Below are 56,016 nucleotides of genomic sequence, written 5' to 3'. Positions count from 1 at the left end.
CGCTCCGGTGGACGCGGCCGCCGTGCGCGAGTGGGCCGAACTCGTCAAAGGCTGACGCTCCGCTTCACTGCGGAAGGGAACCTCGCCGGGAATTCCAATTCCGGCAAGGTTCCCTTTTTTGCTTGACGAGCACAGCGCGCGTGTGTGCGCAAGGGGTCCGGATTGTCCGGGGCTTCCGCATTCCGACGTCCGATGGTTTCCGGATGCGGCGGGACATCGCGGCGGGAATCAGTCATAAATCGTGCAAGTGGAAAACAAACCAACCGCGTTAAGGTCAGCCAAAAGTAGGTTTCTTTGTTTCGAGCGGTTTTTTAGGGTCGGGGATACGGGTCGGTACCGCGATTTAGCCGGCCCGGTCCCCGCCTCTCGAGAGGAATTCTCATGCGCTTGCGCAAGCTCGTCGCCGCCGCGGTTCCGCTGCCGGCGTTGCTGTGCCTGTCCGTGGCCGGCGTCGCGAACGCCGATCCGCTGGTCGCCCTTTCCGGCAACGCCGCACCGCTCGCCGCCAGCGCGCGGTCCGGTGACGTCGCCGCTGAGCAGCAGATTCCCGCCGCCCTGTCCCTGAAACTGCACAACCAGCAGGCGCTCGCCCGCTTCCTCGCCGACGTGCAGGACCCGGCCTCGCCGCAGTACCACCGATTCCTCTCTCCGGAGCAATTCACTGCTGCGTTCGGCCCAACGCAAGCCGAAGCCGATCAGGCGGTGAATTTCCTCAAACGCAGCGGTGCGCAGGGTATTGAGGTTTCCGGAAACCGCCAGGCGATCACCTTCTCGGCAACTGCCGGACAGCTGGAATCCGCCTTCCATACGCGCATCGGCAATTACACCGACACCGTCACCGGCCGGAAGTTCTACGCCAACGACTCCGCGCCGGAATTGCCCGCTTCGGTGTCCTCGGTGGTCGATTCGGTCGTCGGCCTCGACAATCACGCGGTGAAGCACCACGCGAAGCCGACGCAGGCGCCGCGCACGGTCAAGCCGGTGACGCCGAGCATCCTCAAAACCGCGTACGGCACCAGCGGCATGTCCGCCACCGGCGCGGGCGTGAATGTCGGTTTCGTGGAGTTCGACGGATACAAGAAGTCCGACATCACCGCGTACGACACCAAGTACAGCCTCAAGGGCGGTTCGGTCAGCACGGTTTCGGTCAACGGAGCCAACTACGACTCGAGCCCCGGCGACGGCCAGACCGAGGTCGACCTGGACATCGAGGTCGTGCACGCGCTCGCCGCCCCGGCGAACGACTACGTGTACGAGGCCCCGAACTCCAACGCGGGCGAGCTGGCGATGTACCAGAAGATCGCGTCGGACAAGAAGGTCAGCGTCGTCTCGATCTCGTGGGGCTCCTGCGAGGCGGCGGAAGGCTCGGCCGCGGCCAACAGCGTCGACAAGGCGCTCGCGACCGGCACCGCCGAGGGCATCAGCTACTTCGCCGCCGCGGGCGACGACGGCACCACCGACTGCGCCCGCCAGACCCGCAGCAAGGCCCAGGCGGTGGACTTCCCGGCGTCGAGCCCGAACGTCTCCGGCGTCGGCGGCACGCAGCTGACGGTGAACTCGTCGAACGGCTACAGCAGCGAGACGACGTGGAACGACGGTGCTTCCGGCGGAGCGGGCGGCGGCGGCATCTCGACGATCTTCGCCGCGCCGTCGTGGCAGTCCAAGCAGAGCACGACCAAGCGCAAGGTCCCGGACGTCGCCGGGGACGCCGCGCAGGGTTCGGCGTACACGATCATCTCCGGCGGACAGACCGGGAACGTGTGGGGCACCTCGGGCGCGGCTCCGCTGTGGGCGGGCTTCGCGGCGCTGCAGAACGAGGTCCACAAGGGCGGCCTCGGCAACCTGAACGCGAAGTTCTACAGCATCGGCAACGGTTCCTCGTACGGTTCCGGCTTCCACGACGTGACGACCGGCAACAACACCTTCAACGGCACCACCGGCTTCTCCGCAGGCACGGGCTATGACCAGACGACCGGCTGGGGCTCGTTCAACGGCTCCGGACTGTCCAAACTGATCGGCTGAGCGCACCGCACGGGAGCGCCTGTCCTGGGGTCCACCCGGGACAGGCGCTCCCGTGCGTTCGGCCGATTGACCAAGATCCGGGACGCTGTTTTGATGGCCGGGTGCAGCCTCTCCTGACGCCGAAGCAGCAGGCCCTCGTCGACCGTGCCGCCAAGCTCGCGGACATTTTCGCCGAGCGCGCGGCCGAGCACGACCGGGAAAACACGTTCCCGCACGAGAATTACGACGACCTGCGGGAAGCTGGCTTCCTCCGGCTGTCCGTCCCGGAGGAACTCGGCGGTTCGGGGGCCGGGCTGCCGGAAATCCTGCCGGTGCTGGAACGGCTCGCGATGGGCGACGGCGCGACCGCGCTGGCGTTCACGATGCACCTGTCCCCGCTGGGACAGTGGGCGAGCGTCTGGCGGCGCACGAAGGCGCCCCGGCTGGCGGAACTGCTGCGCAAAGCGGTGGACGGCGAACTGGTCTGGGCGTCGATCACCAGCGAAACGGGCCTGCGCAACGACATGACGGACGCGAAGACCAGCGCGGTCCGCGTCGAAGGCGGTTTCGAACTGTCCGGCCGCAAGAGTTTCGCGACCAACTCGGCGGTCGCCACGCACTGCTCCACCACCGCCCGCTACGAGGACGCCGACGGCGGCCCGCGGCTGCTGCTGTGCCAGATCGCGCTGGACGCGCCGGGCGTCACGATCCACCAGACGTGGAACACCATGGGCATGCGCGGCACCCAAAGCAACGACGTCGAACTGGACAAGGTGTTCGTCGAGGACGCCGCGGTCGTGCACTCGCTGCCGGTGAAACACCTCGACTCGCGGGTGCTGGAAACCGTCTGGGCGTGGGCGATGCCCGCGTTCTCGGCGGTCTACACCGGAATCGCGGCCGGTGCGCTCGACTGGACCGTGCGGACGCTGGTCCAGCGCGGCAAGGCCGAGGACCCGGTGCTGCAGGACGTGATCGGCGAATGCCAGATCCTGCTGGAAAGCTCCCGCGCGCTGATCTACCGCCAGGCCGACGAGGTGACGAGCCGCCGCCTGTTCACCGGCGACATCCAGGACGGCGTGGCCCGCAGCGCGATCGTGAAGTACACGGCGGCGAACAACGCGGTCCAGGTGATGCAGCGGCTGGTCGACGCGCTGGGCGGCATGTCATACACGAAGGCGCTGCCGTTCGAGCGCATGTGGCGCGACGTGCAGGCGAGCACGTTCATGCCGATGGGCAACCTGGCGACCCGCAAACTGGTCGGGGCGAACGTGCTGGGCGTGCGGACGCTGCCGGAGATCGGCCCGGACGAGACCGGACCGGATTCCCGAGCCAAGGCGTAAGGGGCGCTCGTGAGTGTCTATGCCGGTTAGAACCGGCATAGACACTCACGAGGCTCTCAGCTTTCCGCCGCAGCCTTCTCCTCAGACGTGCCCGTCGCCTCGGAGGCAGCGGCCTCCGCCGCCTCCTGCTCCGCCAGGTCGGCCGCCGCCTGCACGGCCGGACCGTGCAGCAGCCGGGCCACTTCACCGCGCAGCGAAACGAATTCCGCCGATTCCCGCGTCGTGATCTGGTCCCGCTGAGCGGGCAGGTCCACCTTCAGGTCCGCCACGATCCGCGCCGGCGACTTCGACAGCACCAGCACCCGATCGCCGAGGTACACGCTTTCGTCGATGTCGTGCGTCACCAGCAACACCGTCGTGCCCTGTTCGACCTGGACCCGGCGCAGCAGGTCTTCCAGTTCGAACCGCGTCTGCGCGTCCACCGACGCGAACGGCTCGTCCATCAGCAGCAGCGCCGGACGGCTCGCCAGCGCGCGGGCGATCGACACCCGCTGCTGCATGCCGCCCGAAAGCTGCCACGGGTACTTGTTCACCGCGGCCGAAAGTCCGACCGCCTCGAGCGCTTCGGCGGCCCGGGCACGCCGGGTCGCCTTGTCGAGTTTGCTCCAGCGCAGCGGGAATTCCACGTTCTTCGCGACCGACAGCCACGGGAACAGGGAGCGGCTGTAGTCCTGGAACACCACGGCGAGATCGTCCGGCACCGAGGTGACGCGGTCGCCGTGCAGGCTCACCGTGCCCGCGGTCGGCGGGATCAGGCCGGCGATCGCGCGCAGCAGGGTGGACTTGCCGCAGCCGGACGGGCCGACGATGCACGCCAGCTGCCCGGTCTCCACCGTGAACGACAGTTCGTTGACCGCGACGTGCGCGGACTCGCCGCTGCCGTAGCGGTGGCTGAGGCCGGAGACCTCGAGCATGGTCGACATAACGGGAAAACCTTCCTAGTTCCGGCCGGGCTGCCAGCCGAGCACCCGGCGTTCGATGCCGAGCAGCGCGGCGTTGAACCCGTACCCGAGGATGCCCAGCAGCACGATCCACGCCCACATCTGGTCGAAGTCGTACGAACGCTGGGCGGCGAGCAGCGCGTAGCCGATGCCGTTGAGCGCCCCCACCAGTTCGGAGATCGCCATCAGGATCAGCGCGATCGAAAGCGACACCCGGAGCCCGGCGAAGATCTTCGGCAGCGCCGAGGGCAGCACGACCAGCCCGATCCAGTACCGCTTCGGCGTCCGGAACGCGCGGGCCGTTTCGACCTTGACCTTGTCGACCGAGCGGACCCCGTCCACTGTGTTCATCAGCACCGGCCACAGCGAGCTGAAGATGATCGTCGCGGTCTGCATGCCCGGCCCGATGCCGAACAGGATGATGAACACCGGCACGAGCGCGGGCGGCGGAATGGCGCGGAAGAACGCGAAAAGCGGTCCCACGTAATCCATTCCGGTGCGCGAGCGGCCCAGCGCGGTGCCGAGCGCGACGCCGATCACCACCGCCAGCAGCCAGCCGCCGAGCAGCCGTCCGAGGCTCGGCAGGATGTGGTCGAACACCGGCTCGCCGAGGAACAGGTGCGAGGCCGGGCCGGAGAACCACAGTTTCGCGGCCGCGGCGGCGATCTTCGACGGCGGCGGGAAGAACACGTTTTCGCTCAGCTGCGCCGCGATCTCCCACAGCACCACCAGAATCGCGAACAGCAGCCACTTGCGGGCGAACCCGCTGAGCCCGCGGCTCATCCGGCGCGTGACGGTGGAGGGTTTTTCGACCACACTCACGCGGCGGCTCCTTCGACAGCGTTACTCCAGCGGAACAGCCGGTTGCCCAGTCGTTCCAGGCCCTCGTTCACGAGGAAGCCGAGCAGCCCGGCGACCACCGTCCCGGCGAGCACCAGGTCCATCCGGCCCGGTCCGGAACTGGCTTCGAGCACGAACTGCCCGATGCCGAGTTTCGCCCCGGCAAGGAATTCCGTGCTGATCACCAGGATCAGCGAAATCGCCGCGGACAACCGGATCCCGGTGAACACGAACGGCGCGGCGTGCGGCAGCGCGACCGAGGTCAGCACCCGCGAACGCGGAGTTCCGTACGTGCGCGCGGTTTCCAGCAGCAGCGGGTCGATCTCGGCCAGCGCGTAAATGGTGTTGAAGAGAATCGGCCACACCGCCGCGTACACGGCGAGGGTGATCTTCGCTTCCGGGCCGCCGCCGACGACGATCAGCACCAGCGGAATCAGTGCCACGGAAGGAATCGGCCGCAGGAATTCGACGATCGCCTTGGTCGCGTCGCGCAGCCAGCGGACGCTGCCGAGCAGCAGGCCTGCCGGGACCGCGATGGCGATCGAGATGAGCAGCGCGATCAGCCACGCGAGCACGGAGGCGACCACGTCGCGGACGAATTCGACGTCGCCGAACAGTTCGCCGATCCGGGCGAACACCACGGTCGGCGGGGGAAGGTCGTTCTGGTCGATCAGACCGGCCCGCACGACGGCCTCCCAGATCAGGAGGAAGCCGAGCAGGCCGGTCAGGTTCCGGACGAGGCGCACGTCAGGACGCGTTCGCCTGCGGGACGATCATCGACTGCACGTCGATCTTCGACTGGATGGAACCGAACTGCTGCAGCAGGTCCGGCACCCGCTGGATGCGCCGGGCGTCCAAAGTGGACTGGAAGGTCAGCAGGTTCGTGATCTTCGCGGTCGCCTCGTCCACCTTCGAGAACTGGATCATCAGCGGCTCGATCTTGGAACGGTCGGCCGATTCCTTGGTGGCGCGCAGCATCGCGCGCTGGAACGCGGCGACCGTCTTCGGGTTCGCGTCGGTGAACTTGCCGAGCGAGCCGTAGCCCGCGGTCGGGAAGTCCTTGGTGCCGCCGGAAGCGGTGTCGATGACCTCGACCGTCCCGTTGACCTTCGCCGACTGCGTGATGAACGGCTCGGTCAGGAAGCCCGCGTCGATGTCGCCGCGCTTGACCGCGGGGCCGATGTCCGGGAACCGCAGCGAAACCCACTTCACGTCGGTGAAGCTCACGCCGTTGTCGCGCATGACCGACTTGGTCAGCGTGTCGCAAATCGTGTTGGTGGCGGTGATCCCGATCCGCTTGCCCGCCAGGTCGTGCACGTTCTTGATGTTGCTGTTCGGCATCGCCACGATTTCGGTGCTCTTCGGGCCCGCCGAGGAGGCGTCGGCGACGAGCTTGATGTCCGCGGCGCCCTTGCTCTTGGCGATGAAGAACGGCGTGTAGCTCGCGTAGGCGATGTCGACCTCGCCCGCCTGCAGCTTCTGCAGCGACGCGTCACCGCTGGCGGCGTCGACGGCTTCGACCTCGAGTCCCTCGTTCTTGAAGTAGCCGTTCTGGACCGCGAGGTGGAAAGGCACCACGTCGATCGTCGGCATGATCGAGACCTTGATCTTCGCCTTCTCGACCCCGGAGCCGCCCTTCGCGCTGCCCGAATCGTCCGATCCGCCCAGCAGGCCGCATCCGCTGGCAGTCAAGGCCACGCCGCCCGCCATAGCGAGCGACAGGAACCCGCGCCTGCCGTAGTCGCGCCGGCTGCTCACCGCTTCATCAAACAAGGTCGCTCCTAGCACATGGGCCCGCGTCTGGCATGGACGCGGGGGGAAGGTGGCTCATTGTCCGGAGTCACGCGGCTACTGTAGAGAACCAGGACGATCACTCACAATGGGTGTTCATATACGATTCAGAAGTGGTGCTGGTCACTCGATCAGGTGATCGAATCCGCTGGTATGTCGGGGTATGTGAACGACCCGTGGGTGCCCGATGGGCCTTGATCCGCTGCCTGGGTGCTCTCCGGGCAACTTCTGGAGGGTTACAAATGGGCCAAGCGTTCGCTACCCTCTGCTCCGGCAATGTGAGGTGTGGACCACCGATGTAGTGAGAGCCCGGACTTGGGAAAAGGGCTCTCCGCGTACTCCGGCGACGAGCCGGTGGGGGGTGGCCTCGGCCGAACGGACTAAGAGATCGACCACGTGCGGGGACCGAACGTCATGTCAGACCTGAACCGATTCCGCGCCCGAGGCGACGGGCAGCCGCACCGCGAAGTCGATCTTTTCACTCGAAAGGGTGTAACAGTCCGGGACGCGGTCCAGACCACTCAGGTGGCGGATTACCTGCCGGGAGCGTGCGCGTAGTGGCCACGAGCACGGCAGGTTCGGAATCAACGGGCCCCTCGGGCCCGGACGGTGGTGCGGCGGTGCCGAACGAAGACACCGCGGGGGCAGGGGAGGCCTCCGCTCAGGAGAACGCGGGGACCGCGCAGCAGCGGTCCTGGCTCGCGCTCGGCAACTGGCGATTGCGGTCGAAGCTCGCGCTCATTCTCCTCATCCCCACGATCACCGCGCTGGTGCTCGGCGTGCTGCGCGTGGTCGACGACGTGCGGTCGGCGGTCGACCTCAACCACACCGCCAACCAGGTCGCCTTCGCCGAGAAGGTCACCGCGGTCGTGCACGACCTGCAGCGCGAGCGCGCGCTGGCGGTGGTCCGGATCTCGTCGGCGGACCCGCTGCGCCAGACCGGCCTCGACGCACAGATGGCGAAGGTCGACCGCGACGTCGACGACCTGCGCAACGCCGCGGTCAACCTCGACAACGACGACCAGGCGGCCAGCGACCGCTACGCGCACGGCCTCCAGCGCCTCGACGCGCTGCGCCCGCTGCGCGCGGCGATGACCACCTCGGCCTACTCCGACCGCGCGGTCCTCGACACCTACTCCTCGGTCCTCGACTCGCTGATCCAGCTCGGCCGCGAGGTCTCCACCGCGACCACCAACCGCGACCTGCTCCGCCTCGGCACGAGCACGCAGTCGATCAGCGAGGCGAAGGAGTTCATCCTCCGCGGCGACTCCGCGCTGCAGATCGCCGCGTTCCGCGACGGCTTCCCCGGCAACCTGATCGACGAGACCCGGGCCGCCGAGGCCAGCGGCGACGCGTCGATCACCGCGTTCCTCGCCAACGCCACCGGCGACCAGGTCCAGCTTTACAACGACACCTACTCCGGACCCGAGGTCGACGAGCGTCGGCGTTTGCAGACACAGGCGTTCTCCTTCGCCCAGCAGAGCCAGCCGCTCAACCTCGACGGCACCAAGCTCGGCCAGGACTCCACCGTCGCCGCGGACAAACTGCGCGCGGTCGAGGTCAACCTGCTGACCCAGCTGCGCGCCCAGGCCGACGAACTGGCCAGCAACGCGGTGCGTTCGGCGTGGGTCGGCGGGGTCATCGTCCTCGCCGCGCTGGTCGCCGCGCTGATGCTGATGCTCGTCATCGCCCGGCTGATGCTGCGCCCGCTGCGGGTGCTGCGGAAGACCGCGCTGGACGTCGCCTACACCCGGCTGCCGGAAACCGTGCAGGCGATCCTGGACGACCCGGACCCGGTCAACGCCTCGAAGAAGGCGGTCGACCCGGTCCCGGTCCTCACCCGCGACGAGATCGGCGAAGTGGCGCGCTCGTTCGACGTGGTCCACGAGCAGGCGGTCAAGATGGCCGCCGAACAGGCACTGCTGCGCGAGAACGTCAACGGCATCTTCGTGAACCTCTCCCGGCGGTCGCAGCGGCTGGTGGAACGCCAGCTCGGCGTCATCGACCGGCTCGAGGCCGACGAGCAGGACCCGGACCATCTCGCGAGCCTGTTCGAGCTCGACCACCTGGCGACCCGGTTGCGCCGGAACGGCGAATCGCTGCTGGTGCTTTCGGGCGCGGGCCTCGCGAAGTCGGTGCCCAAGCCGGTGCCGGCGGCCGACGTGATTGGCGCGGCCGTGTCGGAGATCGAGCAGTACGCCCGCATCGAGATCGGGATCGTGCCCGAGGTCGCGGTGCAGGGCCTCGCGATCCACGACCTCGTGCACGTGCTCGCGGAACTGCTCGACAACGCGACCTACTTCTCCGAACCGGAAACCAAGATCACCGTCCGCGCGGTCATCACGCGCAAGAAGGCGCTGGCGATCCAGGTCACCGACCACGGCGTCGGGATGAGCGAGGAGCGCCTCGCCGAGGTCAACGAGCGCCTCGCCGACCCGCCGGACCTGGACGTGTCGGTGACAAGGCGGATGGGTCTGTACGTGGTCGCGCGGCTGGCCCAGCGGCACGGCATCGAGGTGCGGCTGCGCGAGAACGAGGACATCGAGGGCGGCGTGATCGCCCGCGTCGTGGTCCCGGTCGAGCTGCTCACCCAGGTCCGGACGGTTCCGCCGACGATGCGGAACACCCCGCCGCCGCCGAACCGCAACGAGGTCTCGCACCCGAGCCTTCCGCCGCTGAACCGCGAGCCGGAACCGTCGAACCCGCTTCCGCTCTCGCCGCCGCCCGCGGCCGCGGAGCTGACCGAGGCGGTGGGCTCGACCGGCTCCGGCGCGGCGTCCGACAACGGCGGACTGGTCCCGCTCGACCAGCCGATCAGCCTCGACGACCTCGTCGCGGGCAACCGCGCGGCCGGTCCGTTCCTCAGCCCGGCGACGCCCGCCTCGGAAGCCCCGGCGTGGCCGACCGCGGAAGACCTCGCGCCGCTCACTCGCGAGTCGTACGGCGAGGGCGCGAGCCTGGCGCAGACCGAATTCCCGCCGCTGGTGCTGCCGAAGCGGGAGCCGAAGTACGTCGCTCCGGAAGCGCCGAAGGAGCAGCCGCCCGCCGAGCCGGACGGTTCCGCCGCGCTCGAGGACGACGTGCCGACCCGGCGGCTGCCGATCTACCAGTCGGTGCTGTCGCGCTGGTTCAGCGAGGGCGAGGACAGCGAGCCCGGCACCGGAACGGCGCAGTCCGCCGCGTCGGAGCCGGAGCCGGAAGCCGCCGAGGCTCCCGCCGCCGAGCCGCGGGAGCGGGACGAGACTCCGGCCGAGCCGGTGCGGCAGCAGGCGAGTGAACCGCTCGAGTCGACGCCGCTCTACCCCGGTTCCGACGAGCCGGAGGACGACAGCTGGCACAGCGTCTCCGACGAGGGATGGCAGGCGGCGCAGTCGCTGCTCGAATCCAAGAACGAGGAGATCACGCCCGCCGGGCTGCCCAAACGCGTGCCCAACGCGTACCTGGTCCCCGGCTCGATCGGCAACGCGCCGGAACCGGCGCAGCAGAACTCGTTCACGGACGCGACCACCGGAATGCCCGGAACGGGTGCGATCACCCGCTCGGCGACGGCTGCCCGCAGCCGGATGGCAAGCTTCCAGCGTGGGTACAAGTCCGGAAGGCACGCACTGAAGGAGCGGCCGCCGGACGCCCGGCTCGACGACGACGGGGTTCGCGTCACCGGGGCCGGGTATGTGAGCGACAGCAGTGAGGAGCGAGAGTGACACGGGCGGGAGTGCAGCCGGGAGGCGGCTCGGTGCAGCCGAACGGCAGGCAGGCCGGCGGCAGCGCGGCGAGCAGCTTCGCGTGGCTGATCACGGACTTCGTCCACCGGGTGCCCGGTGCGGCGCACGCGGTGGTCGTCTCGGCCGACGGTCTGCTGCTCGCGTCTTCGCGCGGGCTGCCGAAGGACCGGGCGGACCAGCTGGCGGCCGTCGCCTCGGGGCTGACCAGCCTCGCGCGCGGTGCGGCGAAGGTGTTCGAGGGCGGCCCGGTCGCGCAGACCGTGGTCGAGATGGCGAACGGATTTCTCTTCCTGATGTCGGTGTCCGACGGCTCGTGCCTCGCGGTGCTGGGTTCGCCGGAAAGCGACATCGGCTTGGTGGTGTACGAGATGACTCTGCTGGTCGAACGGGTCGGCCAGCAGCTGACACCGGAGATGCGGGCACAACTGCAGGGCGCTGCGGTCCGTCGCTAGGCGGACCTAGGACTACAGGAGTAAACCGTGGACGACGGGCGCTTGCGCGGCGACGGCCGGCTCGGTGACGAGCACACCGGGGGCTGGGGCGATCGGGACCAGAGCCGGGAGGACTGGAAGTCCTTCCGGGACCGGGTCGACCGCGAATGGCGTTCGAGGGACGTCCAAGCCGCGGATTCCGAACCGGTGCGCGAACCGCCGAACTGGCTGACCGATTCCAACGCCGGGCAGCAGCCGGGCATCACCGCGGTGCCCGGGTACCGCGAGCGGCTGCTCGGCGGCCCCGGTTCGGAGCTGTTCGGCGGGGCGAGCGGACCGCTGTACGACTCGGCCGAGTTCGCCGCGTTCAGCGCCGAACGCGACGGGTCGCCGGGACCCTCGAGCTTCCCGTCGAACGGATTGGCCGCCGCGCTGCCGATGCAGGCGGCGGGCGAATACGTGGACGAGCCCGCCGAGGTGGAGACCTCCGGGCTGGTCCGGCCTTACTTCCGCACCCGCGGACGCACGAAGCCCACCTACGACCTCGCGATCGAGGCGCTGGTGTCGACGAGCGAACAGGGCAGGGTGCTCGACCGCGTCCGCGTGCCGGAGCACCGGTCGATCTGCGACCTGTGCCTCGACACCCGGTCGGTCGCCGAGGTGGCCGCGCTCCTGCGGCTTCCGCTCGGCGTGGTGCGGGTGCTGATTGGTGACGTGGCGGGCCTCGGCCTGGTGCTCGTGCACACGAGCAGCAGCACGAATTCGGGCGACCGCCCCAGTATCGAGTTCATGGAAAGGGTGCTCAGTGGGCTTCGGAGAATTTGACTCCGACGCGAACACACCGCAGACGGGTCCGACCTCGTCGGCCAAGATCGTGGTCGCGGGTGGGTTCGGTTCGGGCAAGACGACTCTGGTCGGGGCGATCTCCGAGATCGACCCGCTGACCACCGAGGCCATGATGACCGAGGCCAGCGTGGGCCACGACGACGTGTCGGCCACGCCGAACAAGTCGACCACCACGGTGGCCATGGACTTCGGCCGGATCTCGCTCGACTCCGACCTGGTGCTGTACGTGTTCGGCACGCCGGGCCAGCACCGGTTCTGGTTCATGTGGGACGACCTCGCCGTCGGCGCGATCGGCGCGGTCGTGCTGGTGGACACGCGCAGGCTCGCGGACGCGTTCCCGTCGATCGACTTCTTCGAGAACCGGAAGCTGCCCTACGTCGTGGCGATCAACTGCTTCGACCGGCTGCTGCACCACCAGATCGAGGACGTGCGGCACGCGCTCACCATCTCGCCGTCGGTCCCGATCATGGCGTGCGACGCGCGCGAGCGGGACTCGGCGAAGCAGGTGCTGATCTCGGTCGTGCAGCACGCGATCGCGCACGACACGGCTTTACGGGCGGGCTAGTCCCGTTCGCGGTCCCCGCCGCCGTCTGCGAAGGAGGCTTGCGCCGACTCCCAGATTCCCGTTACACCCCGGCTCGGGTGCGGCCGTTGGAGTGAACTCCACGGGCTTCACCCGCTTCGGGGAGTGGTGCCTCCGAGCGGGGCAGCTGAGTAGTCCTGTCCCGCTCGCGGCCGAGGCCGGCCGCCCCTGATCGGGGCGTCGGACCGGCGGTGACCTGCACGGACATCCCGCTGCGCACGGTGGCCGCCGCCACCACCGAGTGACCCGCGAATGCGTGGTTGTGCATGCGTTCGCGCGACGTTACATCCGGCAGACACGTACCGTGCCCGGGCACACGCTCGACACGACCGGGTGCGTGAATACGCTGGAACGACGACTTCACCGCGGCCGGGCGAGGATGGCCCGAGGGCGGCGAACGGGCGTCCGGCAGCGTTCGAGGAGCTTGGAGGGGCAGTGACCGATTCCGACCGGCCAGCGGACCAGGGCACGTTCAGCTGGCTGATCTCGGATTTCGTGCGCCGGGTCCCGGGTGCGGCGCACGCGGTGCTGGTGTCGGCGGACGGACTGATGCTCGCGCCGTCGGAGGGCTTGCCGCAGGAACGCGCCGAGCAGCTCTCGGCGGTGGCGTCCGGGCTGATCAGCCTGACCCAGGGCGCGGCGCGGTGCTTCGAGGCGGGCGGCGTGAACCAGACCGTGGTCGAGATGGAACGCGGGTACCTGTTCCTGATGTCGGTCTCGGACGGGTCCTGCCTGGCCGTGCTGGCCGCGCCGACGTGTGACATCGGGACAGTCGCGTACGAGATGACCCTGCTGGTCGAGCGGGTCGGCGAGCAGATCACGCCGGAACTGCGCGCGCAGCTGCAGGGCGGCGGGGTGCTGGGGTAGCCGATGAAGATCTCGGGTTTCGGAGACCAGGACACGGGCGCCTGGGACGCCCTCCACAAAGGCACGGAACGGGAGTCGTTCGACTCGCCGAGCCGGTACGACATGAGTTCGCTGAGCCTCCGGCTGCCGCATCGGCAGCCTCGGGCCACGCCTCCGCCGCCTGCTTCGCGGCATGCCCAGCCGCCTGCCCGGCGTCCGGAGCCCGCGCCTCGCCCGGCTCCCGCGCCGGTCGCGCCGCGCCCGGTGCAGCAGGCGGTGGCCCCGCCGCCCGCTCCGGTGCCGGCTCCGGTGCAGGAGGAGAGCTGGGACGACGGCTACGAATGGGTCGAGGACGGCGAATCCGGTTACTGGGAAGAGCCGCGGCCGAACCACCGGTGGGAAGAGCCCGAGCAGCAGCGCTGGGAAGAACCGCCGCCCCCGCCGAGCCGTCCCGCGGCGCACGACCCGTACTCGTTCGACGAGTACGCCGGTTCGCCCGGCCCGGACGACCGCGTGGTCCCGGAAGGTTCGGCGTACCAGCGCCAGCACGTCGAGCAGGCCACCCGCAGCAGGCACGCGCTGGCCGAAGAGCCCCCAGCCGACGATCGGTACTCCGACCCCGGACCGGCTTCCGGGGTGTCCGAATTGGACCGGTTCTGGTCCGAAGAGGAACCCGCGCAGCCCGAGCCGCCTGTACAGCCGACGAAGTCGCGGGTGCGGCCGTACGCGCGGACCCGCGGGCGTACTCACTCGGACCACAATCTGGCGCTGGAAGCCCTGGTCTCCACCAGCGACGAGGGCCGCCGCTACCGCGGAGTGCGCTCGATCGAGCACCGGCGGATCTGCGATCTGTGCCTGGACACCCGGTCGGTCGCGGAGATCGCCGCGCACCTGCACCTGCCGCTCGGCGTGGTGAAGGTCCTGGTGGGGGACATGGCGGACATCGGGCTGGTCATGCTGCACCAGACCGACCTGGTGCTGGGCGACCGTTCGTCGAGGGAGTTCATGGAGCGGGTGCTGCAGGGGCTGCGCAACCTCTGACCGCGCGCCGCGGGTGCGGCGCTGACCGGTGCGCGCGGTAGAGATGTACGTGAGGGGAACCCTGAGGGAATCAGATTCCCTCAGGGTTCCCCTCACGTACCTTTCGGCCGTGCGATCTCAGTCCTCGACCAGGGCAGCGGAAGTGATGCGGTGCAACGGATACCGCTCATGGTTCGCACCCTCCAGCACCCCACCGCCGACCCGCAGCGGGCGTACCACGCGCTGGCTAGCCGTGCCGCGGGAGTCGACGAAGCCGATCCACACTTCGCGTTGTTCGAGCGTCGCGCGGGACAGCAGGTCGAGCGTCGCCGTCGTGTCCGCACCGCCGCCGCCTGGGGCGCGCACCGTCGAACCGCGGCGGCGGGCCGAAGCTTGGTCTCCTGCACGGAGATTCGACACGATCCGCGTCGCCTGTTCGTCGGTCAGCACCGCTTGTTCGCCCGGCCGGGCACGGGCCGCGCGGGCGCGGGCGGGCAGGCGGCGTCCGGTGGGGCGCAGGTCGACCACCCGACCGTCCGGGCCCTCCGCCGCGGGGGCGAAACCCGCGCCGCGCAAGGCTTCCAGTACCTCGGCCAGCGGCGCGGAGCTGATCAGCACCGTCGGCGCGATCAGTCGCAGGTCGTACTCGGCGGCGACCGGGTTCGCGAGGACTTCTGCGAGCAGCGCTTCGTCGTCGCAGCGTAGGAACGACCCTGCGGTGCCACCGCGCAAGCGGCCGTGGCGGCGGGCGACGTCGTCGATCAGGTACGTGAGGCCTTGCGGCACCGGGGTCGCCGACTTGTTGCGGAACATCGCGTGCAGTTCGTCGGCGGTCCGTCCGGTGTCGAGCGCGCGCCGCACCGACGGCTCGGTGACGCGGTAAACCGTTGCGTGGCCAGCAGATTCGACGTCCGCGACCGCGGCCATGTCCGCCGCCAGTTCCGGTTCCAGCGGGCCTGGCGCGACAACCGTCAGGTCGGCCTGCACCAAGACGTGGTCGACGGGTGCGGGCAGCGCGTCGTGCATCGCCTCGACAGCGCCGGAGCGGTCGTCCTCCAGCAGCAGCCGGGTAGCGGTGGTGAGGGCACCGAGACCGACCAGGCCCAGCGCGGTCGCTTCGGCCATGGTCCAGCGGACGGTGTCGTCGCGCAGCCGGCCGCCTCGCCGAGGCGCGCGCCAAGCCAGCACCGCGACTAGCTCGTCGACACTTTTCACGCCTGCACCCGGATTCAGCTCAGCCAGCGCGGTAAGCACGCGGTGCCGAGAAACCGGCGCGAGCGGCCGTCGCAGCTCTTCGGACAGCGGTGCGATCGGCTTGTCCTTCGCGTCGCGGCCACCGGCGAGCCCGGGCAACCGGGGAAGTTCCAGCCACGCCTGCGCGAGCGTCATCCACCGCTGTACCGAAGGCGACGCGAGCCAGCTGTCGGTGAGCATGGTGGGCACGTATTCAGGGGCGGTGTTTTCGCTGTCCGCAACGAGTCCCGCGCCGACGACCAGCTCCACGAGCAGCGTCGCGCGAGTCTCATCGACCTCGAGATCTTTAGCGATCTTCTTCAGCTCGCGTACGCCGAGTCCGCCTGCCTTGAGCACCGGCGGCGGCGAATCCGACCACATCCGCAGCAGAGACTCGGTCTGCCGCAACAACTCCATCGCTTCGCCAGCCGCGGTTTCGTCCACTGTGTCCGTCCGATGTGGATGGACGGGCAGCTCCGGCTCGACGAGCGTGTCCGGTTCGAACGCGTGCCCGCCGCGCAGCAGCAGGCCGAGTTCGCGGGGCAGTTCGACGGTCTGGTCGTCCCGGCGCAGCAGCAGGCCGCGCGCGAGGAGCTTCTGCACCGGCGTGGCCGCGTCGGACAGCCCGACGTCGAAGCTCGCGTCGCGGGTGCGGCCGATCGGCGGCCCGGCGGCCAGCGCGGTGAGCACGGCCCGCTCGTCGTCGCCGACCTCCGCGAGCCGCGCGTCGATGTCGGTGGCGGCCAGCGCGGGCGACGGTGCGCCGAGCCCGGCCGGGAACGGACCGAGAGCGTCGCGGGCCGCGGGCGGCACTCGCAACTCCTCGTCGGCGCCCCAGACGAGCGCCCGGGCGCGCAGCCGGGCGAGCGGTTCGCTCACGTCGCGGCCGACCAGCGCCGTCACCGCGGACACCGGCGTCGGCTCGACGTCGGCACCGGCGACCAGCAGCGCGTCGATCACCGCGAGGGTGAACGTGTCGAGGTCTTCGCAGGCGCGGGCGACCGACCCCGGGGTGCCCGCGCGGGTGGCGAGCACGGTGGTGTCGGACGGAGGAGGGGTGGACAGATCGCGACGCGTGCGCAGCAGTTCGGCGAGTGCGTCGTCGGACTCCGCACGCAGCCAGTCCGCCAGAGAGGTCGCGGGCATAGACACCCAGGATACCGGGCGGGTGCGCGCGCACGAGACGTGTTCGGGCAGACTGTGTGCGAGTTTGCCGGACGAGGGCCTCGGAGGAAGCAGTGGCGAAGGGCGACAAGCAGAGCAAGGGCATCGACCCGACGTGGCCGGGCGAACCGGGCGAGCACCCGGTCACCGAGCTGTCCTCGGACCGGCAGGGAGCGCTTTCGCCGTTCGGCGACCTGGCCTTCCCGCTCGAGCAGGTGCCGTACGTGCACCCGGAGACCGAGATCAACCGCTGACCTGCGGACCGCGTTCGGGAGCGCCGCGCGAGCGGCGCCCCCGAACCTGAAGTTACTGGTCAGTCACCCGGTTGGGGTGTGGTGGCGCGGGTCACCGGACTAGATTCGAGCCGTCCGAACCCACACCACCTGCGGGGAGTACGTGTCATGCCGGTTCCCGGTCCCGGGTATTCGATCACCGTCCGGGTCGAGGCCCCGGCCTCGTCAACGGCCGCGGGTGATCTCACCACCGCGGTCGGCCGCGTCGGCGGCGTGCTGACGGCGTTCGACGTCGTCGAATCGCACGCGGACTCGATCGTCGTCGACATCAGCGCCAACGCGCTCTCGGAAAACCACGCGCAGGACATCACGCAGGCGCTCGACTCGCTGCCCGGCGTCCAGGTGCGCAAGGTCTCGGACCGGACGTTCCTGATCCACCTCGGCGGCAAGATCGAGGTCAGCCCCAAGGTCGCGCTCCGCAACCGTGACGACCTCTCCCGCGCCTACACCCCGGGCGTCGCCCGCGTGTGCCAGGCGATCGCCGCGAACCCCGAGGACGCGCGCCGGCTGACCATCAAGCGCAACACCGTCGCGGTGCTCACCGACGGTTCCGCTGTGCTCGGCCTCGGCAACATCGGCCCGGCCGCCGCGCTGCCGGTGATGGAGGGCAAGGCGGCGCTGTTCAAGAAGTTCGCCGGCGTCGACGCGTGGCCGGTCTGCCTGGACACCCAGGACACCGAAGAGATCATCATGATCGCGAAGGCGCTCGCGCCGGTGTACGCGGGCATCAACCTCGAGGACATCGCCGCGCCGCGCTGCTTCGAGATCGAGAAGCGGCTGCGCGAGCAGCTGGACATCCCGGTCTTCCACGACGACCAGCACGGCACCGCGATCGTCGTGGTCGCCGCGCTGCGCAACGCGCTGCGCGTGGTCGGGAAGAACATCGAGGACTGCAAGATCGTGGTCAGCGGCGTCGGCGCGGCCGGCTCGGCGATCATCCGCCTGCTGCTGCGCAAGAACCCGGGCGACATCGTGGCCGCCGACATCGACGGCATCGTCTACCCCGACCGCGGCAACCTCGACGACAACCTGGCCTGGATCGCCGAGCACACGAACAAGGACGGCAAGTCCGGCACCCTGCACGACGCGCTGGTCGGCGCGGACGTCTTCATCGGCGTCTCGGCCCCGAACCTCTTCGGCGCGGAGCAGGTCGCCACGATGAACGACGACGCCGTCGTCTTCGCGCTGGCCAACCCGGACCCGGAGATCGACCCGCTGGAGGCGCAGAAGCACGCCGCGGTCGTCGCCACCGGCCGCAGCGACTTCCCGAACCAGATCAACAACGTCCTGGCGTTCCCGGGCGTCTTCCGCGGCCTGCTCGACGCCGCCGCGCACAACATCGACGACAACATGCTGCTGGCCGCCTCCGACGCGATCGCCGACGTGGTGGACAACGGCAAGCTCAACGCGTCGTTCATCGTGCCGAGCGTGTTCGACAGCGCGGTCGCCCCCGCGGTCGCGGAAGCGGTGCGCGACGCGGTCCGCGCCGAACGCGGGCAATAACCTCGCTCCGTCCGTGAAGGGCTCCTTGAGGGAAACAGATTCCCTCAAGGAGCCCTTCACGGACTTTGGGCCCAGCTGCGCAGTAGCCTCGCGGGCGTGAGTGAACTCAGCCACGTCGACGAGTCCGGGGCCGCCCGGATGGTCGACGTCTCCGGCAAGACCGCGTCCGCGCGCACCGCGCTGGCCGGCGGGACCGTCCACACCACGGCGGAGGTCGTCGGCCTGCTTTCGGCCAACGGCCTTCCCAAGGGCGACGCGCTGGCGACCGCGCGGATCGCCGGGATCATGGGCGCCAAGCGGGTGCCCGAGCTGATCCCGTTGTGCCATCAGATCGCGCTGTCCGGGGTCAAGGTGGAGTTCGAACTGGCCGAGACCGCCGTGCACATCAGTGCGACCGCCAAGACCAAGGACGTCACCGGGGTCGAGATGGAGGCGCTCACCGCCGTCGCGGTCGCCGGGCTGACCCTGCACGACATGATCAAGGCTGTCGACCCGGCCGCGACGCTCGACAACGTGCGGCTGATCCGCAAGGACGGCGGCAAGACCGGGACCTGGGAGCGGCCATGACCAAGACCGCGCGCGTCATCGTCGCGTCGAACCGCGCCGCGCGAGGCGTCTACGAGGACAAGACCGGCCCGGTGCTCGTCTCCTGGCTGGCCGAGCGGGGCTACGACGTGCCGCCGCCGGTCGTCGTCGAGGACGGCGACCCGGTGGGCGTCGCGCTGCGGGCCGCGGTGTCCGACGGGGTCCAGGTGATCCTCACGACCGGCGGCACCGGCATCTCGCCGACCGACCGGACTCCGGACGTCACCCGCGCGGTGCTGGATTACGAGCTGCCTGGCGTCGCGGACGCGATCCGGGCGGCCGGGCTGCCGAAGGTGCCCACCGCGGTGCTCTCGCGCGGCGTGGCCGGAGTCGCGGGCCGGACCCTCGTGGTGAACCTTCCGGGGTCGAGCGGCGGCGTGAAGGACGGTCTCCGGGTCTTGACGGACATTCTCGACCACGCGGTGGACCAGCTCGCCGGTGGCGACCACCCGCGCGAGGCAGTGCCGTCGGGTCCGTTGGTCCGGATTCTGCGGGCGGATGTGAGCGACCGGCCGCTGTCGGTCGAGGAACACGCGCAACTGGTGGAGGACGACGCGGCGGGCGCCGTGGTCACGTTCTCCGGCGTGGTCCGCGACCACGACGGCGGCAAGGGCGTGCGCGATCTGACCTATGAAGGCCACCCCACGGCCCGAGACGTGCTCGCCGAGGTGGTCAACGACCTGGCGGCGCGCTGGAAGGGCGTGCGGGCGGTGGCGGTGAGCCATCGGGTCGGGGCGTTGGCGATCGGCGACGTCGCGCTTGCCTGCGCGGTCGCCGCCGAGCACCGCGGTCAGGCGTTCACCGCGTGCGCGGAGCTGGTGGACGAGGTGAAGGCGCGGCTTCCGGTGTGGAAGCACCAGCACTTCACCGACGGCACCGACGAATGGGTCAACTCTCCCTGACCACCTCGTGAGTGGCGATGCCGGTTCTAACCGGCATCGCCACTCACGAGCCCGGACACGACGAAGGGCCCCACCGCCAGGGGATTGACGCGGTGGGGCCCTTCGGGCGTTCTGTCACAGCAGCGGCTGCGCCGGAACCAGCCTCACGAGGAGGCCAGGGTTCACTTGGTGGCGAGCTTCTGGCCGACCACGATGAAGTTCGCGTTCGGCACGTACTGCTTGTTCAGGTCCTGCAGCTTCTGGTAGCCGCCCTGGACGTTGTGCTCCTTGGCGATCTTCGAGAGCGTGTCGCCCGCCTTGACGGTGTAGTCACCGTTCGGGTTCGAGCTGGCCACAGCCGCCACCTGCTTGGTGACCTGCTTCTTCGGCGCAACGCTCTTCGGGGTCGCCTTCTTGGCGGTGCTCTTCTTCGAGGTCGCCTTGTGCGAGGAGGCCGAGCTGCCGGCCTTCTTGCTGCACACCGGCCACGCGCCGGGGCCCTGGCCCTGCATGACGCGCTCGGCGACGGCGATCTGCTGCTCACGCGACGCGCCCTGCGGGCTGCCGGTGCCGCCGTAGGCCTTCCAGGTGCTCTGGGTGAACTGGAGGCCACCGTAGTAGCCGTTTCCGGTGTTGGTGCTCCAGTTGCCGCCGCTCTCGCACTGCGCGATGGCGTCCCAGTTGGTCGCCGACGCGGGGGTCGCGGCGATCGCGAGGGGGGCGCCGACCGCGATACCCGCGACTGCGACACGGGCAATGGTGCGGGTGGCGGCGGACATCTTGCGGTGCTTGCCTCGGTAAGACATCTGAAAACTTCTCGATTCCTGCGCCTACGAGCTCGATGCTGCGGGTCGGGTTGGGAGCCCGTCCGTCCGTTGCCGGGCGGCTGACGCGGACGTCGCACGACGCGCCGTCTTCGTCCCCTCGTCTCTGTCCGGAAATGCTTTCGCTCGGGGTATGGGTCCGGGGATCCGTTGGACAGAGCTGGGCGCTACGGATTCCCGGTGTTGCTTGGTCGGTCGGGGCCAACCGAAAAGCGACGGTACGTAATTCGCGGCGTGATCGGAAATCATTCGGGGTGTGACCTACGTCACAGTAACGGCACGCAACCTGTCTCGATCCGCCTGTTTCCGCTGGTCAGAGCGTCGTTATCTGCCCGTTTTCTTGCCGAGATATTTCACGGATCGTGAGGCTTGGGTCACGTCGATAACGCGTCAAGGGACCATTCGCGGCAGATAAGGGCGGGCACTCTAAACCACTCGTCAACGGTCGGCCACTGTCCGCCGAGTGGTTCTTTGAGCTGCGGAAATACGCCGTGAGCGAAACGCTTCGGAGAGTAGGGATAAAGCGTGCCGACCGCTCAGCGCGCCGGTGCCGCCATTCGCCGTGGTCCGGACCAATCGGCCGGAAACCGCCGCTCCGGCCGTGCACGCGGCGCTCAGCCGCGTGCACGGGGCCTTTCCGGTCGGTCATCCGCCGGCGAACGGCGGGAGGACGTCCAGGTAGGAGCCGTCACCGAGCGCGCGGCCGCGATCGCGGACCGCCACCTCGTTGACCAGAAAGCTCGCCGCGTCGAGAACGCGGGAAAGTTGCCCGGGGTGCAGCTCGCGCAGCGCCTGGACGGCGTCCGCCACTGTCGCGCCCGCCGCCAGCTCCACCTTCTCCTCCTCGGTGCCCGCCGCGGCCCGCGCCGAGGCGAAGTACCGGACGACGACCGTCACCGGGGAAGAAGGCGCCGTGGGAGAGGTCATGGGCTCAACCGCCGATCGCGCTCATCGGCCGGATCGGCTGCGCGAAGCCGGCCTCGTTGATCTCGTGGCCCGCGAGCTTGCGCCACATCGTGTCGCGCCACGCGTCCGCCACCTCCTCATCGCGCGCGCCCGCGCGCACGAGGGCGCGCAGGTCGGTCTCGTCGTTCGAGAAGAGGCAGGAGCGGACGGCGCCGTCGGCGGTCAGCCGGGTGCGCTCGCAGGCGGAGCAGAACGGCCTGGTCACGGACGCGATCACGCCCACGTCGCCCGGTCCGCCGTCGACCAGCCAGCGCTCGGCGGGCGCGCCGCCGCGCGGGGCCGGGAACGGGGACAGGGTGAAGGCCTCGCCGAGCATCGCGAGGATCTCCTCGGCGGTGATCATGTCGAGGCGGTTCCAGCCGTGCTGCGCGTCCAGCGGCATCTGCTCGATGAACCGCAGGTGGTAGCCCTCTTCGAGGGCGAACCGCAGCAGCGGGACCGCCTCGTGCTCGTTGTACCCGCGCATCAGCACGGAGTTGATCTTGACCGGCGACAGCCCGGCGTCGCGGGCGGCGGCGAGGCCGGCCAGCACGTGCGGCAGCCGGTCGCGGCGGGTCAGTTCGGCGAAGCGCTCGCGGTCGATGGTGTCCAGCGACACGTTGATCCGGTCGAGCCCGGCCGCCACGAGGCCGGGGGCGCGTTTGGCCAGCCCGATCCCGTTGGTGGTCATGGACACCCGGGGACGGGGTTCGAGCGCGGTGATTCGCTCGATGATGCCTTCCAGTCCCGGGCGCAGCAGCGGTTCGCCGCCGGTCAGCCGGATGTCGGTGACGCCGAGCATCTCGACCGCGATCCGCATGAGCCGGACCAGTTCGTCGTCGGAGAGCACCTGCTCGCTCGGCATCCAGTCGAGGCCCTCGGCCGGCATGCAGTACGTGCAGCGCAGATTGCACCGGTCGGTGAGGGAGACCCGCAGGTCGGTCGCGACGCGGCCGAAGGAATCGACGAGACCGGGGTGCTCGGGCCGGGGCGTGCCGGACGGGCCTCGGTTGCCGGGGACGCGAGGAAACCCGAGATGTACTGCTGTCATTACGCTCAGGATAGCTTGCGCGGCCTGAAAAGGCAGGCTTGCGAAAAGCTGGAAAACCACCCTCGGTTCCGATGTGGAGGCACTCGGTGAGCACCGCTGAGACGAATGGTGAGCTGACTCACTTCGCCGCGCTGGCGGCTCAGCTGCGCACGCACGTCGTCCTCCGGCACGCCCGCGACGCCGCCCTCGAAGGACTCTCGGCGACCGAACTCCAGGCTCTCGAACTCGCCGGGCAGACCGCCGATTCCCTTACCCCGGGCCGAATCGGGCAGCTCACCGGCCTGTCGACGGGTGCGGTGACCGGCGTCCTCGACCGGCTGGAGAAGTCCGGTCTGGTGCTCCGCGAACGCGACCGGACCGACCGCCGCAAGGTGCTCGTGACGATCACCGAGGCGGGCCGGGAACGCCTCGACGCGATCTCCGCGCGGGTCGCACGGCGTCTTGCCGGGGTGCTCGCGGAGTTCACTTCCGCAGAACGGAAAGTCCTCGGGCGTTATCAGTTCGCAATGCTCGAAGCGTTACGCGAAAATGCGCATCCCGCATAGCTTTTCCGCATCTGCGGGGATAATGTTCCGGCCATGCCGCAATTTCGGTTGTCCGAGGCCGCTCGGCTGCTCGGCGTAAGTGACGACACCGTCCGCCGGTGGGTTCGGGCGGGTCAGTTGACCGCGACGGACGACGCCGCCGGCCGCAAGGTCGTCGACGGCGCTCAGCTCGCCGGGTTCGCCCGGGCCCAAGCCAGCGAACCGGACGACCCGTCGGCGGTCGGCCGCTCCGCCCGCAACCGCTTCGTCGGACTCGTCACCGAGGTCGTCGCCGACAAGGTGATGGCGCAGGTCGAACTGCAGTGCGGGGCGCACCGAGTGGTGTCACTGATGAGCACCGAGGCGGTCCGCGAACTCGGGCTGCGCCCGGGCGTGCTCGCGGTCGCCGTGGTCAAGGCGACCACCGTCGTGGTGGAAACTCCGGAAGGATCCCGATGAAGAAGCTCGCCCTCGTCGCCGCGGCGGCGATCGCGTTGTTCGCCAGTGCCTGCAGCTCCGGCGACCAGCCCAGCTCGAATCCGGGTGCGGGTTCCGCGTCCGCGCCCGCTCCGGGAGGCGGCACGCTGACGGTGTTCGCCGCGGCCTCGCTCACCGAATCCTTCAACGTGCTCGGCAAGCAGTTCGAGGCCGCGCACCCGGGCGTCAAGGTCGTCTTCGACTACGAGGGTTCGTCCGCGCTCGTGCAGAAGCTGGACAACGGGGCCAAGGCGGACGTGTTCGCCTCGGCCGACCAGAAGAACATGGACAAGGCCGTGCAGGACGGCGTGATCGACGGCCAGCCGACGGTCTTCGCCACCAACAAGCTCGCGATCGCCGTGGCCAAGGGCAACCCGAAGGGCATCAAGACCTTCGCCGACCTGACCAAGCCGGGCCTGAACGTGGTCGTGTGCGCGCAGCAGGTGCCGTGCGGTTCGGCGACGCACAAGGTCGAACAGAGCACCAAGACCACGCTCAAGCCGGTGAGCGAGGAGACGAACGTCAAGCAGGTGCTGGCCAAGGTCCAGTCGGGCGACGCCGACGCCGGACTGGTGTACGTCACCGACGCGACCTCGGCGGCGGGCAAAGTGGACAAGGTCGACTTCCCGGAGTCGTCGGGCGCGGTGAACCAGTACCCGATCGCGGCCGTCAAGAACGCTCCGCAGGCGGCGCTGGCGAAGCAGTTCACCGACTTCGTCCTCGGGGAGCAAGGCAAGGCCGAACTGGCCAAGATCGGCTTTGGCCCTGGCAAGTAAGGCGGGCGCGGCGGCCGAGACCCGGCCGCCGCATGCCCGGGTTCCGCTGATCCTCTGGTTCCCCGCCGTCGTCGCGCTCGCGCTTGTGGTGCTGCCGGTCGTCGGCCTGCTCGTGCGGTCCGATCTGACCCGGTTGCCGTCGCTGCTGGTCACGTCGTCGTCGCTGAACGCGCTCCGGCTGTCGCTGACGACCGCCGCACTGTCCACAGTGGCCTGTGTGGTGCTCGGCGTTCCGCTGGCGATCGTGCTGGCCCGCTCCCGGGTGCCGGGCGTGCGGATGCTGCGCTCGGTGGTGCTGCTTCCGCTCGTACTGCCGCCGGTGGTCGGCGGCCTTGCCCTGCTGTACCTGCTGGGGCGCAAGGGTTTCCTCGGCATCCTGATCAACTGGCTGACCGGCGAGCAGGTGCCGTTCACGACGGCCGCGGTCGTCATCGCGCAGACGTTCGTGGCGATGCCGTTCCTCGTCGTCAGCCTGGAAGGCGCGCTGCGCGGCTCCGGCGACCGCTATGAACAGGTCGCCTCGACGCTCGGCGCGCGCCCGTGGACGGTGTTCCGCCGGGTGACGCTGCCGTTGCTGCTGCCCGCGCTGGGCTCCGGCGTCGTGCTGAGCTTCGCTCGCGCGCTGGGGGAGTTCGGCGCGACCATCACGTTCGCGGGCAGTTTGGAAGGCGTGACCCGGACGCTGCCGCTCGAGGTCTACACGCAGGCCGAAGTGGACATCGACAGCGCGGTCGCGCTCGCGTTGCTGCTCATCGTGGTCGCGATCCTGGTCATCGCGCTCGCGCGGCCGCGGTCGTGGGAAGGCGGGCTGCGGTGACCCTGTCGGCGAAGCTGGCGTTGAGCCGCGGCGAGTTCTCGCTCGACGTCGAGTTCACCGTGCCCGGCGGCTCCGTGCTCGCGCTGCTCGGGCCCAACGGTTCCGGGAAGTCCACTGTGCTCGGCAGCCTCGCCGGTCTGCTGCCGGTGACGTCGGCCGACGTCACGCTCGCCGACCGGCGGCTGGCCGGGAACGGTGTCGACTTGCCGCCGCACGAACGGCGGATCGGCCTGCTGTCCCAAGACGCGCTGCTGTTCCCTCATCTGTCCGCAATGGACAACGTCGCGTTCTCGCCGCGCTCGACCGGTGCCAGCCGGGCGGAGGCACGGGCGATCGCCTCGCGATGGCTGGCCGAAGTGGACGCGGCGGAGTTCGCGAACCGGCGGCCGAGCCAGCTGTCCGGCGGACAGCAGCAGCGGGTGGCGATCGCCCGGGCGCTGGCTTCCGCGCCGGACCTGCTGTTGCTGGACGAACCGTTCGCCGCGCTCGACGTGGACTCGGCCCCGGCGATCCGCGGCTTGCTGCGCCGAGTGCTGCGCGACGGCCCGACGACCGTGCTGGTCACGCACGACCCGCTGGACGCGTTGGCTCTTGCCGACCACGTGGCGGTGATGAACGGCGGCCGGATCGTCGAACGCGGCCCGACGCGCGAGGTGCTGGCCGCGCCGCGGACGCCGTTCACCGCGCGGATCGCCGGGTTGAACTTGGTATCCGGAACAGCGGTGGACGACGGATTGCGCACGCCGTCCGGCGAAGTGGTGACGGGTTTGCTGACGCCGGACACCGTGGTGGGCGAGGCGGCGGTCGCGGTGTTCGCACCGAACGCGGTCGCGGTCTACCCGCACGACGGCGACCACCACGGCAGCCCACGCAATACGACCGACGCCGTCGTGGCGGCCCTGGAACCGCACGGACCGGTGATCCGAATCCGGACTGAGGGCAGCGGCTGGGCACACGGCCTGACCGCCGACCTCACCCCGGCGGCGGTGGCCGAACTGGCGCTGGAACCCGGTTCGGCGGTGGCGCTGTCGGTGAAGGCGGCGACTGTGGCGGTACACCCGGCTGCGGCTTCCTGAGCCTCGCTTCCCCCGCGTGGTTTCGGTTCTTCGCTCCCGCTGATGTCTGTGAGGGGAACCCTGACGGAATCTGATTCCGTGAGGGTTCCCCTCACAGACGTTCGCCTCGGCGGACCGCGTCCATCGGCCAAGGGCGACTTCGCGCACCGCGGCCGCTGTGCCCGCTATTGAAAAACCCCAATGCCACATTGGGTGCGTGGGATGCACCGAATGCCACATTGGGTGCGTGGGATGCACCGAACGCCGCATTGGGTGCGTCAGATGCACCCAATGCGGCATTGGGGCGCAAGCGATCCCGCTCAGCCGCCGTGGTGGTGGCCGCCGCCGGGGTGGACGTGGAATTTCGCCACCTCGGGCGGGTGGACGACGAACGGCCGCATCATGCCCTCGTCCTCGTGGTCGAGGATGTGGCAGTGGTACATGAACTCGCCGGTGCCGCCGCTGAACTGGCCGGCGACGCTCACCCACTGCCCGGGGTTCACGATGATCGTGTCCTTCCACCCCTCCTCGTACTTCTCCAGCGGGACTTCCGCGAACCCGTCGATCGGCCGGGAAGTGCGCTCGGCGGCCGGGTCGAACGTCGTGGCGAAGCTGCGGCGGAAGAGCGCCTGGAATTCGGTCAGGTGGATGTGGAACGGATGCGCGGGCCCGCCGTTCGCGACGTGCACGATGTTCCACACCGCCCATTTGCCGTGGTCGATGAAGATGCCGGTGGTGTCGTCGAAGAGCCGCCCGATCATCCGGAACGTCTTCAGCCCGCCCGCCGGGTCGTTGATCTGGATGATGCCCTTGCCGCCTGGATCGGCGTCGACCTGTTCGAGGTCCCACATCTCCGGATGCCCGCTCGCGTTGAGCAGCAGCGCGACCCAGACGTGGTCGTGGTCCTCGGGCAGCGTCGAACCGTGCTTGATCCGGACGTACGACGACGAGAGCTTTTCGGGCAGCTCGAACGAATCGTGCCGCGCGCGGCTTTCCACCCGGAACTCCATGACGTCCGGTTCGACCCCGCCGAGGTTGGGATCGGCGTTGCGCAGCTTGAGTTTCTGCCCCTGGAACCGGCTGAAGTCGATCAGCACGTCGAACCGTTCGGCCGGCGCGACGGTCAGCCCGCCGGACGGCAGCGGCGCTGGAGCGGGCAGCAACCCGCCGTCGGTGCCGATCAGGCGGACGGCGTCGTTCCGCGGCACGTTGTTCTCGTCGACCAGGTTCAGCGTGAAGAACCGTTCGTTGGCCGCGTTGAGCAGCCGGAAGCGGTACCACCGCGCGCTGACGTCGAGGTGCGGCCAGATCACGCCGTTGACCAGCGTGAACGGACCGGAGAACGGGATCATCGGCCCGTTCGGCACGTACGGGAACTTGTACAGCAGTTGCCCGGTGAGCGCTCCGGTCTCCGGGTCGGTGTCGAGGTTGCGGTCGGTCAGGATCAGCGGCAGTTCGCGATCGCCGCCGGGCAGGTCGAGCTCGTCCTCCTCGTCGTCGCGGATCAGGTACAGCCCGGCAAGGCCGGTGTGGACGTTGAACCGGGTGATCGCCATGGCGTGGTCGTGGTACCAGAGCGGCATCGCCTGCTGCCGGTTCTGGTACTCGGCGAGCTGCGAAGTGCCCCGGAGGCCGGCGTTGTGCGCCCATCCGTCGTTGCTCGCGTTGGTGCGCGCGCCGTGCAGGTGAACCACGGTCCAGGCGGGCAGGTCCGCGACGCCGTCGACGATCGAGTAGCCGGGCCGGTCGAGCTCGCGGCCGGGGCGGGTGGTCGGTCCGTCGCCCACCGGTCCTTGCACGGCGACCAACGGGAACTCGCCTGCTATTTCGTTCGACCACGAAATCCGCAGTTGTTTGCCGCTGCGCACTTCGATTGTCGGTCCCGGGAAATGCCCGGCATAAGTCCACAATGTACTCGGCGGCAATTGCGAGTGCAGTCGTTGCCGCTTCGCCACCATCGGAATGGTGATCATGTCCTGTCCCCACCACGGCGGCCGCAGCACCGGCGGAACCGGCAGCGGGTCAAGGAACTTGGTGAGCCCCCAGTTCGGCCCGGTGATCGGGGCCGCGGCGGCGGGCCGGTCGACAATTTCTGTCATCAGGTTGTTCCCCCTTCAAGACAAGGGGCAGGAAGAATTGCGCCACGGCGAATACGCCGGAGCTTACGGAAAAGATTCCCCCGAACCCCCTCGGTAACCAGTCCCGCGACTCCCCTCGCGTTACCGGCAATTTCCACTGTAGCCGTTTTCGTCGTATGCCGCAGGCGTCTCGCGCGCGTGATAGGTTTTCGCGCATGAGCGAAGGCCGGTGGACGTATCTCTCCGACATGGACGGTGTGCTGGTCAGGGAGGAACACCTCGTCCCGGGGGCGGACGAGTTCCTCGACGAACTGCGGAACAACGGTATCGACTTTTTGGTGCTCACCAATAACTCGATCTACACCCCGCGCGACTTGCGGGCGCGGCTGCTGCGCACCGGTCTGGACATCCCCGAGGAGTCGATCTGGACCTCGGCGCTGGCGACCGCGAAGTTCCTCGCGTCGCAGCGGCCGAACGGCTCGGCGTTCGTGATCGGCGAGGCCGGGCTCACCACGGCGCTGCACGAGGTCGGCTACGTCCTGACCGAGCGCGACCCGGACTACGTCGTGCTCGGCGAGACCCGCACGTACAGCTTCAGCGCGATCACCCGCGCGATCCGGCTGATCGAGGGCGGCGCGAAGTTCATCGCGACCAACCCGGACGCGACCGGCCCGAGCGTCGAGGGCTCGATGCCTGCCACCGGGTCCGTCGCCGCGCTGATCGAGCGGGCCACCGGGCGCTCGCCGTACTACGTCGGCAAGCCGAACCCGCTGATGATGCGGTCCGCGCTGCGCCGGCTGGGCGCGCATTCGGAGTCGACGCTCATGATCGGCGACCGGATGGACACCGACGTGCACTCCGGGATCGAGGCCGGACTGCAGACCATTCTGGTGCTCACCGGCATCTCGAACGAGGAATCGGTGGAGAACTACCCGTACCGGCCGACGAAGGTGATCGGCTCGGTCGCCGACCTGATCGGGCGAACGCTCGACCCGTTCGGCGAAGGCTGACCGCCCACCGCCCGGGATCAGGGCATATCGTCGAACGATGAGCGTCTATGTGGTGGGCGACGTCCACGGGCACCGGGACGCCCTGGTTGACGCACTGCGCGCCGAGGGCCTGGTCGACAGCGACGGCAAGTGGGCCGGCGTCGACGACCGCTTGTGGTTCCTCGGCGACTTCACCGACCGCGGCCCGGACGGCGTCGGGGTGATCGACCTCGTGCGCGAGCTGCAGGAGCAGGCGGCGGAGGCGGGCGGCTCGGTGCAGATGCTGCTCGGCAACCACGAGATCCTGCTGCTCGGGATGTACCACTTCGGCGACCGCCCGGTGCCGTCCGACTTCGGGCCGCGCAGTTTCGCGCGCAGCTGGGAGATCAACGGCGGCCTGCTGTCGGACCAGGACCGGCTCACCCCCGAGCACATCGAGTGGCTCACCGAACGCCCGCTCGTCGCGGTCGACGAGGACCACCTGCTGCTGCACTCGGACACCCTCGAGTACCTCGACTGGGGCGAGGACCTCGACTCGATCAACGCCACCGCGCACGACATCCTCTCCGGCAGCAACATCGAGGCCTGGTGGGACGTGTGGCGGCGGATGACCACCCGGTACGCCTTCCGCGGCCCGGACGGCGAGGAGAATGCCGACCGGCTGCTCAACGCACTGGGCGGCTCGCGGATCGTGCACGGGCACAGCGTGATCGCCGACCAGCTCGGCATCCACCCGACGCAGATCGAAGGCCCGTACCTCTACGCCGGAGGGAAAGCGCTGGGCATCGACGGCGGCCTGTTCGTCGGCGGTCCGTGCCTCGTGGTGAAGCTGCCCTTTGAGCCTGAGGACTAGCTGGCCGCGTACCGCAGTTCGAGGATCCCGGACGGGAAGGCGGTGCTCTTCACCAGCCGCAACCGCCGGGCTTCGCCGAGTTCCGGGAACAGCGCCGCACCCTTGCCGGTGACGGCCGGGAGCACCCAGAGCCGGTACTCGTCCACGACGCCGAGCTTGATCAGCGAGTGCAGGAATTCGGTGCCGCCGGCGGCGACGAGATCTTTGCCGGGTTCGGCCTTGAGCTGGGCGATCTCCTCCGCGAGGTCGCCGCTGGCGATCCGGGTCTCGGCCCAGTCCGCGCTGGTGAGCGTTCTCGAGAACACGACCTTGGGGATCGCGTTCATCGCCTTGGCCGAGGGGTGGTCCGAGGTGGGCCAGAAGCCCGCCATGGCTTCGTAAGTGTTGCGGCCCATGAGGAAGGCCCCGGCCTCCCAGAGCTGGTCGACGAAGTATTTCTCCTGCTCGGGGTCGTCGATGGACATCATGACGTCCCGGATGCCGTTGTCGGCGTCGGCGCTCTTGCCGTCGAGCGAGACGTAGAAACCGAGGATCAGCTTGCGTGCGCTTGTCATGCGGCACAGCTTGCTGCCGATGGTTTGGGTTGTCAAGACAAAATTATTTTTCGGTGAGACCCGTGGAGAGGCCGCGAGGCGAACCGAACTGGCCGGTTCGCCTCGCGGCAGGTCAACCGGGGACGGACTTCAGGAGTCGACGATCTCCTTGCCCAGCGGCATCAGCGAGATGGGGATCATCTTGAAGTTCGCCAGGCCCAGCGGGATGCCGATGATCGTGAGGCACTGCAGGGCCCCGGTGATCAGGTGGCCGATGCTGAGCCACAGTCCGGCGACCAGGAACCAGATCACGTTGCCAACGAACGAACCGACTCCGGCTTCGCGGCGGTCGACGACCGTGCGGCCGAAGGGCCACAGCGCGTAGTTCGCGATCCGGAACGACGCGATGCCGAACGGGATCGTGACGATCAGGACGCAGCAGATGACTCCGGCGAACAGGTAGCCCAGCGCCATCCAGAAACCGGCGAGGACGAGCCAGATCGCGTTGAGGATCAGTCGCATCAGACGTACAACTCCCCGCTCACTACGGTGACGGCCTGGCCGCGCAGCAGCACGCGGTCGTCGCGGACTTCGGTGCGCACGGTTCCGCCGCGGGCGGAGATCTGGTGACCGACGAGGGCGTTCTTGCCCAGTTTCCGCGTCCAGTACGGGGCCAGCGAGCAGTGCGCGGAGCCGGTGACCGGGTCCTCGTCGACGCCTACGCCGGGGCCGAAGAACCGGCTGACGAAGTCGTCGCCCGCCGCGGTGATGATCAGCCGTCCGGTCCAGGTGGCGCGCAGGGCGTCGAGGTCCGGCTGTGCCTGGCGGACCGCTTCGACGCTTTCGAGCTCCACGAAGAGGTTCTCGCGCGCCCGTCCGGTGAACTTCGCCGGCAGGTCGAGGATGCGGGAGAGGTCTTCGCCGGTCTCGACGGGCGGGTCGGCGGGGAAGTCCATCTCGATCCAGCCGTCGGCCTTGGTACAGGTGAGCCTGCCGCTGAGGGTGTCGTAAACCTGGTGTCCGCCAAGGACATGCGTGACCGCGATGGTGGCGTGCCCGCAGAGCGAGACCTCGTCGGTCGGGGTGAACCAGCGCAGGGATTTCGCGCCCTCGCCGGCGGCGACCACGAACGCGGTCTCGGAGTGCTTCATCTCCGCCGCGACCTGTTGCATCCACTCGGCGTCCGCGGGTTGCTCGAGCACGACGACGCCCGCCGGATTGCCGGCGAACGCCTGGTCGGTGAAGGCGTCGACTAGGTGGAATTGCATGGAGCCGATCTTGCCCTGCCGCACGGGGGCAGGGCATCGGGGATTAGCCCTGAATTCTCAGCGCACGCCCTCTTCGATCGTCTCCAGCAGCCACGTCCGCAGGTGCGCGCCCGTCGACGGGGTGAAATGCAGCCGGAACCCGCCGTCGGGCAACGGTTCCGAGAACGTCAGGTACCGCCCGCCGTCGGTGTCCACGAACGTCGCCGTCGAGACCGGGCGGAGCGTGCCTTGTCCTGGCCGCAGCGAAAGTTCCACGGTTCCGTGCCGGTGCAGCGGCCACTGCGAGTACCCGGCCAGCGCGTCGCGATCCTGGCGCGACGGCGCGGGCGCCGCGGCGTTGCGTTTCGGCGGCGGGCCCTGGGTGATCGCGACCGGGGAGACGGGCAGCGCCGGATAGGGCGGGAACATGCTCAGCACCAGATCCACCAGCCGCTCCGGCCGGACCTGCTGGAAGCGGAGCCCGTCGTCGACCTGCTCCGAGAACACGCCGAGGCCCTCGCCGATGCACGCCCGGTACAGCACGGTCCCGGACGGCAGTTCGGCCGCGCGCACGATGATCAGCACGTCCGGCCTCGTCCACGCGCGCAGAGTCGCTTCGACATCGCGGTCGAGTTTCTCCGCGTCGGCCAGCCCCCGGCCGCGCAGCGCGGTCCACGCCTCCTCGGCCAGCCGGTTGTGCTCGGTCATCGTCGCGCCCGCGCTGCGGATCTCGAACGGATGCCACGACGCGGGCAGCCCGGTGCGCCGCACCGCCACGTCGGTCTCGGTCCAGCCCAGGGAAAATTCCTCTGGCAACGTCCCAGTCCCCTCGTGCACGAAACAACCCGCACCGAGGGTAGCGGAACGCGCACGACCATCAGCCGCTCGTGCGAGCGCACCCCATAACTAGGGTGGCGGGAAGGTCCGAAATCGAGCTTAGACTCGGGCTCGTCGACGAAGACCGCCACGGGAGGCACCGATGCCTGACGCGCCTGCACTGCCGAGTTACGCCTCCGGGACCTCCAGCGTCCCCCTGCTCGGCGACACGATCGGGGACAATTTCGACCGCACGGTGGCCGCGTTCGGCGACCGGGACGCGCTCGTCGACCGCGAGGCAGGCGCCCGCTGGACCTACCGCGAACTCGCCGCCGAGGTCGACACCCTCGCGCACGGGCTGCTGGCGTCGGGCATAGGCAAGGGCGACCGCGTCGGCATCTGGTCGCCGAACCGGGCGGAATGGACGTTCCTCCAGTACGCGACGGCGAAGATCGGCGCGATCCTGGTCAACATCAACCCGGCCTACCGCTCGCACGAACTGCAGTACGTGCTCAACCAGGCGGGCATCCGGATGCTCGTGGCCGCGGACAAGTTCAAGACGTCCGACTACGGGGCGATGATCGAGGAGGTCCGGCCGAACTGTCCCGGACTGGAAGCGGTCGTGCTGCTCGGCACCTCGTCGTGGACCGACCTGATGGAGTCCGGCCGCGGCGGCGACGCGGAGCGGCTCGCGCAGCTGCAGGCCGGGCTGTCCGCGGACGACCCGATCAACATCCAGTACACGAGCGGCACCACCGGTTTCCCCAAGGGCGCGACGCTCAGCCACCACAACATCCTCAACAACGGCTATTTCGTCGGCGAGCTGTGCAATTACACCGAGGAGGACCGGGTCTGCATCCCGGTGCCCTTCTACCACTGCTTCGGCATGGTGATGGGCAACCTCGCGTGCACCAGCCACGGTTCGTGCATGGTCATCCCGGCCCCGGCGTTCGACCCGAAGGCCACGCTCGCCGCGGTCGCCGCCGAACGCTGCACGTCGCTGTACGGCGTGCCGACGATGTTCATCGCCGAGCTGAACCACCCCGAGTTCGAGACGTTCGACCTCGGCTCGCTGCGCACCGGCATCATGGCCGGATCGCCGTGCCCGGTCGAGGTGATGAAGCAGGTCATCGACCGGATGGGGATGACCGAGGTGTCCATTTGCTACGGCATGACCGAGACGTCGCCGGTGTCCACGCAGACCCGCGCCGACGATTCGGTGGAGCGCCGGGTGTCCACGGTCGGCCGGGTCGGCCCGCATCTGGAGTCCAAAGTGGTCGATCCGGAAACCGGGCTGACCGTGCCGCGCGGCACTCCCGGCGAATTGTGCACCCGCGGCTATTCGGTGATGCTCGGCTATTGGGAGGAACCGGAAAAGACCGCCGAGGCGATCGACGCCGCGCGCTGGATGCACACCGGCGACCTCGCGATCATGGACGACGAGGGGTATATCAACATCACCGGCCGGATCAAGGACATGGTGATCCGCGGCGGCGAGAACATCTACCCGCGCGAGATCGAGGAATTCCTCTACACGCATCCGGACGTGCTGGACGCGCAGGTGATCGGCGTGCCGGACGTCAAGTACGGCGAGGAATTGATGGCCTGGATCCGGATGCGCGAGGGCGCGCAGCCGCTGACCACGGAAGCGGTGCGCGAGTTCTGCCAGGGCAAGCTGGCGCATTACAAGATCCCGCGCTACATCCACGTGGTCGAGGAATTCCCGATGACGGTGACCGGGAAGGTGCGCAAGGTGGAAATGCGCCAGCAGTCGGTGACTCTGCTGGGGTTGGAGCAGGCGGCGTCGCAGAAGCACGCGTGACCTGACACCGGCGGCCGTCCGATGTGGACGGCCGCCGGTTCGCGTCAGGCGGAAGCGGCCGCGGCGGCTTCGGCGAGGGCTTTTTCGTCCTCCTCGCCGAAGGTGTCCTCGAGCTGCTCGGGCGAGTAGTCGAGGTCGATCTGCTCGACCGGCGTGCCCCGCGCGGATTCGATCGCGCCGAGGCGGCGCTGGGCGCGGTCGGCGGCGTACTGGATCAATTCCTCGGGGTCGTTGTCGAACGGGACTTCCTCGAATTGGTCCTGTACCCACTGGATCATGCCGAGCGCGTGCGGCAGCAGTTCGCCCATGCGTTCCTGCACCGCGTCCCACATCGCGTCGTCCGCGGCGACGTGCCGGCGGCAGGTGAACGTGCCCCACGCCATGTGGCGGCGTTCGTCGTCGCCGATGCGGCGCACCAATTCCTGCATTCCCGGCAGGATCTGGTTCTGCGTGCAGATCAGCTGCCACGAGTAGTACCCGGTGAGCGCGAGGCTGCCTTCGATCACGTGGTTGTACGTCACGCTCGCGCGGATCTGGTTGAGCGGACTGGGATCGTCCTCCAGCGCGCGCAGCGACTGCGGCAGCTCCTCGTAGAAAAGCTTGCGGTAGTGCGGGTTTTCCGCGACGTAGGAATGCAGGTCGTCGTCCAGCCCGACGGCGTCCATCCAGCGCCGGAAGACCTCGACGTGCTTGGCTTCCTCGAAACAGAACTGCGTCAGGTACATCTCGTCGCCGAAGCGGCCGGTCGACGACATCGCGCGCATGAACGGCTGGATGTCCTCGGTCACCGCCTCCTCGCCCGCGATGAACTGCGCGACGAGGTAGGTGGTCGAGCGCTGCTGCTCGGGCGTCAGGCTTTCCCAGCCCTCGCGTTCCCTGCTGAAATCGAGGTCCGCCGGGTTCCAGAACTTCTTGTTGCCCTTGACGAACAGCCGCAACGGGAACGAGTCCCAGTTCAGCCCGCCCTTGCGCAGGGACGAGAATCCGCTGCGCAGCTCCGGAAGCGTCTCGGTCATGACTGGCCCTCTCGTTTCACTCCATTGTGGACGAATTGGTCGATGGCGGGGGCGAGCACCGCGAGGACCGACTCGGCGGCCTCGGACGCGGAATGCGTCGGCAGCACCAGGTGGCTGAGCGACAGCCGGACCACCGTTTCGGCGAGCAGCGCGGCGGCCTCCTGGGTGAGCCGGGGTTCGAGCGCGAGGTACTGCTGCGCCGCGAGCTCGGCCGACGCGGTGAGGATCGGTTCGCCGCGCGAGGTCAGCAGGGGGAGCAGATCCTCGCCCGCCTCGGTGCCGAGCGCCGCCGCGATCAGCCGGTTCTCCCTGGCGTGTTCGATCGTGTAGACGACCGCGCCGCGGATGCCCGTGAGCAAACTCTCGGCGTCCTCGAACCGGCAGCGGATGCCGTCGAGGAACTCCGCCGCGACGCGCAGCGCGACGGCCTGCGTGAGCGCCGCCTTGCTGCCGAACTCGTTGTAGACCGTCTGCCTGCTGACCCCGGCTTTCGCCGCCACGTCGGCCATCCGGAGGCCCTGGTGGCCGCGATCGGGGAGCAGGTCCGCGGCCGCGTCGAGCAGCGTTTCGCGAAGTGTCGCCTTGGTCCGCTCGGTGAAGCTGGTCACACCGCCAGCTTGACACAGACTGAATCTGTGTCAAGAACCTTTACCTGGATGGTGCACGTGTACAGCGGACTGTCCGGAACTGTCGGTCCGGACAGCTACCGTGTGGGACGTGGGCATCACGGTGGGGTTCGACCTCGACATGACATTGATCGACCCGCGGCCGGGCATGGTCGCGGCGATGAACGCGCTGGGCAAGAAGTCCGGGCTGGCGTTCGACGGGGAGGCGTTCGCCTCGAACCTCGGGCCGCCGCTCGATCAGGCGCTGCGCGACTTCGGCGCGCCCGAGGACCGGATACCCGAGCTGATCTGGCAGTTCCGCGAGCTGTACCCGGAGACGGTCGTGCCGAGCACGGTCGCGCTGCCCGGCGCGGCCGAGGCGCTGGAGGCGGTCCGGGCGGCAGGCGGGCGGACCGTGGTGGTCACCGGGAAGTACGGCCCCAATGCGCAGATGCACCTCGACGCGCTGGGCATGAAGGTCGACGCGCTGGTGGGCGAGCTGTGGTCCACGCAGAAGGCGGCGGCCCTGCTGGAACACGAGGCACGGGCGTACGTCGGCGATCACCTCGGCGACGTGCGGGGCGCGCGAGCGGCCAACGCGATGTCCGTGGCCGTGGCGACCGGGCCGTGCAGCCGCGAGGAATTGGCCGCCGAGGGCGCGGACGTGGTGTTCGACTCGCTGGTCGAGTTCCCCGGGTGGTTCGCCGGGACGTTCGTGGAGACCGCGGTGTAGCCGCTGGTCAGCCGTGCTTTCCGGCGCGGGCTTCCTGGATCAGGGCGATCAGCCCGAGCAGGAGGCCGAGCGGGGTGATCACGCCGGCGGCCGCGCTGAGCCACACCGGCAGGTTCTCGAGTCCGGCGGCGAACAGCACGAACACTGTCGCCACGGCGAGCATGCCGATGGCGAACAGGCCGATGCCGAGCCGCATGAGGATCGGTTTGCCGGTCTGTTTCGCTGCGTTCTCCATGGGGTGAGAGTAACGGGACTATCCGCTTCTCCCCAGCGCCTGTGGCGAGATACGCTTATCGGACGCGCGCCTCGAGATCGCTCGGGGCGCGTTCGTCGTGACCTGCACAGCAGAAGGACTGGTGAGGGAAGTGCCGACCGGCAAGGTCAAGTGGTACGACGCGGAGAAGGGGTTCGGCTTCGTCACGCAAGACGGCGGTGCGGACGTCTACATCCGCAAGGCCGCGCTGCCCCACGGCGTGGAGGGCCTGAAAGCCGGGCAGCGGCTCGAGTTCGGCGTGGCCGACGGCAGGCGCGGACCGCAGGCGCTCTCCGTCCGGCTGCTGGACCCGCCGCCGTCGGTCGCCGAGGCGCGCCGCCGACCCGCGGAGGAGCTGCACGGCCTCGTCGAGGACATGATCAAGCTGCTGGAGCTGAAGGTCCAGCCGGACCTGCGGCGCAACCGGTACCCGGATCGCAAGAACACCAAGCAGATCGCGGAGATCATGCGGGCGGTCGCGCGCGACCTCGACCCGTGATCGGCAGCCCCGTCGCCGTGGTGATCCAGGCGTCCGCGAAACGCCGATTCTTCACCGCCTGACTGGTTCTTGGCGTACGTGAGGGGAACCCTGAGGGAATCTGATTCCCTCAGGGTTCCCCTCACGTACGACGGCCTTGGGCCGGCACCAGCCAGGTCCGGGCCTGCGAGGTCCTTCGACCTCGGCAGCCGCGCACGTCGTGGCCGCTCGGCTCAAGCAGGCTGGACCTGCAGCGACCACAGCGCCGTCGTGACGGCTTCCGCGTCGTTCGGGTCGCCGGTGCGGCTGATCACCGACGCCTGCGCGATCTCGACCACCACGATCTGGTCGTCCTTCGCGGGCGGCGTCGCGGTGTAGGCGTAGCGGTCGCGGGAGGTGATGATGTCCTCCTTGAGCGGCTGGGGCTCGCCCTTGCCGTTCACGTACTGCACGGTGACCTTCCACGGCGTCTCGGCGATTTCCTTCGGCACCGAGATCTGCACCGAGCGGCCCGGCCGCACCTTGAGCTTGCCGGTCGCGCCGGGGTTGGCCGCGCAGACGCCGGACTTGATGTCGCAGTTGCCGATCGGGGCGACGTTGATCGTGTGCCCGTCGGCGTAGAAAGTCACCTCGGCCGGGCCCGGCGCGGAACAGCCGGCCACCGCGAAACCACCGGCCGCGAGCACGGCCACCACCCGGGAACGTCGCATGGCCCGAGATTACCGGCGGCCTCGCGCGGGCCCCGGGGCGGGGAAGCTGCCGGTCGGCTCCGGGCGCAATGGGCGATTTCCGCCGAGGCCGGGCAGCAGCGAACCGCCGCGCTGCACCAGGAACGTCTGCGTCAGGCCGACCGCCAGCAGGAGCGTGACGACCAGGAAGCCGATCCAGTACGTCGGCGGCAGCAGCAGCCCGACCGCGCCGCCCATGCACCACGACAGCTGCAGCACCGTCTCGGAACGCCCGAACGCCGAGGCGCGCGACTGCTCCGGCAGGTCCTCCTGGATCACCGCGTCGAGACTGATCTTCGCCAGTGCGCTGGCGGTCGCGCCGATGAGACCGACGATCGCCGCCGTGGCGAGGCCGGGCAGCAGCGTCGCGATCAGCGTCGTCACGACACACGCCGCCACGCAGGCCACGATCACCTGGTCCGCCGAACCGAAGTGCAGCCGCGAACCCAGTGCGTTGCCGACGAATCCGCCGACGCCCGCCGCCGCGCCGATGATGCCCAGCAACAGCAGCTGGACGAACGGGCTGTGCCCGGCGTGCTCGGTCTGCGCCTTCACCGCGAAGGCGGCGAACATCATCAGGAAGCCGGTCAGCACGCGGACGGAACCGTTGCCCCACAAGGCAACGACGATGTGCCGTCCCATCGGCTGGCGCTGCCGCTTCTGCTTCGGCTCCGGCCGCGCGGACAGCGACGTCGGAACCTCGCCCTCGGTCACCTCGACCCACGACGGGATCCGCATCGACTGCACGGCCGCGGCCACGCAGATCACCGCGGTGAACCACAGTGCGCCCGAGGAGTTGGAGAGGCTGCTCACCCCGCTGGCCAGCGCGCCGAACACGCCGCCCGCGATCAGGCCGAACACGGTGATCCGCGCGTTGGTCTTCGACAGCGTGATCTCCGGCGGCACCACGCGCGGCGTGACCGCCGCTTTCAGCACGGTGAACGACTTCGACAGCACCATCATCCCGAGCGCCGCCGGGTACAGCAGCCAGTCGTCGAAGTGCAGCGCCATCACCACGGCCATCAGGCCCTGGCCGATCGACGAGACGCACATCGCGAGCCGGCGGCCGCGCTGGATCCGGTCCAGCGCCGGGCCGATCACCGGTGCGACAAGCGCGAACGGCGCGATCGTGATCAGCAGGTACAGCGCGACCTTGCCCTTGCTCTCGCCGCTGGTCGCGGCGAAGAACAGCGTGTTGGCCAGCGCGATCGCCATCGCCGCGTCGCTCGCGTAGTTCAGCATCACCGCGTACATCAGCGAGGTGAGACCGGACTTGTCCGCGCCGTCTGCCTTGGTGGCGCGCTGGAACGCACCGATCGCCTGTCCGCTCAGCTGACGGCTGCGCAGGGCGGCGACCCGCGTGACGGTGAGCTTCTTCGGCAGCTTCGGGACCGACCCGGCGCCGGGGACGGCGGTGGTGTTGAAGGCCTCGTCCTGCTCGTCTTCGACGCGTGGCTCGCCCGCGTAGCCACCGGTGTCGTAGTGCTCGTAGCCGGCGCTGCCGGGACGGTCGTCGTACGGCCGCGGGTGGACGGGCTCGGTGCGGTGGTCGCGCGGCGGGTACGGCCGGGCACCGCGCGGGGGCGGCGGCGGACGGTGTCCCATCGGGACGGCGCCGGTGGGCGCTTCCTCGGCGTTCGGCGGGAACGGCGGCGCGTCGTCGTAGAACGGGCTGCGCGGCTCTGGCCGGCCGGGATAACCGCGGGGAGGACGCTGATCCACGTGCTCGGGCCGCGGTTCGGCCGGGCGGCCGCGCGGAGGTTCGGGCTGGATGCGCTCTGGACGCGCCCGCGGCGGTTCCGGCGCGTACTCCGGCGGAGCCTGGCGAACGCGCTGGTCAACGGCCTGATCGACCCGGGTCGGCGGGGTGTCGCGCCACGAGCGGGCCTGCGCCGCGCCGGGCTCGGGAGTCCAGCGGCGCTTCTTCTTCCCACGGCCTTTGCCCGACTGCCCGCCGAGGGGGCTGTCGGAACCGGAGCGCGAGCTGAAGAGGGCCACGGTTCAATCCTGCCTCATCGAGGTCACGTACCGCCCGCTCACGTGCCGGTTCGCTGATTTTCCGGGACGAACTTCACGCGGAACGACGTCGGCCACAGCTTTCCGGTCAGCAGGAATTCGTCCGTGCCCGGGATCGCGGCGATGCCGTTCAGCACGTCCTCGCCGGGCCGGGACGGCGTGCGGAGCGTGCCGGCGTCGATCTTCGCGGTGATCCGTCCGGTATTCGCGTCGATGCGCAGAATGGTCCCGGTCTGCCAGACGTTCGCGTAAACGGTGTCGCCGACGCACTCCAGTTCGTTCAGCTGGTCCTGGCCGACGTCGACGGAACCGGTGACCGCAAACGTTTGCGGGTCGCGGAAGGTGAGCATCGACGACCCGTTGCTCATCACCAGCCGCCCGCTGGGCTGGTGGCACAGTCCCCAGCCCTCGCCGTCGTAGTGCACGCGCCGCAGTTCGGCGAGCGTCTGGGAGTCGCGTTCGATCGCGATCCCGTCGCGCCAGGTCAGCTGCCACAGCTTCGGCCCGAGCACGGTGATGCCCTCGGCGAACAGCGGCGACGGCACCGTCACCTGTTTGGCTGGTGTTCCGCCTGCCGGTCCCGCGGTGAGCGCGGACTTGCCTTCGAGCCCGCGGCTCTCGTACAGCGTCGTGCCGGAGTACTCGAGTCCTTCGGTGAAGGCGGTCGAGTCGTGCGGCAGCGTTCCGAGCACCTGGACGGTGAGCTGTTCGGGCTGGGCGGGCGCGGCTTGGGTGCCCGCGCATCCGCCGAGCAGGGCGGCGGCCACCAGGGGCCAGACGATCCGGGTTCGCACGAGGAACAGCCTGGCACGGGCGGCGCGGATGCGTGCGGCACAATTGGGGGTATGACGCTGCTGTTGACCCTGGACGACGGCTCTCTCCACCGGAAGCTCGCGGACGCTGTCGAGGCCGCGCGGGAGGCCGTGCTGGCGGAAGCACCCGCTGACCAGGTCGGCGAGCACGTCGGAGTGGAACGCGAGGACGCGGTCTCCGCGAGCCACCTCTTCGAAGCCTCGGTGCCCGGATACCGTGGCTGGCGCTGGTCGGTCACCGTCGCGGTGGCCGGGCCGGACGAGCCGGTCACGGTGAGCGAACTGGTGCTGCAGCCGGGCCCGGAGGCCCTGGTCGCGCCCGCGTGGGTGCCGTGGGAGCAGCGGGTGCGCGCCGGGGACCTCGGCGTCGGCGACCTGTTCCCCGCGGACAAGGACGACCCGCGCCTCTCGCCTGCGTATCTCCAGTCGGACGACCCGGCCGTCGAGGAAGCGGCGCACGAGGTCGGCCTCGGCCGGGTGCACGTGCTTTCGCGCTACGGCAGGCTCGACGCGGCAGCCCGCTGGCACGGCGGCGAGTTCGGCCCGCGTTCGGACATGGCCCGGAGCGCGCCCGCGACCTGCGGGACCTGTGGGTTCTTCGTGCCGCTGGCGGGGTCGCTGCGCGGCGCCTTCGGGGCGTGCACGAACGACATCGCGCCCGCGGACGGGCACGTCGTGGACGTGGCGTACGGATGCGGCGCGCACTCCGAGGTGCGGGTCGAGGTGACGTCCTCGGTCCCGGTCGCGGAGCTCGTTTACGACGATTCGCTGATCGACTTCACGCCCGCTCCGGAGCCGGCTCCGGAACCGAGCGTCGCCGCGGACCCGGCGGTGGTGGAAGAGGCGGCGGCCGCGGCGGCCGAGGAGACCGCTGAGGTCGCGGCGGTGGAGCCGGAGGCGGCCGCGGAGGTGGCGGTCGAGGAAGCTGCCGTCGAGGTGGCTGCCGAGTCGGCTTCGGACGCGGCTGAGGAGTCTGCGGCGGAGGAGCCGGTCGTCGTCGAGGCTTCGGCGGCGGGCACTGCTGCCGAAGTGGTCGTCGAGGCCGTTGCTCCGGATGCTTCTGATGCGACTTCGGACGAGGACGACTCCGACGGGAGCGATGTCCTCCGGTGAACGAAGTCGCTGGGGGAGCGGCTGATCCTTTCGGGACAGTCCGGCTGCGGGAAGCGGCGCTGAGCGCCTGGCGCGATTCGCCCACCCGCTTCACCGAGGACACCAACTCGGAACGCGACCTGCGCGTCGGCGCTTACCGCGACCGGTTGTTCGTCGAACTCGCGCAGAACGCCGCCGACGCCGCGCAGATCGCGGGCGAACCGGGGCGGATCCGGGCGTCCGTTGTGGACGGTGAACTGCGGTTCGCCAACACCGGCGCGCCGCTGGACACCCGAGGGGTCGAATCGCTGGCGTCGTTGCGGGCGTCGGCCAAGGAAGGGACCGTCGGCCGGTTCGGGGTCGGATTCGCGGCCGTGCTGACCGTCACCGACGAGCCCCGGGTCGTTTCGACCTCGGGCGGGGTCGCGTTTTCCGCGCGGCGCACCCGGGAGGAATCCGGCCGGGACGGCGACGTTCCGGTGCTGCGGCTGCCGTTTCCCGTCACGGAAGAGCCGCCTGCCGGATTCGCCACCGAAGTGCGGTTGCCGCTGAAGGAATCCGGGCAAGGGCTGCTCGACGGTCTGGCGAACGAGATCGAAGACCTCCTGCTGGCCCTGCCGTGGCTCGCCGAGGCCGAAGTAGACGGTCGCAAGTGGACCCGAAGCGGTGACGAGACCGTCGAGATCACTTCGCCGACCGGGCAACGACGGTGGCTGAAGCACGGAGCCTGGGCCGTTCCGGTCGACGCCGACGGTGTCCCGCAGCCGCTCGAAGACGATGTGCTGCACGCGCCGACGCCGACCGACGAAGGCCTTTCGCTCCCGGCTCGGTTGATTGCCGAAGTGCCGCTGGAGCCGTCTCGCCGCCGGATTCTTCCCGGTGCGGAGCTCACTCGCGCACTGGAGAAGGCGGCGAGCGAGTACGTCGAACTGGTCCGGGCGGTCACCGCAGAACACCGGCCGACCTTGGTTCCCGCCGCGGGATTCCCGCTGTCCACTGTGGACTCGCAGCTGAAAGACCTGGTTTACGCCTCGCTCGCGCAGGAACCCTGGCTGGCCACTGTGGACGGTCAGGAAGTCTCCGGACAGCAGGCGCGGGTGCTCGACGTCGACGGGCTGGCTCCGCTGCTGGCCGACGTCATTCCTGGCTTGGTGCAAGCGAATCCCCGGCTGATCAAGCCGGTCTCCGCGCACATCCTCGGCATCGGCGACGTCCTCGAAGTCCTGACTGGGATCGATCGCGAACCCGGCTGGTGGCAGAAGCTGTACGCGGAGCTGGCGGTCGCGGTCGAGAGCCACGCGCTCAGTGCGAATCAGCTCGACGGGCTGCCGGTCCCGCTGTCGGACGGGCGGACGTTGCCGGGCGTCAAGGGCGCGCTGCTCGTCGACGGCAGCAGCGAACTCCGCGAACTTCTGTCCGATGTGGACGTTCCAGGCCTCCGGCTCGTGCACCCAGGCGCGGCGCATCAGTTGCTGGAACTGTTGGGAGCCAAGCACGCGGACGCGCGGCAGCTGCTCGAAGCGGAACAGCTGCAGTACGCGGTCGAGCACAGTGTCGCCGACGTTCAGTCCGGTTTGGACGGAATGAATCTCGCAGGCGCGGTGCTCCGGCTGGTCGCCGATTGCGGCGATCAGGCGCCGGAGTGGATCGGCGCGCTGGCACTGCCCGCGGAGGACGGCTGGCGGCGCGCGGACGAACTGGTGCTGCCGACGTCGCCGTTGCTGGACGTCATCGACCCCGAGGTGTTCGAGCCCGGCGGCGCGCTTTCCGTGCTGGACGAGGAATTCGCCGAGGACTGGCCGACGGGAACCCTCGTCACGGCGAAGGTGGTCGACTCGTTCGCGGTCGTGCTGGACGAGGATCCGCACGAACCCGACCACCACCTGCCGGACGAAGAGCAGTGGTGGGATTCGTTCGAGCAGCCGCCGACGACGGTCGTGTCCATTCGCGACCTCGATCTCGTCGCGGACGACGCCTGGCCGGACGCGCTCCGCCTGATCGCGTCCCGCCCGGAAACGTGGCAGGCACTGCACAGCCCGGACGGCCACGCGGGCTGGTGGCTCGCGCGGTACGCCCTGCTGGCCGGCGAAGCCCCCGGCGCGTGGCGGCTCGCTTCGGCGACCGCGCTGGCGGGCCTGTACGACCCAGTCCCCGACCTCGAGCTGAGCGACGATCTGCTCCGCGCCGTCGGCGTCCGGACCGGACTGGACCTGGAGACCGCGGAAGACGTCACCGACCTGCTCGACCGACTCGGCGACCCGCAACGGACGCCGACCCCGGGCTTGGTCGCCCGCGCACACGCGGCGTTGGTGGCCGCACCGATCGACATCTCCGACGTCGACGCCCCCGCCCGAGTCCGCGCGGCGGACGGGAGCGTCGTCGAGGAAGCCGTGGTGCTGGACGTGCCATGGGTCGCGGCTGCTTTGGACCCGGCGAAGATCCTCGTCGCGCCCGCCGACCCGGAGCGGCTGGCGGAACTCCTCGACGTCCCGGTCGCGAGCAGCCTGAAAGCCGAGGTCGAGAGCACCGGCGAGTACGTCGCGTGGGCCGACCTGCCCGCCCTCGCGCTCGCCGCGGACCAACTCGGCATCACGCTGCCGGACGGCGGGGTGCTGCTGCACGACCCGCTCACGGTGACGATCGAGGGTGCTTCGGCCGAGGTGCCGTGGTGGTCAGACGACCGACTGCACGCGGCGGACACGTCCGAGGGGCTGGCGCGTGCGTTCGCGTGGGCGAGTGATCGGTGGGGCGAGCGTTATCGCATTACGGCGTTGCTGGAAGATCCGGCGCCGCGGACGTTGCTGAACTGACGTCGTGAGTGCCTAGGCCGGTTAGAACCGGCGTAAACGCGCACGAGCTCTAAAGCCGCTGCGCCGACTTGGACCCGCGCCGCGCCGCCGCACGCTGCCAGAAAATAATCCCGAACCCGATGAACCCCAGCGCGATCCCGGCCAGGCACGTCTGCACCCACACACCCCCGCTCGTGAAGAAAAGCACCACGAGCGCGACAAGCCAGAGCGCAGTACCTACGATCACCACCGGCGTCAGGTCGGTGAGCCGCTTCGGCAGGTCCGGCGTGTGCCGCAAGGCAGCCGGAGCGTCCGGTGCACTGGTCGGTTCGTCCACGGTGCCGAGCTTACCCGGACGGAAACAGCGAGACAGGCGGGGAAATGGCGGAGCAGCGCGAGCGGGCGGGGTCCACACTGGACCGCTTCTTCCGGATCAGCGAACGCGGGTCGAGCACCGGGCGGGAGATCCGCGGCGGCGTGGTCACGTTCGTGACGATGGCCTACATCGTGGTCCTCAACCCGCTGATCATCGGCAGTTTCGCGGCCGACACCCCGTCCGCGCACAAGGACGTGCTCGGGCACATCCTCCCGGTGCCGCAGGTCGCGGCGGTGACCGCGCTGGTCGCGGGCGTGCTGACGATCCTGATGGGGCTCGTCGCGAACTATCCGTTCGGCATCGCGACCGGCCTCGGCATCAACAGCCTGCTCGCGGTCACCATCGCGCCGCAGATGAGCTGGCCGGAGGCGATGGGCCTGGTGGTCATCGAGGGCGTGATCATCGTCCTGCTCGTGCTCACCGGCTTCCGCACCGCGGTGTTCCGCGCCGTGCCGCCCGCGCTGAAATCCGCGATCGCGGTCGGCATCGGGCTGTTCATCTGCCTGATCGGCCTGGTCGACGCCGGGTTCGTGCGCAGGTTGCCGGACGACGCGCACACCACGGTGCCGGTCGGGCTCGGCATCGGCGGTTCCATCGCCTCGTGGCCGACCGCGGTGTTCGTCGTCGGCCTGCTGCTCACCGCGGTGCTCGTGGCCAAGAAGGTCAAGGGCGCGATCCTGATCGGCGTGCTCGGGTCGACGGTCCTCGCGATCGTGGTCGAGGCGATCGTGAAGGCCGGACCGTCGAACGGCACCGACCCGAAGGGCTGGAACCTCGGCTACCCGGCGCTGCCGAGCAAGGTCATCGGCCTTCCGGACCTGTCGCTGGTCGGCGACGTGTCGTTCGGCGCGTGGACCCGGCTGCCGATCATCACCGTGGTGCTGCTCGTCTTCACCCTCGTGCTCGCGGACTTCTTCGACGCCATGGGCACGATGACCGGCCTCGGCAAGGAAGCCGGGCTGGTCGGCAAGGACGGGCAGCTGCCGAACGTCGGCAAGGCGCTGTTCGTCGAGGGCCTCGCGGGCGCGGCCGGCGGGTTCGGTTCGGCCAGTTCGAACACGGTGTTCGTGGAATCCGCGTCCGGTATCGCCGAGGGCGCGCGGACCGGTCTGGCGAACGTCGTGACCGGTCTGCTGTTCATCGCCGCGATGTTCCTGACCCCGCTGTACCAGGTCGTGCCGGTCGAGGCGGCGGCTCCGGCGCTGGTCGTGGTCGGCGCGCTGATGATGGCGCAGGTCCGCGACATCGACTTCACCGATTTCAAGATCGCCCTGCCCGCGTTCCTGACCATCGTCGTCATGCCGTTCACGTACTCGATCGCCAACGGCATCGGCGCCGGATTCGTCAGCTACGTCGTGATCCAGGCCGTCACCGGCAAGGCCCGCAAGGTGCATCCGCTGATGTGGGTGATCGCGGTGGCGTTCGTGGCCTACTTCGCCGTCGGGCCGATCCAAGCCGCACTCAGCTGACCGGCGTAAACACCAGCCGCAGGTCGTGAGGTATGCTAACTATATGTCCGGCGACCCGCACGAGCGTTCCCTGGCGAGCCGCTTGCGTCTCGCGGTGGTGCGGCTCAACCGCCGTCTCCGGGCACAGCGGGTGGCTGACGACGTGTCGCTCACGCAGATCGCGGCGTTGTCCACCCTGCACAAGTGCGGCCCGCTGACCCCCGGTCAGCTCGCCGCGAAGGAAGGCGTCCAGCCGCCCTCGATGACGAGGGTCATCGCCGCGCTCGAGGAGATGGGGTTCGTCGAGCGCAGGCCGCACCCGACCGACGGCCGCCAGGCCATCGTCGAGCTGTCCGACGACGGGCTCACGTTCGTGCGCAAGGCCATCTCGGTGCGGGAGGCGTGGCTGGACCGGCAACTGGCCGAACTCGGCGAGGAAGAGCTCGAAGTGCTCTCCCGAGCCGCGGAGATCATCGACAGGATGGCGGGGAACTAGCACAGGTGACCACCACGGGTAGCGAAACAGGATGTCCGGCCCAATCCACTGCTACCCGGGACACGGCACCGCCGCCGTCCAGTTCCGCTCCGCCCGGCCCCTCTTCCGTCCCGGCCGGGAAATCGTCTTCCACCGCGGAATCCCCCGAATCCAAGACCCGCCGCACGATGTTTTCGTCGCTGCGAGTGCGGAACTACCGGCTCTTCTTCAGCGGCCAGGTCATCTCGAACATCGGCACCTGGATGCAGCGCATCGCCCAGGACTGGCTGGTGTTCACGCTGTCCGGCAACGACCCGGTGGCGCTCGGCGTCGCGGTCGCGCTGCAGTTCATCCCGACCGTGCTGCTGTCGCTGTGGGCGGGCGTGCTCGCCGACCGGGTCGACAAGCGCAAGCTGCTGATGCTCATCCAGGCGGCGAACTGCCTGCAGGCCGTGCTGCTCGGTGTGCTCGACCTGACCGGCGTCGCGCAGCTCTGGCACGTCTACCTGCTGTGCGTGATGCTCGGGACGACCTCGGCGATCGAGGTGCCGACGCGCCAGTCGTTCGTCGCCGAGATGGTCGGCCGGGACCAGGTGGCCAACGCGGTCGCGCTCAACTCGTCGATCTTCAACATGGCCCGCATCGTCGGACCGGCCATCGCCGGGTTCGCGATCACCTGGGTCGGCACCGGCTGGTTGTTCATCGCGAACGCGGCGAGCACGCTCGCGGTGATCACCGGGGTCGCGCTGATGAACCCGGCGAAGCTGTTCCGCGGCCCGGCGATCCCGCGCGCCAAGGGCCAGCTCATGGAGGGCCTGCGCTACGTGCGCGGGCGGCCGGACCTGGTGACCGTCATGGTGCTGATGTTCTTCGTCAGCACGTTCGGCATCACCTACTTCACGTCGCTGCCGATCGTCGCCGCGAACGTCTTCCACACCCAGGCTGACGGCTACGGCCTGCTGTCGACGCTCGTCGCGGTCGGCACCTTCACCGGTGCGTTGGCGTCGGCTCGGCGCGGGGTGAAGAGCCGTCCCCGGGTGCGGCTGATGCTGGTGTCGGCGGCGCTGCTCGGGGCGTTCGAGTTCGTCACCGCGTTCATGCCGACGTACCTGGCGTTCGGGATCGGGCTGATCCCGCTCGGGTTCGCCACGATCACCTTCCTGAACACGGCGAACGCGCTGGTGCAGACGTCGGTGTCGCCGGAGATGCGCGGCCGCGTGATGGGCATCTACGTGCTGGTGCTGATCGGCGGCAACCCGATCGGCGGGCCGATGACCGGCTGGATGGCCGACGCGTTCGGCGGGCGGTCGCCGTTCTACATCGGCGGCGCGATTTCGGCGATCGCGGCGGTGGTGTGCGCGGTGGTGCTGATCCGGCGCGGCGGCGTCCGGATGCCCCGGCGGCTCGGCAACGGCCTGCGGATCCTGTCGCGGGAACGGGTCTGACCTGCGGAAATGGCTGTCCGAAGGCAGTGGAGACCGCCGAAAGTCGTCACTCGGGAGGGTGAGACTGAGGTCTCCGGTGGGACGGGCTTGCCTCTGTTGGTGAGGTTAGGCTAACCTCATACATGTCCGCTTCGTGGTGGGAGCGGCAGTCAGTTCGGGAACGGACAGAGCCCCGCGACCTGGGAACCCCGGGACGCGGGGCTCTGTTCATGGTCGGGGCTCTTCCCCGCGAGGGCAAGGCCGTTCACGGGATGAGCGTCAGGACGGGTGCGGGGTCGGGGTCTCCAGCGGATGCTCGCCGGGCCGCATCGGGAGACGGTGCAGCCGCAGGCCGAAGTACACGTGGTAGGCCACTCGCACGGCGTCGTCGTTCGGCAGCAGCACCTCGTGGCGCACGCCGTCGACCGTCTCGATCAGCCGATCGCCGGACAGCGTCACGCGGCCCTGGGCGGTCGGGCGGGAGCACGTGAGGGTCTGCGTGAAGTGCGACTGCGGCGACGTCGACTGCCACCACGCCATCGGCGCGAAGTCCGACAGCTGCCGTGGGCGGCGCTCGAGGCGGTACTCGGGCTTGCCGTCGCGCAGGACGTCCACGTCGCCGTACGGGGCGTCCAGGAGGAGGTACTCGCCCTCTGGATCGCTCTGCGGCTCAACCGCGGACAGCGCGAGCGGCTGCCGGCTGAACTTGCCGAAGCCGACGTCCACCAGATACTGCTCCTCGCCGAGTTGGACGAGGATGGCGGCGTGGTCCAGCGGCGGTCCGGGCACTCCGGCGTCGTTGAAGACGCGAGCCGCGTGCAGCGTCGCGGCGAAGCCCAGCTCTCGCAGCAGGGCGGCGAAAAGACCGTTCAGCTCGTAGCAGAATCCGCCGCGATGGTGGCGCACGAGCTTGTCGAAGAGCGCTTCTTCGGTGAGTTCGATGGGTTCCCCGAGGTGCACGCTGAGGTTCTCGAACGGGACGTGCATCAGGTGCCGCTCCTGCAGCAGGCGCAGCGCGGCCAGGTCGGCCGCCGGAGGCACCGGCAGGTCCAGGCGAGCGAGGTAAGCGTCGACGTCCATGGATTCCACTCTCACACCTCCAGTGCACTCCAGGTCAAGCGAAAAAACGGGGTCCGGCCTGATCGCCAGGCCGGACCCCGGGTGCCGCTGGCCTCAGCTGAGCAGGAGGCCGTTGCCGCCGGCGACGGCGTTGTCGAAGCGCTTGCTGATCTCGGCCCAGTTGAAGATGTTCCACAGGGCGTTGACGTAGTCCGGCTTCACGTTCTTGTAGTCCAGGTAGAACGCGTGCTCCCACACGTCGACCAGCAGGATCGGCACGGTCGGCAGGATCAGGTTGTTGTGGTGGTCGCGCAGCTGCTGGGTGATCAGCGTCTTGCCGATCGGGTCCCACGACAGCGCGCCCCACCCGTTGCCCTGGATCGTGGTCGACACCGCGGTGAACTGGGCCTTGAACTTGTCGAACGAGCCGAACGCCTCGTCGATCGCCGCGGCCAGCTCGCCGGTCGGCTTGTCCCCGCCCTCGGGCGAGAGGATCTTCCACCACACGACGTGGTTGGCGTGCCCGGCCAGGTTGAACGCCAGCGTCGTCTCCAAGCCCACGATCGAGCCGAAGTCGCCCGCCTCCCGCGCGGCGGCGAGCTTGTCCAGCGTGTCGTTCGCGCCCTTGACGTAGGTCGCGTGGTGCTTGCTGTGGTGCAGCTCGTTGATCTCGCCGGAGATGTGCGGCGCGAGGGCACCGTAGTCGTAATCGAGTTCGGGCAGCTCGTACCGGGCCATGGGCCCTCCTTCTGGTCGACGCGCGGTTGTGCTTGGCGGCTTCCCTCGCGGGAGCCTTCTGAAACCGAGCCTCGTACTTCGAGCTAGGTGGAGGTCAATCCGCTGTGACCCGGCTCATGCCGCCGGGTCCCGGTACCGCGCGAGGTCGAGGGCCAGTTCGTCGAACACCGCCACGTTGTGCTCGAACGCGACCACGGATTCGTCGATCACCCGGGCGCGGTCGGCCTCGCTCCACGGCGCCTCGTCGAGCTTCGCGCGGTAGCGGTCGCGGAACGCGGGGGCGCTGCCGATCTCGTCGAAGCGGTAGAAGAGCGTGCCGGCCTCGGCGAGGTCGAACTTCTTCTCCAGCAGCCGCCGGATGATCTGACCGCCCGCGATGTCGCCGAGATAGCGCGTGTAGTGGTGCGCCACGAACCCGCCGGACCAGCGTGCCGCCTCGGCGATCCGCGCGGTGTAGGCCTCGGTCGCGGCGAGCGGGGCGATCTCGGTGCGCCAGCCGGGGCCGACCAGGCGGGCGAGGTCGCGTTCCAGTGCGGGCAGCCGGCGCAGCTCCTCGAACACGAACTCGCCGCCGACCGGGTCGTCGGCCATCGCGTCGCCTGCCCGCTCGATCGCCTCGTAGATGAAGTAGTACTGGGTGGCCAGCGCCGCGTAGCCGTCCAGCGTCAGCTCGCCACCGAGCAGCGCGTTCATATACGTGGAGTGGTTGGCCTTGTCGTGGACCGTCCTCGTGGACGCGCGCAGCTGTCCGGAGAACGGGCTGGCTTCGAGGTCCGCGGTCACCGTCATCAAAGGCCTCCCGACGTTCTTTCTGACAAGCTGTCAGAAAGAACTGTAGGCCACGACCGGTACTTAGGCTACCCTAAAATCAACGGTTTTCACTCGAACCGACCGCTCGCCGGACGAACCGCACGGCGGCCTCGATGGCGTCTTCGAGCTGGTCAGCGGGCACATCGATGACCTGACGGCTGCCAAGCGCGGCGGTGATCATCGGGACCACCACGTCGAGGTCCTGCGCGGGCCAGCTGCCCGCGTCGACTCCGGCGAGCAGTACCGCGCGCAGCTGTTCGATGATCGGGTCGGCGTGCGCGCTGATCCGCTGATACGCCGCGGGCGCGAGCGCGGACTCCAGTGCGGTGCCCGGCGGAAGGTGGTGTTCGGCCAGCACGCGCAGCTGCAGCCGGACGAACGTGGCCAGCTGGGCGACCGGGTCCGGTTCGGCGTCCACTGCCGCGCGCAACCGCTCGACGTACCGCGCGGACTCGTCCTCCACGAACGCGACGAGCAGGCTTTCCTTGTCCGGGAAGTGGTTGTACATCGCGGTGCGGCCGAGCCCGGCCTCCGCGGCGACGCCGGCGAGCGTGATCGCGTCGAACCCGCGCTCGTACAGCTGTGCGCGCACGACGTCGAACACTCGCGACCGCACCTCGCGGCGGTGCGCTTCGAGCGAACCGCCCAGCACCTTCGGCACGCGCGCCACCCCCTTCCCGTGCGAAACACTGTAGGGGACCGCGCGAAAACGGCTCAGTCGTCGAGCGGCCAGGTGTGCACCGGCTCGCCTGCCTCGGAGAGCTCCAGGTACCGCCGCAGCATCCAGTTGAGGGCGGTTTCGCGGTCGGCCCCGCGTTCGTGCGCGCGCAGCACGTAGTCGCGTTGCCAGGCCGCGCCGCTGCGGCGGGCGAGGCAGCGGCGTTCGATGATGCCGAGGTAACGCACGCGGGCTTCGTCGGAGACGTCCGACCGGCGCAGGCCTTCGTGGGCCAGCGGCAGCAGGACGCGCAGGGCCAGTTCGTCCGGCGGGATCCAGCCGATGCCGGGCCAGTACAGCTGCGCGTCGAAACCCTTGCGCGCACCTTCGTACAGGTTTTCTTCCGCTGCCTGGAACGACATCTGCGACCAGACCGGCCGGTCCTGTTCCGCGAGCGCGCGCTGGGCGCCGTAGAAAAACGCCGCGTTGGCGACGATGTCGGCGACCGTCGGACCGGCGGGCAGCACGCGGTTTTCGATGCGCAGGTGCGGCAGGCCGTCGACGACGTCGTACACCGGCCGGTTCCATCGCCAAATCGTTCCGTTGTGCAGCCGCAGTTCGGAAAGTTTTGGCGCCTGGCCGGATTCGAGCGCTTCGATCGGGTCCTCGAGATCGGTCTCCGGCAGCAGTCCCGGGAAATAGCGGACGTTTTCCTCGAACAGGTCGAAGATCGACGTGATCCACCGTTCGCCGAACCACACCCGCGGCCGGACGCCCTGGTTTTTCAGCTCCTCCGGCCGGGTGTCGGTGGCTTGCTGGAACAACGGGATCCGGGTTTCGTGCCACAGTGCCTTGCCCAGCAGGAAAGGAGAGTTCGAGGCGAGCGCGATCTGGACGCCCGCCAGGCATTGCGCGGCGTTCCAATGCGCCGCGAATTCCCCGGGGGCCACCTGCAGATGCAATTGGACTGAAGTACAGGCGGCCTCCGGGAGAATGGACTCCGCGTAGTGCCGCAGCCGCTCCGGCTGGGCCCCGGGCAATGCCGGGCCGTCCATCGCGAGCGCGATCCGTTCGCCGCGGGCGGCGAAGATCTCGTCGTTCAGCGACGTGTAGCGCGTTTTGTGGGACAGCCACTTCTGGTCGAAATGCTCCGCTCCCAGTGTGGGCAGAATGCCGATCATGGCCACCGACGAGCCGGTGTGCGCCGCGCTCTCCTGCGCTTTCGCGAGGTAGGAGTGCAGGTCTTCTTCCAGGTGCAGCGCGGAATCCCCGGCGAGCGGGCGCGGCGGCACGTTCAGCTCCAGGTTGTGCTGGCCGAGTTCGGTGGTGAACGACGCGTCGTCGAGCGCCTCCAGCACGACCGAGTTGGTCATCGACGGGCGCAATTGCCCGTCCACCAGGTTCAGCTCGACTTCGAGCCCGATGTTCTTGCGGGGAAAGGAAAAACTCCCGTCGGTGAGCATCCGGGCCAGGGTGTCCAGGCATCGCTGGACCTTCCGGCGGTACCGTCCGCGATCGAGCCGGCCGGGGTGTGCCGAGAGATCCGTACCCATGGTTCGACGCGCTCCTTGGCTGCTGTCCGCAGTGGTCTGGGCGGCTAGTACGCCAGGCAGACCACCGTCGCACAGCGCCGCGCCATGGGCTAGCGGCCAAACTGGTGCTCTCCGTCACCGGCGGTTGACCCTGCGCGTAACTACGCCGTTTGCCCTAAAGCGCCTCGCACGTTCGGACCAGTGGGCACGGGTTCGGGCGGGTGCGAGACTGTCCGATGTGGCTCAACTGATCTTCACCGAGGACCGGGCGCATCCGGGGCTCGACGACTTCCGCGACCTGTCCACAGCGGACCGTCGGCCGGACCGCCCCGGCGGGCGCGGGCTGGTGATCGCCGAGGGAACCGTCGTGGTCGGGCGGCTGCTTGCTTCGCGCTATCCGGTGCGAGCGCTGCTCGGCGTGGAGCGACGGCTGCGGGAATTGGAAGACGAACTCGCGGGCGTCGACGTGCCCGCGTATGTGACGTCGGCGGAGACGATGGCCGACGTCGTCGGTTTCCACCTCAATCGCGGGGTGCTCGCGGTCGCGGATCGCCCGGAACCGCCGACGGTCTCCCAAATCGTGGACAGCGCACAGGTTTTGGCCGTGCTGGAAGGCGTCGGCGATCACGAGAATCTCGGCGCGCTTTTCCGCAATGCCGCCGCGCTCGGCGTCGGCGGGATATTGCTCGGTCCGGGTTGTTCGGATCCGCTTTACCGGCGCAGTGTGCGCGTTTCGATGGGACACGTGCTGCGCGTCCCGTTCGCGACTTTCGACAGCTGGCCCGGCGGTCTGGATGTGCTGCGGGCACGGGGTTTTACGGTGGCTGCGCTCACTCCGCGCGCGGATTCCGTACCGCTGCGCGGATTGCGCGAGAAAGTGCCGGGTCCGATCGCGCTGCTGCTCGGCGCCGAGGGGCCGGGGCTGACGGACGAGGCGATCGAAGCCGCGGACGTCGCGGTCCGCGTGGAGATGGTGGCCGGGGTCGACTCGCTGAACGTCGCCACGGCCGCGGCGATCGCGTTCCACGAGGTCTCGGCGGGCGTCGCCCCACTAGAGTGACCCCCGGCACGTTTCTTGCGGGGAGGGGCACGATGGAGCTGCGCATCCGCGGCGAGCAGGCGGTGCTCGCCGGGCCGGGCGGCGAGCACGCGCGAGAGGTCGACCCGCGTCGGCTCGCGATCGGTGCCGAGCTGGCGCAAGCCCTGCACGAGTGGGCGCGCGTGGCGTCGGCGGTGGCGCGCTCCGATTCGGACGTCGACGTCGCCGGTTCGGTCGTGTCGCAGCGCGGACGTCAGCTCGCCGCGCGACTGGCCGCGGTGATGGGCACCGAGGTGCGCTTCGTCGACCCGGTGACCGGCGTGGAAACGGTGGTCGAACCGCCTCGGCGGCCGGATCAACCCGCGCGGGCCCGGACTCGGGAAGAGCCGACGCCTTGGCTCACCGGGCTGACCGTGTCGGTGTTCGCGGCCGCGGTGGTGGTCGTGGCGATGCTCGCGCTGGCCACCACACTCGCCCGCGAAACGAGCGTGTGGCTCGCGCTGATCGCGGCGCTGGTGGTGACCGGCGGCGTCGCACCGTCCCTGTGGCTGGGCCGGAAGGTGCCGATCCTGCGCTGGGCGGTGTACGGCGCGGGCGGCGGCTTGGCCCTCGCGTGGATCGGCGTGCTGGCCACGGTGTTCTGACTCGCGGATACTGACGCGATGGCTCCGCTCGACAAGCTGCGCGCCCTCTGTCTCGCCCTGCCCGAAGCCACCGAACGACTCAGCCACGGCGAACCGACGTGGTTCGTCCGCGGCCGCAAGACGTTCGCGATGTTCGCCGACCGGCACCACGACGACAAGCTCGCGTTCTGGTGCCCCGCGCCGCCCGGGGTGCAGGAGGAACTGGTGCGCACCGAGCCGGAGCGGTTTTTCCGGCCGCCCTACGTCGGCGTGCACGGATGGCTCGGCGTGCGGCTCGATGTGGACGTCGACTGGACCGAGGTGGACCAGATCGTGCGCGAGGCGTATCGGCACGTGGCGCCGAAGAAACTGGCCGCGTTGCTGGACGCCTGACCCCGACCGCTGCGCTTCCGCCGCCGTCCGTGAGGGCCACCCTGAGGGAATCGGATTCCCTGTTTTGTCTCGGTTGATCTGTCGCAGGGTTG

56 protein-coding genes (1 of these 56 only partly in view) are annotated in these 56,016 nt (G+C 69.4%); 31 read left to right on the top strand and 25 right to left on the bottom strand.

Annotation, left to right across the window (positions count from 1 at the left end):
- The 3 genes from EIZ45_RS03525 to EIZ45_RS03515 all read left to right on the top strand — a co-directional run.
- Window positions 1-55, top strand: the end of a protein-coding gene (locus EIZ45_RS03525) for a copper homeostasis protein CutC (RefSeq protein WP_134661892.1). It extends 623 nt beyond the left edge of the window; the window shows 55 of its 678 coding nt (coding positions 624-678); its start codon lies off the left edge, out of view; its stop codon occupies window positions 53-55.
- A gap of 326 nt (window positions 56-381) precedes the next feature.
- A complete protein-coding gene (locus tag EIZ45_RS03520) occupies window positions 382-2,022 on the top strand; it encodes a protease pro-enzyme activation domain-containing protein (protein WP_134661891.1) in 1,641 nt (546 codons plus the stop codon).
- Window positions 2,023-2,123: 101 nt separating this feature from the next.
- Window positions 2,124-3,341, top strand: a complete 1,218-nt coding sequence (locus EIZ45_RS03515; RefSeq protein ID WP_205669806.1) for an acyl-CoA dehydrogenase family protein — start codon at window positions 2,124-2,126, stop codon at window positions 3,339-3,341.
- Between the two features lie 56 nt (window positions 3,342-3,397).
- Here EIZ45_RS03515 and EIZ45_RS03510 read toward each other — a convergent pair whose 3' ends face one another.
- The 4 genes from EIZ45_RS03510 to EIZ45_RS03495 are packed head-to-tail and all read right to left on the bottom strand — an operon-like array spanning window position 3,398 to window position 6,832.
- Window positions 3,398-4,264, bottom strand: coding sequence for an ABC transporter ATP-binding protein (locus EIZ45_RS03510; protein ID WP_134661889.1), 867 nt, complete (start codon window positions 4,262-4,264; stop codon window positions 3,398-3,400).
- Window positions 4,265-4,279: 15 nt separating this feature from the next.
- Window positions 4,280-5,104: an ABC transporter permease gene (locus tag EIZ45_RS03505; protein WP_043827293.1), complete on the bottom strand. Its 825-nt coding sequence runs from the start codon at window positions 5,102-5,104 to the stop codon at window positions 4,280-4,282.
- Window positions 5,101-5,868 carry an ABC transporter permease gene (locus EIZ45_RS03500; RefSeq protein ID WP_037807847.1) on the bottom strand — a complete coding sequence of 256 codons (768 nt, stop codon included), beginning with the start codon at window positions 5,866-5,868 and terminating at the stop codon, window positions 5,101-5,103. Before EIZ45_RS03500 ends, EIZ45_RS03505 begins: the two co-directional genes overlap by 4 nt.
- 1 nt (window position 5,869) lies before the next feature.
- Window positions 5,870-6,832, bottom strand: coding sequence for an ABC transporter substrate-binding protein (locus EIZ45_RS03495; protein ID WP_043827376.1), 963 nt, complete (start codon window positions 6,830-6,832; stop codon window positions 5,870-5,872).
- A gap of 701 nt (window positions 6,833-7,533) precedes the next feature.
- On the opposite strand from EIZ45_RS03495, the gene EIZ45_RS03490 reads away from it, so the two are divergent.
- The 6 genes from EIZ45_RS03490 (at window position 7,534) to EIZ45_RS03465 (ending at window position 14,382) form a co-directional block, all read left to right on the top strand.
- Window positions 7,534-10,614, top strand: a complete 3,081-nt coding sequence (locus EIZ45_RS03490; protein WP_205671770.1) for a nitrate- and nitrite sensing domain-containing protein — start codon at window positions 7,534-7,536, stop codon at window positions 10,612-10,614.
- A complete protein-coding gene (locus EIZ45_RS03485) occupies window positions 10,611-11,087 on the top strand; it encodes a roadblock/LC7 domain-containing protein (RefSeq protein WP_369871052.1) in 477 nt (158 codons plus the stop codon). The genes EIZ45_RS03490 and EIZ45_RS03485 overlap by 4 nt, the downstream gene beginning before the upstream one ends.
- A 27-nt stretch (window positions 11,088-11,114) precedes the next feature.
- A complete protein-coding gene (locus tag EIZ45_RS03480) occupies window positions 11,115-11,891 on the top strand; it encodes a DUF742 domain-containing protein (protein WP_037807839.1) in 777 nt (258 codons plus the stop codon).
- Entirely contained in the window at window positions 11,872-12,477 is a 606-nt protein-coding gene (locus EIZ45_RS03475) for an ATP/GTP-binding protein (RefSeq protein WP_037807836.1), read from the top strand. Before EIZ45_RS03480 ends, EIZ45_RS03475 begins: the two co-directional genes overlap by 20 nt.
- 453 nt (window positions 12,478-12,930) lie before the next feature.
- Window positions 12,931-13,362 (top strand): roadblock/LC7 domain-containing protein, encoded by a 432-nt coding sequence (locus EIZ45_RS03470; RefSeq protein ID WP_009083953.1) that lies wholly within the window; start codon window positions 12,931-12,933, stop codon window positions 13,360-13,362.
- 3 nt (window positions 13,363-13,365) lie between these two features.
- The gene (locus tag EIZ45_RS03465) at window positions 13,366-14,382 is read left to right on the top strand and encodes a DUF742 domain-containing protein (RefSeq protein WP_043827295.1); all 1,017 of its coding nucleotides are present in this window, start codon (window positions 13,366-13,368) and stop codon (window positions 14,380-14,382) included.
- 117 nt (window positions 14,383-14,499) lie between these two features.
- On the opposite strand, the gene EIZ45_RS03460 is transcribed toward EIZ45_RS03465, so the two are convergent.
- Window positions 14,500-16,740, bottom strand: a complete 2,241-nt coding sequence (locus EIZ45_RS03460; protein ID WP_134661887.1) for a helicase-associated domain-containing protein — start codon at window positions 16,738-16,740, stop codon at window positions 14,500-14,502.
- Between the two features lie 92 nt (window positions 16,741-16,832).
- Between EIZ45_RS03460 and EIZ45_RS03455 the strand changes: the two genes are divergently transcribed.
- The 4 genes from EIZ45_RS03455 (at window position 16,833) to EIZ45_RS03440 (ending at window position 20,041) form a co-directional block, all read left to right on the top strand.
- Window positions 16,833-17,012 (top strand): hypothetical protein, encoded by a 180-nt coding sequence (locus EIZ45_RS03455; RefSeq protein WP_037807827.1) that lies wholly within the window; start codon window positions 16,833-16,835, stop codon window positions 17,010-17,012.
- Between the two features lie 147 nt (window positions 17,013-17,159).
- Window positions 17,160-18,554 carry an NAD-dependent malic enzyme gene (locus EIZ45_RS03450; protein WP_043827298.1) on the top strand — a complete coding sequence of 465 codons (1,395 nt, stop codon included), beginning with the start codon at window positions 17,160-17,162 and terminating at the stop codon, window positions 18,552-18,554.
- Window positions 18,555-18,650: 96 nt separating this feature from the next.
- The gene (gene moaC / locus EIZ45_RS03445) at window positions 18,651-19,121 is read left to right on the top strand and encodes a cyclic pyranopterin monophosphate synthase MoaC (protein ID WP_037807821.1); all 471 of its coding nucleotides are present in this window, start codon (window positions 18,651-18,653) and stop codon (window positions 19,119-19,121) included.
- Complete coding sequence (locus tag EIZ45_RS03440) at window positions 19,118-20,041, top strand: molybdenum cofactor biosynthesis protein MoaE (RefSeq protein ID WP_134661886.1); 924 nt, start codon at window positions 19,118-19,120, stop codon at window positions 20,039-20,041. Before moaC ends, EIZ45_RS03440 begins: the two co-directional genes overlap by 4 nt.
- 161 nt (window positions 20,042-20,202) lie before the next feature.
- Here the strand turns inward: EIZ45_RS03440 and EIZ45_RS03435 are convergent, their stop codons facing one another.
- The 3 genes from EIZ45_RS03435 to moaA all read right to left on the bottom strand — a co-directional run bounded on the left by EIZ45_RS03435 (window position 20,203) and on the right by moaA (window position 22,840).
- Entirely contained in the window at window positions 20,203-20,826 is a 624-nt protein-coding gene (locus EIZ45_RS03435) for a transglycosylase family protein (protein ID WP_043827300.1), read from the bottom strand.
- Between the two features lie 663 nt (window positions 20,827-21,489).
- The gene (locus EIZ45_RS03430; protein WP_043827301.1) at window positions 21,490-21,771 is read right to left on the bottom strand and encodes a MoaD/ThiS family protein; all 282 of its coding nucleotides are present in this window, start codon (window positions 21,769-21,771) and stop codon (window positions 21,490-21,492) included.
- A 4-nt stretch (window positions 21,772-21,775) separates the two neighbouring features.
- Window positions 21,776-22,840, bottom strand: a complete 1,065-nt coding sequence (moaA, locus tag EIZ45_RS03425; protein WP_134661885.1) for a GTP 3',8-cyclase MoaA — start codon at window positions 22,838-22,840, stop codon at window positions 21,776-21,778.
- Between the two features lie 86 nt (window positions 22,841-22,926).
- Between moaA and EIZ45_RS03420 the strand changes: the two genes are divergently transcribed.
- From EIZ45_RS03420 to EIZ45_RS03400, 5 genes are read left to right on the top strand one after another with little or no spacing between them, the layout of a single operon-like run.
- Window positions 22,927-23,385 (top strand): MarR family transcriptional regulator, encoded by a 459-nt coding sequence (locus EIZ45_RS03420; RefSeq protein ID WP_235146560.1) that lies wholly within the window; start codon window positions 22,927-22,929, stop codon window positions 23,383-23,385.
- A 33-nt stretch (window positions 23,386-23,418) separates the two neighbouring features.
- Window positions 23,419-23,823 carry a molybdopterin-binding protein gene (locus tag EIZ45_RS03415; RefSeq protein ID WP_009083933.1) on the top strand — a complete coding sequence of 135 codons (405 nt, stop codon included), beginning with the start codon at window positions 23,419-23,421 and terminating at the stop codon, window positions 23,821-23,823.
- Window positions 23,820-24,617: a molybdate ABC transporter substrate-binding protein gene (gene modA, locus EIZ45_RS03410; protein WP_134661884.1), complete on the top strand. Its 798-nt coding sequence runs from the start codon at window positions 23,820-23,822 to the stop codon at window positions 24,615-24,617. The genes EIZ45_RS03415 and modA overlap by 4 nt, the downstream gene beginning before the upstream one ends.
- A 49-nt stretch (window positions 24,618-24,666) precedes the next feature.
- Window positions 24,667-25,434, top strand: coding sequence for an ABC transporter permease (locus tag EIZ45_RS03405; RefSeq protein WP_037809276.1), 768 nt, complete (start codon window positions 24,667-24,669; stop codon window positions 25,432-25,434).
- The gene (locus tag EIZ45_RS03400; RefSeq protein WP_134661883.1) at window positions 25,431-26,510 is read left to right on the top strand and encodes a sulfate/molybdate ABC transporter ATP-binding protein; all 1,080 of its coding nucleotides are present in this window, start codon (window positions 25,431-25,433) and stop codon (window positions 26,508-26,510) included. Before EIZ45_RS03405 ends, EIZ45_RS03400 begins: the two co-directional genes overlap by 4 nt.
- A 299-nt stretch (window positions 26,511-26,809) precedes the next feature.
- Here the strand turns inward: EIZ45_RS03400 and EIZ45_RS03395 are convergent, their stop codons facing one another.
- Window positions 26,810-28,588, bottom strand: a complete 1,779-nt coding sequence (locus tag EIZ45_RS03395; RefSeq protein ID WP_134661882.1) for a multicopper oxidase domain-containing protein — start codon at window positions 28,586-28,588, stop codon at window positions 26,810-26,812.
- Window positions 28,589-28,782: 194 nt separating this feature from the next.
- Here EIZ45_RS03395 and EIZ45_RS03390 point away from each other — a divergent pair, with 194 nt between their 5' ends.
- Window positions 28,783-29,577, top strand: a complete 795-nt coding sequence (locus EIZ45_RS03390; RefSeq protein WP_037807803.1) for an HAD-IIA family hydrolase — start codon at window positions 28,783-28,785, stop codon at window positions 29,575-29,577.
- A 37-nt stretch (window positions 29,578-29,614) separates the two neighbouring features.
- Complete coding sequence (locus EIZ45_RS03385; RefSeq protein WP_037807802.1) at window positions 29,615-30,409, top strand: metallophosphoesterase; 795 nt, start codon at window positions 29,615-29,617, stop codon at window positions 30,407-30,409.
- Here the strand turns inward: EIZ45_RS03385 and EIZ45_RS03380 are convergent.
- From EIZ45_RS03380 to EIZ45_RS03365, 4 genes are all read right to left on the bottom strand, one after another.
- Window positions 30,406-30,963 (bottom strand): dihydrofolate reductase family protein, encoded by a 558-nt coding sequence (locus EIZ45_RS03380; protein WP_134661881.1) that lies wholly within the window; start codon window positions 30,961-30,963, stop codon window positions 30,406-30,408. The genes EIZ45_RS03385 and EIZ45_RS03380 overlap by 4 nt on opposite strands.
- Window positions 30,964-31,092: 129 nt before the next feature.
- Window positions 31,093-31,464, bottom strand: coding sequence for a YccF domain-containing protein (locus EIZ45_RS03375; RefSeq protein ID WP_134661880.1), 372 nt, complete (start codon window positions 31,462-31,464; stop codon window positions 31,093-31,095).
- On the bottom strand, window positions 31,464-32,210 hold the full coding sequence (locus tag EIZ45_RS03370; RefSeq protein WP_134661879.1) for a PhzF family phenazine biosynthesis protein: 747 nt from the start codon (window positions 32,208-32,210) through the stop codon (window positions 31,464-31,466). Before EIZ45_RS03370 ends, EIZ45_RS03375 begins: the two co-directional genes overlap by 1 nt.
- 57 nt (window positions 32,211-32,267) lie before the next feature.
- On the bottom strand, window positions 32,268-33,026 hold the full coding sequence (locus EIZ45_RS03365; protein ID WP_134661878.1) for an ESX secretion-associated protein EspG: 759 nt from the start codon (window positions 33,024-33,026) through the stop codon (window positions 32,268-32,270).
- 142 nt (window positions 33,027-33,168) lie between these two features.
- Between EIZ45_RS03365 and EIZ45_RS03360 the strand changes: the two genes are divergently transcribed.
- Window positions 33,169-34,827, top strand: a complete 1,659-nt coding sequence (locus EIZ45_RS03360) for an AMP-binding protein (protein WP_037807793.1) — start codon at window positions 33,169-33,171, stop codon at window positions 34,825-34,827.
- A 44-nt stretch (window positions 34,828-34,871) separates the two neighbouring features.
- On the opposite strand, the gene EIZ45_RS03355 is transcribed toward EIZ45_RS03360, so the two are convergent.
- Window positions 34,872-35,843 carry a R2-like ligand-binding oxidase gene (locus EIZ45_RS03355; protein WP_043827309.1) on the bottom strand — a complete coding sequence of 324 codons (972 nt, stop codon included), beginning with the start codon at window positions 35,841-35,843 and terminating at the stop codon, window positions 34,872-34,874.
- Entirely contained in the window at window positions 35,840-36,451 is a 612-nt protein-coding gene (locus EIZ45_RS03350) for a TetR/AcrR family transcriptional regulator (protein ID WP_134661877.1), read from the bottom strand. Before EIZ45_RS03350 ends, EIZ45_RS03355 begins: the two co-directional genes overlap by 4 nt.
- 109 nt (window positions 36,452-36,560) lie before the next feature.
- Here EIZ45_RS03350 and EIZ45_RS03345 point away from each other — a divergent pair, with 109 nt between their 5' ends.
- Complete coding sequence (locus EIZ45_RS03345; RefSeq protein WP_043827311.1) at window positions 36,561-37,181, top strand: HAD family hydrolase; 621 nt, start codon at window positions 36,561-36,563, stop codon at window positions 37,179-37,181.
- A gap of 7 nt (window positions 37,182-37,188) precedes the next feature.
- Here EIZ45_RS03345 and EIZ45_RS03340 read toward each other — a convergent pair whose 3' ends face one another.
- Window positions 37,189-37,416 carry a hypothetical protein gene (locus EIZ45_RS03340; protein ID WP_037807785.1) on the bottom strand — a complete coding sequence of 76 codons (228 nt, stop codon included), beginning with the start codon at window positions 37,414-37,416 and terminating at the stop codon, window positions 37,189-37,191.
- Between the two features lie 130 nt (window positions 37,417-37,546).
- Between EIZ45_RS03340 and EIZ45_RS03335 the strand changes: the two genes are divergently transcribed.
- Entirely contained in the window at window positions 37,547-37,933 is a 387-nt protein-coding gene (locus EIZ45_RS03335) for a cold-shock protein (protein ID WP_037718500.1), read from the top strand.
- A gap of 212 nt (window positions 37,934-38,145) precedes the next feature.
- Here the strand turns inward: EIZ45_RS03335 and EIZ45_RS03330 are convergent, their stop codons facing one another.
- The 3 genes from EIZ45_RS03330 to EIZ45_RS03320 are packed head-to-tail and all read right to left on the bottom strand — an operon-like array spanning window position 38,146 to window position 41,450.
- The gene (locus tag EIZ45_RS03330; protein ID WP_037807782.1) at window positions 38,146-38,622 is read right to left on the bottom strand and encodes a DUF2771 family protein; all 477 of its coding nucleotides are present in this window, start codon (window positions 38,620-38,622) and stop codon (window positions 38,146-38,148) included.
- 9 nt (window positions 38,623-38,631) lie between these two features.
- Window positions 38,632-40,638 (bottom strand): MFS transporter, encoded by a 2,007-nt coding sequence (locus tag EIZ45_RS03325; RefSeq protein WP_134661876.1) that lies wholly within the window; start codon window positions 40,636-40,638, stop codon window positions 38,632-38,634.
- A 38-nt stretch (window positions 40,639-40,676) separates the two neighbouring features.
- The gene (locus tag EIZ45_RS03320) at window positions 40,677-41,450 is read right to left on the bottom strand and encodes a glutaminyl-peptide cyclotransferase (RefSeq protein ID WP_134661875.1); all 774 of its coding nucleotides are present in this window, start codon (window positions 41,448-41,450) and stop codon (window positions 40,677-40,679) included.
- 51 nt (window positions 41,451-41,501) lie between these two features.
- Between EIZ45_RS03320 and EIZ45_RS03315 the strand changes: the two genes are divergently transcribed.
- Entirely contained in the window at window positions 41,502-42,581 is a 1,080-nt protein-coding gene (locus EIZ45_RS03315; protein WP_134661874.1) for a DUF3027 domain-containing protein, read from the top strand.
- Window positions 42,578-45,370 (top strand): sacsin N-terminal ATP-binding-like domain-containing protein, encoded by a 2,793-nt coding sequence (locus tag EIZ45_RS03310; RefSeq protein ID WP_134736024.1) that lies wholly within the window; start codon window positions 42,578-42,580, stop codon window positions 45,368-45,370. The genes EIZ45_RS03315 and EIZ45_RS03310 overlap by 4 nt, the downstream gene beginning before the upstream one ends.
- A 49-nt stretch (window positions 45,371-45,419) precedes the next feature.
- Here EIZ45_RS03310 and EIZ45_RS03305 read toward each other — a convergent pair whose 3' ends face one another.
- Entirely contained in the window at window positions 45,420-45,647 is a 228-nt protein-coding gene (locus tag EIZ45_RS03305; RefSeq protein WP_043827386.1) for a DUF2530 domain-containing protein, read from the bottom strand.
- Window positions 45,648-45,730: 83 nt separating this feature from the next.
- Here EIZ45_RS03305 and EIZ45_RS03300 point away from each other — a divergent pair, with 83 nt between their 5' ends.
- From EIZ45_RS03300 to EIZ45_RS03290, 3 genes are all read left to right on the top strand, one after another.
- On the top strand, window positions 45,731-47,194 hold the full coding sequence (locus EIZ45_RS03300) for an NCS2 family permease (RefSeq protein ID WP_037807765.1): 1,464 nt from the start codon (window positions 45,731-45,733) through the stop codon (window positions 47,192-47,194).
- 43 nt (window positions 47,195-47,237) lie between these two features.
- The gene (locus EIZ45_RS03295) at window positions 47,238-47,669 is read left to right on the top strand and encodes a MarR family winged helix-turn-helix transcriptional regulator (RefSeq protein WP_037807762.1); all 432 of its coding nucleotides are present in this window, start codon (window positions 47,238-47,240) and stop codon (window positions 47,667-47,669) included.
- Between the two features lie 167 nt (window positions 47,670-47,836).
- Window positions 47,837-49,093 (top strand): MFS transporter, encoded by a 1,257-nt coding sequence (locus EIZ45_RS03290; RefSeq protein ID WP_134661872.1) that lies wholly within the window; start codon window positions 47,837-47,839, stop codon window positions 49,091-49,093.
- A 258-nt stretch (window positions 49,094-49,351) separates the two neighbouring features.
- Here EIZ45_RS03290 and EIZ45_RS03285 read toward each other — a convergent pair whose 3' ends face one another.
- From EIZ45_RS03285 to EIZ45_RS03265, 5 genes are all read right to left on the bottom strand, one after another.
- Window positions 49,352-50,152, bottom strand: coding sequence for an arylamine N-acetyltransferase (locus EIZ45_RS03285; protein WP_134661871.1), 801 nt, complete (start codon window positions 50,150-50,152; stop codon window positions 49,352-49,354).
- Between the two features lie 93 nt (window positions 50,153-50,245).
- Window positions 50,246-50,869 (bottom strand): superoxide dismutase, encoded by a 624-nt coding sequence (locus EIZ45_RS03280; protein WP_101439050.1) that lies wholly within the window; start codon window positions 50,867-50,869, stop codon window positions 50,246-50,248.
- A 114-nt stretch (window positions 50,870-50,983) separates the two neighbouring features.
- Complete coding sequence (locus EIZ45_RS03275) at window positions 50,984-51,658, bottom strand: heme oxygenase (biliverdin-producing) (protein WP_043830511.1); 675 nt, start codon at window positions 51,656-51,658, stop codon at window positions 50,984-50,986.
- Between the two features lie 79 nt (window positions 51,659-51,737).
- Window positions 51,738-52,340, bottom strand: coding sequence for a TetR/AcrR family transcriptional regulator (locus EIZ45_RS03270; protein ID WP_134670418.1), 603 nt, complete (start codon window positions 52,338-52,340; stop codon window positions 51,738-51,740).
- Window positions 52,341-52,393: 53 nt separating this feature from the next.
- Window positions 52,394-53,890 (bottom strand): glutamate-cysteine ligase family protein, encoded by a 1,497-nt coding sequence (locus EIZ45_RS03265; protein ID WP_134670416.1) that lies wholly within the window; start codon window positions 53,888-53,890, stop codon window positions 52,394-52,396.
- Window positions 53,891-54,107: 217 nt separating this feature from the next.
- Here EIZ45_RS03265 and EIZ45_RS03260 point away from each other — a divergent pair, with 217 nt between their 5' ends.
- From EIZ45_RS03260 to EIZ45_RS03250, 3 genes are read left to right on the top strand one after another with little or no spacing between them, the layout of a single operon-like run.
- Window positions 54,108-54,929 (top strand): RNA methyltransferase, encoded by an 822-nt coding sequence (locus EIZ45_RS03260; RefSeq protein WP_037819964.1) that lies wholly within the window; start codon window positions 54,108-54,110, stop codon window positions 54,927-54,929.
- A gap of 32 nt (window positions 54,930-54,961) precedes the next feature.
- On the top strand, window positions 54,962-55,552 hold the full coding sequence (locus EIZ45_RS03255) for a DUF2537 domain-containing protein (RefSeq protein WP_037819961.1): 591 nt from the start codon (window positions 54,962-54,964) through the stop codon (window positions 55,550-55,552).
- A gap of 18 nt (window positions 55,553-55,570) precedes the next feature.
- Window positions 55,571-55,924, top strand: coding sequence for an MmcQ/YjbR family DNA-binding protein (locus tag EIZ45_RS03250; RefSeq protein WP_037819959.1), 354 nt, complete (start codon window positions 55,571-55,573; stop codon window positions 55,922-55,924).
- Window positions 55,925-56,016 lie beyond the last annotated feature (92 nt).

Origin of the sequence: Amycolatopsis sp. CFH S0740, from assembly GCF_004522315.1 — a bacterium.
GTDB classification, from domain to species: Bacteria; Actinomycetota; Actinomycetes; order Mycobacteriales; family Pseudonocardiaceae; genus Amycolatopsis; species Amycolatopsis nivea.
The sequence above is the reverse complement of the archived record's forward strand: the minus strand, read 5'-3'. Positions and strand labels throughout refer to the sequence as shown.

Coding starts and splice junctions, on each gene's coding strand:
- EIZ45_RS03520 (WP_134661891.1), top strand. CDS start 382: ATGCGCTTGCGCAAGCTCGTCGCCGCCGCGGTTCCGCTGCCGGCGTTG.
- EIZ45_RS03510 (WP_134661889.1), bottom strand. CDS start 4,264: ATGTCGACCATGCTCGAGGTCTCCGGCCTCAGCCACCGCTACGGCAGC.
- EIZ45_RS03495 (WP_043827376.1), bottom strand. CDS start 6,832: ATGGCGGGCGGCGTGGCCTTGACTGCCAGCGGATGCGGCCTGCTGGGC.
- EIZ45_RS03465 (WP_043827295.1), top strand. CDS start 13,366: ATGAAGATCTCGGGTTTCGGAGACCAGGACACGGGCGCCTGGGACGCC.
- EIZ45_RS03460 (WP_134661887.1), bottom strand. CDS start 16,740: ATGCCCGCGACCTCTCTGGCGGACTGGCTGCGTGCGGAGTCCGACGAC.
- EIZ45_RS03450 (WP_043827298.1), top strand. CDS start 17,160: ATGCCGGTTCCCGGTCCCGGGTATTCGATCACCGTCCGGGTCGAGGCC.
- EIZ45_RS03440 (WP_134661886.1), top strand. CDS start 19,118: ATGACCAAGACCGCGCGCGTCATCGTCGCGTCGAACCGCGCCGCGCGA.
- EIZ45_RS03435 (WP_043827300.1), bottom strand. CDS start 20,826: ATGTCTTACCGAGGCAAGCACCGCAAGATGTCCGCCGCCACCCGCACC.
- EIZ45_RS03430 (WP_043827301.1), bottom strand. CDS start 21,771: ATGACCTCTCCCACGGCGCCTTCTTCCCCGGTGACGGTCGTCGTCCGG.
- moaA (WP_134661885.1), bottom strand. CDS start 22,840: ATGACAGCAGTACATCTCGGGTTTCCTCGCGTCCCCGGCAACCGAGGC.
- EIZ45_RS03415 (WP_009083933.1), top strand. CDS start 23,419: ATGCCGCAATTTCGGTTGTCCGAGGCCGCTCGGCTGCTCGGCGTAAGT.
- modA (WP_134661884.1), top strand. CDS start 23,820: ATGAAGAAGCTCGCCCTCGTCGCCGCGGCGGCGATCGCGTTGTTCGCC.
- EIZ45_RS03395 (WP_134661882.1), bottom strand. CDS start 28,588: ATGACAGAAATTGTCGACCGGCCCGCCGCCGCGGCCCCGATCACCGGG.
- EIZ45_RS03390 (WP_037807803.1), top strand. CDS start 28,783: ATGAGCGAAGGCCGGTGGACGTATCTCTCCGACATGGACGGTGTGCTG.
- EIZ45_RS03385 (WP_037807802.1), top strand. CDS start 29,615: ATGAGCGTCTATGTGGTGGGCGACGTCCACGGGCACCGGGACGCCCTG.
- EIZ45_RS03380 (WP_134661881.1), bottom strand. CDS start 30,963: ATGACAAGCGCACGCAAGCTGATCCTCGGTTTCTACGTCTCGCTCGAC.
- EIZ45_RS03375 (WP_134661880.1), bottom strand. CDS start 31,464: ATGCGACTGATCCTCAACGCGATCTGGCTCGTCCTCGCCGGTTTCTGG.
- EIZ45_RS03370 (WP_134661879.1), bottom strand. CDS start 32,210: ATGCAATTCCACCTAGTCGACGCCTTCACCGACCAGGCGTTCGCCGGC.
- EIZ45_RS03360 (WP_037807793.1), top strand. CDS start 33,169: ATGCCTGACGCGCCTGCACTGCCGAGTTACGCCTCCGGGACCTCCAGC.
- EIZ45_RS03355 (WP_043827309.1), bottom strand. CDS start 35,843: ATGACCGAGACGCTTCCGGAGCTGCGCAGCGGATTCTCGTCCCTGCGC.
- EIZ45_RS03340 (WP_037807785.1), bottom strand. CDS start 37,416: ATGGAGAACGCAGCGAAACAGACCGGCAAACCGATCCTCATGCGGCTC.
- EIZ45_RS03330 (WP_037807782.1), bottom strand. CDS start 38,622: ATGCGACGTTCCCGGGTGGTGGCCGTGCTCGCGGCCGGTGGTTTCGCG.
- EIZ45_RS03315 (WP_134661874.1), top strand. CDS start 41,502: ATGACGCTGCTGTTGACCCTGGACGACGGCTCTCTCCACCGGAAGCTC.
- EIZ45_RS03300 (WP_037807765.1), top strand. CDS start 45,731: ATGGCGGAGCAGCGCGAGCGGGCGGGGTCCACACTGGACCGCTTCTTC.
- EIZ45_RS03295 (WP_037807762.1), top strand. CDS start 47,238: ATGTCCGGCGACCCGCACGAGCGTTCCCTGGCGAGCCGCTTGCGTCTC.
- EIZ45_RS03290 (WP_134661872.1), top strand. CDS start 47,837: ATGTTTTCGTCGCTGCGAGTGCGGAACTACCGGCTCTTCTTCAGCGGC.
- EIZ45_RS03285 (WP_134661871.1), bottom strand. CDS start 50,152: ATGGACGTCGACGCTTACCTCGCTCGCCTGGACCTGCCGGTGCCTCCG.
- EIZ45_RS03280 (WP_101439050.1), bottom strand. CDS start 50,869: ATGGCCCGGTACGAGCTGCCCGAACTCGATTACGACTACGGTGCCCTC.
- EIZ45_RS03275 (WP_043830511.1), bottom strand. CDS start 51,658: ATGACGGTGACCGCGGACCTCGAAGCCAGCCCGTTCTCCGGACAGCTG.
- EIZ45_RS03265 (WP_134670416.1), bottom strand. CDS start 53,890: ATGGGTACGGATCTCTCGGCACACCCCGGCCGGCTCGATCGCGGACGG.
- EIZ45_RS03255 (WP_037819961.1), top strand. CDS start 54,962: ATGGAGCTGCGCATCCGCGGCGAGCAGGCGGTGCTCGCCGGGCCGGGC.
- EIZ45_RS03250 (WP_037819959.1), top strand. CDS start 55,571: ATGGCTCCGCTCGACAAGCTGCGCGCCCTCTGTCTCGCCCTGCCCGAA.